Source organism: Fischerella sp. (assembly GCF_013388695.1).
Taxonomy (GTDB): domain Bacteria; phylum Cyanobacteriota; class Cyanobacteriia; order Cyanobacteriales; family Nostocaceae; genus PCC9605.
In genome coordinates, this window is sequence record NZ_JACAEU010000106.1 from 1 (window position 1) to 40,509 (window position 40,509).

Below are 40,509 nucleotides of genomic sequence, written 5' to 3' on the forward strand. Positions count from 1 at the left end.
AGTTAGTGGTTAGTGGTTAGTGGTTAGTGGTTAGTGGTGAGCCAGCGCGCTCCAAAGGGGGTTCCCCCATGAGCGACTGGCGTAGACGCCCATCAGGGCGGCTTCTCGTAGAGTACCCGGAGGGTTAGTGGTTAGTAGTTAGTGGTTGTTAACTATGCCCAATGCCCAATGCCCAATACTCACTCCCTCACTCTCCCCATCTCCCCATCCCTCTTCACTTGTGTCCACAAGACTCGTTAAACTAGCAAATAATAAATCTCGTGATTTCGATAAATCATGACTGTAGTAAGCAACGTTATTCTCAAAGCCGACGACGAACTGCGTTATCCTAGCAGTGGCGAACTCAAAAGTATCAAAGACTTTTTGCAAACTGGCGAACAGCGGGTACGCATTGTCAACACCCTGACTGAAAATGAAAAAAAGATAGTTCAGGAAGCTACCAAACAACTTTGGCAAAAGCGTCCTGATTTTATCTCACCAGGAGGTAATGCTTACGGTGAACGTCAGCGTGCTTTATGTATCCGTGATTTTGGCTGGTACTTGCGCCTAATTACTTATGGCGTACTTGCTGGCGACAAAGAACCAATTGAAAAAATTGGTTTGATTGGCGTCCGAGAAATGTACAATTCCTTGGGCGTTCCCGTTCCTGGAATGGTAGAAGCTATCAACTGTTTGAAAAAAGCCTCCCTCGATCTACTGAATGCGGAAGACGCAGCCGAAGCTGCTCCTTACTTTGACTACATCATTCAAGCGATGTCTTAATGCAAAGTAAGTACGTAATCTCTGCACGAACTTCCGCTTTACTAGGATTGAGTGCAAGATAGCACCTGAAATTGATTGTAATTTCTTAATACCATCATACTCCCTACAGTTAGTAGTGGCTTTGGCAGAATCTTTGTCAAGTTACCAACGGACTGTGGGGAAATTTTATTGGTTAGTGGTTAGTAGTTAGTAGATAGTGGTGGACAACTAACCACTAACCACTAACTACTGACCATTCACAAACAAAAAGCCGACAGCATTCGCAAGAAGTCTGTCGGCAATTAGTGTGTTCCCTATTAATGACTCGGCTAGAGTTCAGTTGTGATTTATTCTCTCGATTTATCGATCGCAGGAATAGGATCTTAATCATGAACATTTGTGATTTTCATCACTGGATTGCCGATCTCGATTTGTGTATAACACAGATTTGTATTTAAATTTTTCTGAATTGATGAACATTTTATGAAATAGTTTTTTCTCAAGAAACAGTGAAAATACGGTAATGTAGCTGACGGCTTTAAGGAATGATTTAACTGTAGAATGAACCACTAAGTCACTAAGACACCAAGAATTGAATTTTTTATGACAAATAGAAAATTAATTGATCTGGTTGTTTGTGCAACGCTATCACTGTTGACCCATAGAAATCCATGATATGCAACGATAGGCTACCTTAGACGTTAATAGCCACAAGGATATTCCTATGACTATTAAACGTCCAGATATGAGAGTAGGTAAGGAGCCAGGCTCATGCTATTACATCCAAAATGAAGCGCTAGTTAGAGGCAAAAATAAACTAGATTTTACTCAAGATCCACCACCAGATTTAGCGATAGAGAAAGATATTACCAACATTTCCCTCAATCAATTGGAAATTTATGCAGATTTGGGCGTTCCCGAAGTCTGGAGATACGATGGTAGCACACTGGGTTTTTACCAACTCCAAGATCAAAAATATCTAGAATGCAAATTCAGCCCCACTTTTCCATTCTTAACTGCTAGCAAAGTAATCGAGTTCCTAGAACAGTGCCAAAAATTGGGTGTAACAACTGGGTTACGTCTTTTACGGGAATGGGTCAGAAATCGGTAAAATATACCTTTGTCCCCTTGGTGCATACTTTCATGACCACCACGTCCGAACCTCCCTTTTCCCCTGAAGAAATTGCATCTGAAGGTCTGAAACTTGAAGAATACCAAGAAATAGTCCGGCGGTTAGGGCGTCATCCTAACAAAGCTGAACTGGGAATGTTTGGGGTAATGTGGTCAGAGCATTGCTGTTACAAAAATTCTCGCCCTTTACTAAAACAATTTCCTACCACAGGCGATCGCATTCTTGTCGGGCCTGGTGAAAATGCTGGTGTTGTAGACTTAGGCGATGGACTGCGACTTGCTTTTAAGATCGAATCTCACAACCACCCCTCCGCAGTCGAACCCTTTCAAGGAGCTGCCACAGGAGTTGGAGGCATTCTTCGGGATATCTTTACAATGGGTGCGCGTCCCATTGCCGTTTTAAATTCCCTCCGCTTCGGTTCTTTAGAAGATGTCAAAACCCAAAGACTTTTTAGCGGTGTTGTTGCAGGAATTGCCCATTATGGTAATTGCGTTGGGGTACCCACCGTTGGTGGTGAAGTCTACTTTGATCCCGCCTACTCTGGCAATCCTTTAGTCAACGTGATGGCACTGGGATTGATGGAAACGCCAGAAATCGTCAAATCTGGGGCATCTGGCATCGGCAATCCAGTGCTGTATGTCGGTTCCACCACTGGACGCGATGGCATGGGAGGTGCAAGTTTCGCGAGTGCGGAACTTAGCGATGAGTCAGTAGATGACCGCCCAGCAGTCCAAGTGGGCGATCCATTTTTAGAAAAATCTTTAATAGAAGCTTGTCTGGAGGCATTTAAAACAGGTGTAGTTGTCGCCGCCCAAGATATGGGTGCTGCGGGGATCACTTGTTCTACCTCAGAAATGGCAGCAAAAGGCGGTGTGGGGATCGAGTTTGATTTAGATAAGATTCCTGTACGAGAAACGGGAATGATTCCTTATGAATATCTGCTTTCCGAATCTCAAGAAAGAATGCTGTTTGTAGCCCAAAAGGGACGCGAACAAGAATTAATCGACATCTTCCATCGTTGGGGACTTCATGCCGTTGTTGCTGGTACGGTTATTGCCGAACCAGTTGTGCGGATTCTGTTTCGGGGTAAAGTTGCAGCAGAAATCCCTGCGACAGCATTGGCAGAAAACACGCCCCTGTATCAGCGGGAATTATTGGCGGAACCACCAGAATATGTGCGTAAAGCTTGGGAATGGACACCGGATTCTCTTCCCCCATGTACAGCTGCCGGCATCGAAATTCAAGGACGCTTGCATACTTGGCAAGATATCCTGTTGACTTTGCTGGATACTCCCACTATCGCTTCTAAACGTTGGGTTTATCGTCAGTACGATCATCAGGTACAGAACAACACGGTGATGTTACCTGGTGGTGGTGATGCTGCTGTTATTCGTTTGCGCCCCCTGGAAGACGCGGAAAAAGAAGACGCGGGGACGCGGGGACACACAGACGCGGGGAATCAAGAGGACAAGGGGACACGGGGACACGGGGACACGGGGAATACAGATGAAATACTCTCCGCGTCTTCTTCCCAACGCGGTGTAGCGGCAACAGTAGATTGCAATCCTCGGTATGTTTATCTTGATCCTTACGAGGGGGCAAAGGCAGTAGTAGCAGAAGCAGCCCGCAATCTCAGCTGTGTGGGTGCAGAACCTTTGGCAGTAACTGATAACCTCAATTTTGGCAGTCCAGAAAAACCCATTGGTTACTGGCAATTAGCAGAAGCTTGTCGCGGTTTGGCGGAAGGTTGTCGAGAAATGGCAACCCCTGTCACTGGTGGTAATGTCTCTCTTTACAACGAAACTCTTGATTCTCAAGGCAATCCCCAACCAATTTATCCTACTCCTGTTGTGGGAATGGTGGGACTGATTGCCGATTTAAGTAAAATATGCGGTCAAGCTTGGCAAGCAGAAGGCGATGTTATTTATTTGTTGGGTGGATCGTCTTCACAGTTAACTTTGGGTGGTTCGGAATACTTAGCTACTATCCACGGCACTGTGGCTGGCAAACCGCCACGGGTGAATTTTGATTTGGAACGACGGGTGCAGAAAGTTTGCTGTGAGGGTATTCGTCAAGGTTGGGTACGTTCAGCCCATGATTGTGCTGAGGGTGGTTTGGTAATTGCTCTGGCTGAGTGTTGCATCGCTGGTAAACTGGGTGCAGAAATTAGCCTAGCATTACCTGCAAATAATCTAGCTGGCGAGATACCTGCACCGCGTTGGGACGAAGTTTTATTTGGTGAAGGTGGTGCGCGAATTATAGTTTCCGTAGTGCCAGAACAACAAGAAAATTGGGAATCCTACCTCCGAGAAAATCTCTCTCAAGAGTGGCAAAAACTTGGCAAGGTTGGGAATGCCGAAACGAGTTTGCGGGTTTTAACCCCTGATAATCAAATTTTAATCAACGCTAGCATTGAAGTGATGAGCGATCGCTATTCAAATGCGATCGAAAGGCGTCTAGCCATTTACACCACTACCTATGAAGGCTAAAGAATCTAAGAATGAATAAAATTTCATACTTTGGATGCTTTACATTTTGCGCTTAATTAGCTTTCGCGAAAATAATAATTACGCTACTGTTTTAATGGATGGTTAACCATCTATTAATATTTTGGCAACCATTCATTTACATATTCCTAATGACTTGACACCCTCATCAGGAGCAAAGCTAGCATGATCCCCACCCATCCCGCCACTGCGGATGACCAGCCTCTACCGACTAATAACTCAATGAATTATCAGGAATCTCGACCAGATAAGCCAGAAGAAGCTTGCGGTGTTTTCGGTATCTATGCACCAGGAGAAGATGTTGCCAAACTCACCTACTTTGGATTATATGCTCTCCAACATCGGGGGCAAGAATCTGCTGGCATTGCCACTTTTGATGGTGAACAAGTACACCTGCACAAAGACATGGGATTGGTATCTCAAGTCTTTAACGAAGCAATATTAAGCAACTTACCCGGTAACATCGGCGTTGGTCATACTCGTTATTCCACCACTGGTTCTAGCCGCAAAGTTAACGCCCAGCCTGCTGTTGTTGATACTCACTTAGGTAAACTAGCATTAGCACATAATGGAAATTTAGTCAATGTCAAACAGTTGCGAGAAGAGTTATTGCAGAAAAACTGCAACTTGGTAACTACGACTGATTCCGAAATGATTGCTTTTGCGATCGCAGAAGAAATTAACGCAGGTAAAAACTGGCTAGAGGGTAGCATTAAAGCTTTTGATCGCCTGGTTGGGGCATTTAGTCTAGTGATTGGTACACCTGCTGGTGTCATGGGTGTTCGCGATCCCAACGGCATTCGCCCCCTAGTCATTGGTACTTTGGAAAGCGATCCGGTGCGTTACGTGCTTGCTTCTGAGACTTGTGGCTTAGACATCATTGGTGCCGAATATCTACGGGATGTGCAACCAGGCGAATTAGTCTGGATTACAGAAAAAGGTTTGGCTTCTTATCAATGGCATCAACCGCAGCAGCGAAAGTTGTGTATCTTTGAAATGATTTACTTCGCCCGTCCCGATAGCGTCATGCATAGTGAAAGTTTGTATAGCTACCGGATGCGATTAGGGCAGCAATTGGCAGCAGAATCTCCTGCTGATGCTGATATTGTGATTGGTGTTCCTGATTCTGGGGTTCCCGCCGCCATCGGCTTTTCTCAAGCCTCCGGTATCTCCTACGCAGAAGGACTGATTAAAAACCGCTACGTTGGGCGTACATTCATTCAGCCTACCCAAACCATGCGAGAATCGGGTATTCGTATGAAGCTCAACCCACTCAAAGATGTATTGTATGGCAAACGAGTGATAATTGTTGACGACTCGATTGTGAGGGGAACTACTAGCCGTAAACTCGTCAAAGCCTTGCGTGAAGCCGGTGCATTAGAAGTGCATATGCGAATTTCCTCGCCGCCAGTGACTCACCCGTGCTTCTATGGCATCGATACCGATAGCCAGGATCAACTAATTGCTGCTACCAGATCAGTAGAAGAAATTACTAAGCAACTGGAAGTAGACAGCCTCGCGTATCTAAGCTGGCAGGGAATGTTAACAGCAACACGAGAAGATTCCCAAAGCTTTTGTTCTGCGTGCTTTACGGGAGATTACCCCATCCCTATACCAGAACCGCTGAAGGGTTCTAAATTGATGTTAGAAAAAATTACGGTGTAGTTAGTTAGGGGTTAGGGAATAAAAATTATGAATTATGAATTATGAATTATGAAATTTTCAGCATTCATCATTCTCACCTAGTTCCCATTCCCTAATCCCTACTTTTATTGACGCCAGCCCAAAAAACGTAACCCAGGCACAATTAGGTAATGACTCACCCCCAACCAGAAACTGATAAAGACGCCGATCGCACTAAAAAAAGCGATCTTCCATAATAAACCTTGCCAACTGTTGGTGAGACTAAAGAAGTTATCAAACACGGTTGATGGTTGCTGTCCGATACTCATCAAAAAGGCAAACGGAAGCGCGGTACCAAAAGCAGCCATGACAGCATAGACTATGTGATGGCTGCGAAGTCCCAACCCAAGGGTAAGTAGGGAAACAGCAGCTAAAATAAATGCTATTAATCCTTCACTGCCTTGTTTTGGCGTCATTAATTGCAAGATGAACCAGCCGAAGCCATAGCCAGCCATCCCCATTAGGGAAGCTACGAGAAACCGCCGTCGTTGACGATAACCTCCTGCCGCTACAAGTCCCCAGGCAGTTCCCCAGCCAGCACCTGCAAATAAAAGCATCTCTGACCCCAAAACAGGTTGAGTGTTGCCCAGCAATACAGCTAGCTGACTAGACAAAAATTTGCCAGTTTCTAAGCCCCAGCTTGTGTGGAATGCTAAAACGTAGCCAATAAATGTACCTATACAAGTACCAATACAGGTTAAAATCATTGTCCAGATTGTATCTAGACATGCTCGTAAAACTTGGGCGATCGCCCTTAATGTTAGAGCAATAATTTTCCTGATAGTTTGAGTAAGGTTAGTAACCGCTTTCTGAATAGTTCTTCCTAGTTCCCAGAAAAATGCCCAGAAAAATGTCACAATCTGGGTTATGCTCCTAATTGGTCTAATCTTGTTGGGTACTGCTTTGTGAATTTGGGCTAAACGTCTTTGAATGATTTTCGCGTTTGCTGGACGCGATCGCGCATCTTCCTGCATCATGTCATCCAGCAAATCAGCAAGCTGCGGGTTAACTTGAACGTGCCTGCGCCAGTTTAATTGTTCCGTCACCGGATCTTCTAAATCTGCTGGATGCTTGCCCGTCAGCAATTCAATCATTGTGCGACCGAGGGCATAAAAATCAGCTGTAGGCCCAATATTCCCACCAATCAATTGTTCTGGTGGACTGTAGCCAGAAGAAAACAATTTTGTAGATCGCGATAAAGACCTAACAACTGCCTTATCAAATTGTTTCGCCCCACCAAAATCAATTAGTACCAGTTGACCCCTCCATTCCTTCCCTTGATAAGGAGAAGACTTAGGTGAGGTACGCAGCATCAAATTAGAAGGTTTGATGTCACGGTGAATAATATGGCGTTGATGCAAATGTTGTAAAATCTCTACAGCTTGGGTTAACCAGTTTAACACCACCTCTTGTGGGCATCCCTGAGGATAGTGCTGATACAGTATATCCTCCAAAGTCAGTCCGTTGATTTTTTCCATTACCAAACAAGGCAAAATTTGCTGCCCTTGGGAATGTGACCAAATGCGTTGAAAATAACCATCTGATTCGACTCTAGGGACACCTGGATGCCGCAAACTGCTTAAAACCACTGCTTCCTGGGCAAACAATTCCTGTGCTTTTGGTGAATCTTCGATCAGCACCTTCAGCACCTTTTCTGTTTGCGTCTTTTGATCCCAAACTGTGTAAATTTGGGCGAAACCTCCCGAACCTAAACGCGCTGTAGGGATATAGCGATCTATCAGCCGTAGCGGCGCACCACAGCAATTGCAGAACTTGTTTCCCCAAGGCTGGGGATAAGGACGCAGACAGTCAGGATTTATGCAGTGAATCTCACTCTGGTTAGACACAACCCCTCAAAGACAAAGGCTGAGTTGATTGTACACAACAGAGGAATAGTTAGTGGTTAGTGGATAGTGGTTAGTGGATAGTGGTTTACAACCAACTACTAACTACTAACCACTAACAATCCTCCTAATAACTAAATCCATCCCAAGCAAGGGGAAAAGTGTGTTCTGAAAAACAAGAAAAGTTATTATCGTTACTGTAGGTCTCTTCATCCAGAACTTTGACGACTTTATTATAAATATCTTCTGCCTGTTGGGGAGAATCGCCAATGCTGGTTAATCCCAACTTGCCAAACTGGGAGAGACAACCCATGAGATGAAATACTGTACCTGTTTCTGTGCCAGTGTCGAAGTGCAGCCTGTGATGGGCAATGATATCCATTAAGTCGTTGGGTAGCAATCCTCGATAGCGGTCTTTTTGGAGGTTATCGGTGGCAATATAGTATTTGGGACGCCCTTGTTGAGAGTAAAACAAGCCTGTAGAAAGCTCATAGCGACCGTTAGTTAATAATTTCAGAGTCATAAAAGGATGGGTAGTCCCGCCTTTACGCAGGTTAATTTCAATTGCTTGCAGATCCCACTGTCCATCCTCTTGAAGAACGGCGATAAAATCGACTCCATATCGCTCTAATGCCCCTTTCTCTGCCAATTTTCTGCCAATTTTTAAGCCTATTTGCTGTATTTGCAGTCGATAGGCTTCATCGGCAGGGAATCGACAACCAAGATAAACTTGTCCGTCCGGGCCGCCAAGAATTTGGTCGTGGGTGGACAGGATTTCCGCTTCGCCTAGGGGTGTGATGCGTCCTTGCACGCTTGGCGATCGCTTGATTTCCCCTTCTACAAATGCCTCCACAATTGCCCCTAATTCAGCTATCCGTCCTGAAAAATTTTCCCAAGTCTCTTGTTTGGCTTGAAAACGCAGCTTAGGGAAGCGATCGCTTATGGCTGCTACCCTTTGGGTGTGAGAACCATGAGGAGGTGCTAAATCCGCGATCGCTCTTAAGTCTAACAGTGCATTCCCTTCTCCGGAAATGCCCTCGTTGAGTTTTACCACCATTCTTTTTAATGTTGGCTGGCGTTCCCACAAATCAGCAGCAACTTCTGCCAAATCAGCAACACTCGTAACTTTGCCGCTGCCGTCTGGATGCGGTACTCCGCTTTCTGCAAAGATTTGGCGGCTGCCACTTTTCGTCCCCCAAATCTGCAACTCTGGGTCAGCAGCGTACAGTGGTACACCTAATTTTAAAGATAATTCTGCTTCTAATGGTGTTGAATTATAGCAGATCATAAATGACTTGTCTAGCCTTAAGGCTTGACGAATGCGATGGAGTAAGCGGGGGCGTTCTAAAATTTTTTGGCTAAGGGGTTTGAGGGAAGAATCATAAGTAGAAAGTAGCAACAAGCGATTGCGAGCATGAGAAAAGGGGATGCCTGGCAACAGTTGTAAATAATAGTCGATGATGCTGGGATGGAGTGGTACAGATGTGACATAAATGAGTCTGTTGCGGGGATTCCACAAGCGAATCAAGGAAAATAACAGTCTTTCTTCATAATGCTCATAGCCTTCAACTTTTTTGAGTTCTCGCTGGTCAATACTAAGGGAGGGAACGACTAAAATATCTACATCGCTGTCTTCAGCAGGGCCTTCAATACTCTGCCAGCGATCGCGCAAACTCGCCTGAAGAAGCTGAAACTCGTCAATTTGCCCTAAATTAGAAATGCTCAGAATTTGCATAAGACTACCCCTGCTTTGCCCCCTAAGCGGGTTTTATTAATCTCAGATATATCCCAAAGAATAATCACTGACCACAATTTGTTAAAGAAAATCAAATTATTCATTGATGAGTTTCTATTAAACCTTCATACTCTTACATCATTTTCTTTGGCGAACAGTTCGGAAAGATTCATGAAAAATAATATCTCAGCAATAGAAAAAGGTGACTGTTAATTTGGATGAGTCCATCATCAATCATCCATTACGCACCTTCAAAACACAAGTGTGGAATTTATTACCAAAGTAATACCTAGAAGAAGTAAATTTTACAGGTTATATTTATTTCTAAGGATTGATAGATTTTAAGTTGCTTTATATCTAGGGAATGATAAATCATAATCACAAAACAGTTAATTTAGATGCAGAAATGAGCAATTATTGATTGCGGTAGAGTCATGTATTGAGGTTCCCTGATTAGATTAATAGTGTGCTTTAGGAGTGAGGATAAATTATTGAATCTGTGTGCTTTTGCTCCAGCGGTAATTAGTACACTAAGCACTCCATTTGTCGGATAAAAAACTCACAGATGAGCGTAAGATTGCAAGCACTAGCAATCAACCTTGGATTGAATTTTCGATCCAAGGTTTAATTTTGAAAATGTTGTTTGTTGGTTGTTGGCTGTTGGTTGTTCCAAACAACAAACAACAACCAACAAACAACCATTACTTTTTTAAAGGAATGATATATGCCAGAAGAACAATCATTACAACCACCACAACAGCAAGCACAACAACCAGGTATTGAGTCAGAAATGACGCCAAAACCGAAAGCAGATGATTCCCAGTATCAGGGAAGTGGCAAGTTAAAAAATAAAATTGCATTGATTACTGGAGGAGATAGCGGTATTGGTCGTGCTGTGGCGATCGCATTTGCAAAAGAGGGTGCAGATGTGGCGATCGTTTATTTAAATGAACACGACGATGCCAAAGAAACCAAACATTTGGTAGAAGCACAAGGGCGGCGTGCAGTCACTATATCTGGTGATATTGGTGATGAAAGCTTTTGTCAGCATACTGTCCAACAAACAGTAGATGAGTTTGGCAAACTCGATATCCTGATCAACAACGCTGCTGAACAGCATCCACAAAAAAGCATTGAAGATATTAATAAAGAACAACTAGAGCGAACTTTCCGCACTAATATTTTCTCAATGTTTTTCTTGACAAAGGCGGCAATGAAACACCTCAAAGAAGGTAGCGCTATCATCAATACTAGTTCAGTCACTGCTTATAAAGGCAGTCCCGAACTACTTGATTATTCTTCTACAAAAGGTGCTATTGTTGCTTTTACTCGTTCTCTATCCCAAAGTTTAGTAGAAAAAGGAATTCGCGTTAATGCTGTAGCCCCCGGGCCAATTTGGACGCCTTTAATACCCGCAACTTTTCCAGAAGAAAAAGTTGCCAGTTTCGGCGAACAAGTACCCATGAAACGGGCAGGACAACCAGAAGAAATTGCACCAAGCTACGTATTTTTAGCATCGGATGATTCTTCTTATATGTCTGGTCAGGTGCTACATCCCAATGGTGGTGTAGTAGTTAACGGCTAAGAAAAAAAGAAAAAGGTAAAAGGATAGATTCTTGCCTTTTACCTCTTACCTTTCATTAGAGAGATGAATATATATTGAATTATTGCTAATATAGCAGGGAAAACTTATAAATTTATATAAATATTAACTACGACCATGCCATCTCAAACACCATTGCAAGGTACGGAATTAGTAGATTGTGCGAGAGCAAATGCCAAGCAGGGCATAGAAACTGCTGCTTACCAATGTGGTTATGGCGATGATTTAAATACATTTGCACGAGAACTACGAAAAGCTTGTGAAGAAATGAATTTGCAAGTTAAAGAACTCAGTGAATTAATTACCGACCAGGAAATGACACTGAATTTGGGTGAAGGCGAAATTGTTGCTCCTGAAAGTGAATCAGAGCTTTAATAATCCTTAGTCTCCAGTCTCTTTGAATTGTCCAGCATCTGAGTAAGAATGTTACGTGTTATGGCTTGAGCATCAGTGTTTAAAACTGAGGGTCGTAATTGCGGTACGTTATAGTCATCTAGCCCCCAACTCCACTGCATAGAACCTGTTGCAAAAACTGTTGCACCGGAATCTGTAGTGTAAAATGTCATATCTGCGTATCGAATATTACGATCGCGACGAAAGGGTGAATGGGCAACGCGAATCGTATTGACTGGGGCGTTGGCAAACATGCGATCGACTTCATAGCTCGCATTCAATGAAACCAGTTGACCGATCTACAATTGGCGGTGGTTGCATCAAGCGTAACTTAGAATTCATATATTTAATATTGTCCGCGCTAGATAGAAGTAAATTAAAACGCCCAGCACATCCACTGCTGTAGTGATAAATGGTGCTGACATCAAAGCTGGATCTAAACGGAGTAAACGGAATAAAAACGGCAGTGCAGAACCAGAGACAGAAGCCAAAACAGAAATAGCTACAAGACTGCAACCAACTGCGATCGCCACCTGTAAATTCTTTTGTAGAAAGAAAGCCCACACAGTAGCGATAATACCCAGCATTAATCCTAATAAAGCACCTGCTAAACCCTCCCTCACAATCACCTGTGCCGGCCCTCCCACAGAGCGAATTTCTTCAGTATTCATCCCGCGAATAACCACTGTGGAGGATTGGGCACCAACATTACCACCAGTACCAGTCAACAGAGGAATAAACGCCGCCAGCACCACCACTTTTGCCAAAATCTCCTCTTGCGACTTAATAATTGTGCCAGTGATGGTATTAGTGATCAGTAAGACAAATAACCACATAACCCGCTTGCGGGCAATTGTAAGTAAATCTGACTGAAAATAGCTGTCGCCACCAGTCTGGACACCACCACCCATAGTGTAAATATCTTCAGTGGTTTCCTCTTGGAGAATATCAATAATATCATCAACAGTGACAATACCCACAAGACGCTGTTCTCGGTCTACCACAGGTACAGCCAAAAAATCGTATCTTTGGATTAATCTGGCAACTTCTTCCTGATCTGTATCCGTGTGGACAAACAACACATCGCGGGTCATAATGTCGCCAATCGTTTGTTCAGGTTGAGATGTCACCAACTCGCGCAGCGATAAAATCCCAGTCAAGCGCCTAGCCGCATCCGTAACGTAAAGATAGTAAATCATCTCACTAGCATTAGCTAAGCGACGAATTCTCTCCAGAGTTTCCGCCACAGTCATATTTTCTTTCAAGGATATTAACTCTGGCGTCATGATCCGCCCAGCAGTACCAGCTTCATAACCCAAAAGTTGGGCAGTAAATGCCCGTTCGGCTGGACTAAGCTGTTCTAACAGACGATTGACAATTTTTGCTGGTAATTCGTCAAATAACTTGGCTCGGTCATCCGGCGACATCTTATCAACGATATCAAGGACTTCCTGACTTCTTAATTCTTCAATCAGCCGTTCTTGGACACTATAATCTAGATATTCATAAACCTCGATCGCCTCATCTTTAGAAAGCAAGCGAAAAGCTATGGCGTGCATTGCTTCTGGCAACCCTTCAATCGCCTCAGCAATATCCACAGGCTGCACGGGCACTAGAATGGCTTTTGCTCCCCGCAAGTCACCCACTTCCAGCAAACTTTGCAGCTGTGCTCGCACTAAATCTCGTAATTCTCTGCGTGACACATCTTGGAGAGCAGAGGTAGTACTGTCTGGAGTTTGCATAACAATAACGAGGATGATGCGGAAGTAGATATTTTACCAAAACCCACAAAGTGGAAGTTAGGTACTCACACCAAGCATATGCGAAGTTTGGGCTATCATCTTAGACTTCGGACAAAATTATGACTATACTCGCCTAGATCGACAATTCAAAGAGTGATGGATTACAAGCAACAGGTAGTAGAACTTTATAATAGTAGAACTCAAAATTGAGCCATCTGGATGGTATCGCCGTCTCAGGGATGACGAATTATCCTGGAAGGGAATTAATTTAAATTTTAAAGGCAATCCACTGTTGTCAAAACTATCCCAGGAACAATTAAAGCAGTTACAAATTGATTACAAAGCAGAAATTGAGAAACTAGCTACAAATAAAGGAGTTTGGGAAGATACTACAACCTTCTTTGTTCGAGCTCGAAAATAAGTTGATGAAATAATTGTGAACAACTCGATGATGTCTTTATTGCCAGAAATGGCGGATGTATGGCAACAAACTCTCAATTGGCAACCAAGTATACAACAGCAAGCACAATTGCAGCGGCTGTATGAATTAATCCTAGAAGGAAACCAAAAGCTAAATTTAACTCGTATTACCGATCCCCAGGAATTTTGGGAAAAACATCTCTGGGATTCTCTGCGAGGAGTTGCACCCCTGTTGAGGGATGGGGTGATGGGGGGATTGGGTGATAGGGAGAATACACAACTATACTCTTCCCAACTCCCCACCTCCCTATCTCCCCACCACGAAGAGTTTTCCCCTACTTTCATTGATATTGGTACAGGTGCGGGTTTTCCCGGCATTCCAGTAGCGATCGCCCTACCTAACTGCACTATTACACTACTGGATTCTACTCGCAAAAAAATAGCTTTTATTGAAAAAATCCTACCTGAGCTGGAACTCACCAATGTCAAATTATTGACTGGTAGAGTTGAAGAAATAGGCCAGCAGCCCCAGCACCGCCAAAACTATGATGTAGTAACAATCCGTGCTGTGTCGACAGCCTCAGTTTGTGCCGAATATGCTCTACCATTACTCAAACAAGATGGCTTAGCCATAATTTACCGGGGTAATTGGACAGGAGATGAAAATAAGGCACTGGAAAATGCTGTGAAGCAGCTAGGTGGCGTAATTGAATCAATCGAAAAATTTGCAACTCCCTTAAGTAATAGCATCCGTCACTGTTTGTATTTACGGAAGGTTGCAGCTACACCAGCTAAATTTCCCCGTGCTGTTGGTATACCTACACAAAAACCACTTTAGGGTTGTCTTTTGTTCTTTGTCATATGTAGAAACAAATCACCAAGGACATAAGTATGACAAGAGGTCAAAAGCTTAGAAAAAATTTTTTGGCCTTTGACTTACCCTACACCGTAGGGCTACGCCCTACGGTGTAGGGTACGCCTATGGCGTACGGAAAGCCGAGGAGGGTTCTATAACTTTTGACTTAACTCGGTAGCGGTACTAAACCTTTTGGGCTATTGCATACCGCCTGTTGATCTCATCCCAGTTAACTACATTCCACCAAGAATTCAAATAATCAGCACGGCGGTTTTGATACTTGAGATAATAGGCATGTTCCCAAACGTCATTGCCCATAATGGGATACTTGCCTTCCATGAGGGGAGTATCTTGGTTTGCTGTACTCATAATCTCAAGCTTGCCATTTGGATTGCGGGCAAGCCAAACCCAACCGCTACCAAAACGCTTACTACCAGCTTCATTGAACTGCTTTTTAAATTCTGCAAAGCTGCCAAAGTTTTGTTTGATTGCGGTTGCGATCGCTCCTGTTGGTGCACCGCCACCCTTGGGTTTCATAATTCTCCAAAACATCGAGTGGTTTACATGACCACCACCATTGTTACGTACTGTTGTGCGAATCTCTTGCGGTACGCTATTGAGGTTACGCAATAAATCTTCAACAGTTCTGCTTTTAAGTTGTGGGTACTTGTCTAATGCTGTATTCAAATTTTTTACATAGGTAGCATGATGTTTGTCATGATGGAACCGCATCGTAGCTGTATCAATATGCGGTTCTAGGGCATTGAAAGCATAAGGCAAAGCTGGTAGTTGGATTGCTCCTCTGCTGCTTGGAGTTGTTGGCTTAGGGGTAGCAGCAGTAATTGTTGAGGAAGGCTGTTCACTATTCTTTGCTGAAGCGCAAGCATCTAACACAAAAGCACCAGCACTCGCTCCCACCAAAAACAAGAAATACCGACGATTCAGAGCCATATTAGTTTTTAAAGCAAATAAATCAGTGAAATTTGTTGGTAGTTTTTATTTTCTTAGATTAAGCACCCGAATCATAACAATTTTGGATATGGAATTTAGTCAATAGTCATTAAGTCATTAGTCATTGGTCATTGGTTGTTTGTTAGTGGTTAGTAGTTAGTGGTTAGTAGTTTACCCACTCCCCATCACCCCATCTCCCACTCCCCCACTCCCCACTCTCCCATCTTTCTCTGCCCTTCTTGCAGGATTTTGTCCTGAATTGAGCAGCTACCGCATGTACTTCTTAAGATAAAGACTCTGCATATGAGATAATTGGGGCGATTTTGAGATTTATTCATACTATTTAAAAAAGTGAAATTAATTATATTTGCCCACCTTATACTCTTACTAAAAGACAGACTTATGAGCTTGAACTTTGTAAAATACTGGGAATTAGGAATTGGCTTTTTGCCACTTTCAGTTACTGGTTTAGTTATTTGGCAATGGCAAACTATATCTCGCATTTTAGACATATTTAATGTCCTGTCAGAAGGGAAAGAATGGTCATCGCGACTAAAAACCCCAGAAGATTTACTTGCATACATAGCTGCTCATTCCAACGATGTTTCGCTAGTTGCCTATGAAGTTGGCAATTATGCAAATGGCATTTTTTTCAACGCTGATAAAAAACGTCCCCTTGCTTCGACCATTAAAATTCTCGTACTAGCAGAATATGCTCGCCAAGTAGAGCAGGGAATACTGTTGGCGGATGAGTTAGTAAATCTGTATGATATTGATATTTATTACCTTCCTGGTACTGATGGCAATGCCCATCCTAATGCTGTTAAGGAATTAAGAACAAAGGGATATATAAATACAGCAAATCAAATTGAATTACGACACATTACCTGGGCAATGATTCGTTACAGTGATAACGCTGCAACTGATTACTTAATCGAGCGATTGCAACGGAAAAATATAGAGAACTTACTAGTGAAATTGTCAATAGAAAATCAAGATGCTCCACTGCCAATCATTGGTCAATTTTTAAGCTGGAGTAACCATAAATTTGCCAATACAGCCAGTGAAAGACTGCAAATTTACCAAGCTATGCAACCCCAAGAATATGCAGATGAAGTTTACCATCTGACCGATATGTGGCGCTGTTACCAAGAGTTTCGTTCCCAAGCAACCAAATACATAAAGTCAAAAAAATGGTTGGGTTTTCCAGAGCAAAAAGCGATGGCTCAAGCCTTGAATTGTAGTGGTACAGCCAGAGAGTATGCCCAAATCATGGAAAAAATATATAGTGGTTTATTAATCTCCCAAGGCGCAGTAAAAATTATGCGCGAATACTTGGAATGGGCAATGGAATTTCCTAGTAACCAACAAGAATTAGATGCTTTTGGTGCGAAAGGAGGAAGTTTAGCAGGGATTGTCACTGAAGCTTGGTATGTCAAACCGAAAAATGCAAAAAATGCTAGAGTATTTGCCTTATTCTTGGAAAATCTGCCCGCTGCTGTTTGGTTGCACATGATGCAAAATTATATTCAACAGGAATTTGGATATCAGCTTTTAGTTGACGAAAAATTTTTTGATTTAGTGCGTCAAAGATTGTCAGTAAAAGGGACTGGGGACTGGTGATTAGGGACTGGGAATTGGGCATTGAGAATTGGGCATTGGGAATTGGGATTTAACGATTATCTTTGCCCTATGCCCCATACCCTGTTTTGTTTAAGTCCCGTTAATTAACTCAGAAGATATACCTGGATCAAAAATTGCGATCGCTATCCCTGTCAAGAGAGAGATGGAGTGACAGGGCTTCAAGAATATAGCTACAGTTTATACCAATTCTCTATTCGGTGTGCCATATAAGTAATTGATTCCCAAAAAGCAGAGGTGAAAAAATGGATACCACCACGACATACAGAAAAATAGTCAAGCAGGTGATTCTCAAATATCCCAAGCTGCGTCGTTAGTATAAAGGCATACGACTTGACACCGTATTTTGGGATTAATCTTCAGCGCTTGCTTGCAATCAGCGATCGCCTCTTTTAGAAGATATCTGAGAAGCCAAAAACGTCATGCTATAGGCGTAGCCTTCGGTACAGGGTACGGAGCGACAGCGTAATGAAGCATCCGATCGTAAACTTTTCAGACATTCTCTTAAGTCTGCCAAGAATATTTATGTTTTCATGAAAAAGCAAAAAAATCAATTTAGCCATCTCACGGCAATAGAAAGAGTTTACCTATCAGTACCTGCACAGTTTTTATTAGATAAGAATTTGCTTAAAGGTAAAGTCTTAGACTTTGGTTGTGGCTTTGGCAATGATGTTAAATTATTGCGACAAAAAGGATTTGATATTACAGGTTACGATCCTTATTATTTCCCGGAATATCCTCATGATAAATTTGACACAATCATTTGCTTTTATGTTTTAAACGTTTTATTCCCTGAAGAACAAGCGAATGTTCTCATGGGAGTATCACACTTATTAAAACCGGGAGGTAAAGCGTATTATGCAGTAAGAAGGGATATAAAAAGAGAAGGATTTAGAGAACATTATATCCACAAAAAACCTACATATCAATGTATTGTCAAACTTCCTTTTCAATCAATTCACTTAGATGAATCTTACGAGATTTACGAGTATAGACATTATAACTTACAGAGGAATTCCTCTCTTCATTGCATATTTTGCAACCCCTATCAAAACCTAACTATACTAACCGAATCAGCAACCGCATATGCTATGTTTGATGGTTATCCTGTAAGTAAAGGTCATGTTTTGGTTGTTCCAAAACGTCATGTTAGTAATTATTTTGAGCTACCGTTTAAAGAGCAATCAGCTTGTTGGCTGATGGTTAACAAAGTGCAAGAAATTCTCAGCCAAGAATTTGAGCCAGACGGTTTTAATGTGGGAATGAACATCAACCGGGAAGCTGGTCAAAATATGATGCACGCCAGTATTCATATTATCCCTCGTTACAAAGGTGATGCTATTGGTGCTAAAGGTGGAATCAGATATGTGATTCCTAAAAGAAAATAGTTTATAGTTTTTTGCTTAGTTTTTTGTGGGTGCGAGTGTGATCGGTTCGATTCGCGTGGTTTGCGCGATCGTTCTGGTGTTGTTTCACTAACTAACGACAGAATCAAAATTTAGTATAAAATAAGACAAGTATTCTGTTTTACAGTTCGCGATCGCTATTTAGAAAAGATACGTACTTTCACTGCCAAACCAAAAAGGAAAACGCTTCGACATGGTTAGACTTGAAGAACTGACAAAAGGCACGCAAGTAAAAGGTATTTTGCCAAATAGTCTCGTCACCATTGTTGATGCACAGTGGCATGGGTCGAATGTTGTGGAATTAACATATAAAGATGCTACTGGTACGCTAGGAAATGAGTTGGTATTTCGAGACAAAGAAACAACTCTAGAAATTGTCGCTGAAGGTGGTCTCTGGAGTTTTACCGCTGATGGTGCGAAGTTTCGTTTGGTATCAGAAGCACACCGCATCCGCCTTGCACATTTATTTGACCCACTGTTAGCGGTTCACACATCCCTAGTTGAACCTTTACCCCACCAAATTACTGCTGTCTACGGAGAAATGTTAACACGTCAACCCCTACGCTTCCTTTTAGCAGATGATCCAGGCGCTGGTAAAACAATTATGGCAGGATTGCTGATGCGGGAATTACTCATTCGTGGGGATTTACATCGTTGTTTAGTAATTTGTCCCGGTAGTTTGGCGGCACAGTGGCAAGATGAATTGTACCAAAAGTTTCATTTGCCTTTTGAAATTCTCACTAATGACCGGATTGAAGCCGCACGGACAGGAAATGCTTTCCTAGAAATGCCACTGTTAATCGTGCGATTGGACAAACTCAGCCGCAGTCAAGATTTACAAGCCAAGTTAGCACAAACAGATTGGGATTTAGTGGTTTGTGATGAAGCACATAAAATGTCAGCTTCGTTTTTTGGTGGTGAAATTAAGGAGACAAAGCGTTATAAACTTGGCAAGTTATTATCAAGTTTGACACGGCATTTTTTATTAATGTCAGCAACACCACATAACGGTAAAGAAGAAGATTTTCAGTTATTTATGGCGTTGTTAGATGGCGATCGCTTTGAGTATTAATCGCAACCGACGCAGCAGGCGAAGGTATTAACTTGCAGCGATCGCACTTAATGGTAAATTATGACCTGCCTTGGAACCCGAATCGTCTGGAACAGCGTTTTGGACGCATTCACCGGATTGGACAGACGGAGGTATGTCACCTGTGGAATTTGGTAGCAAAGGAAACCCGTGAAGGAGATGTGTATCTGGCATTGCTGAAAAAGTTGGAGATAGAACAGCAGGCGCTGGGTGGTAAAGTATTTGACGTGTTGGGGAAAGCGATCGCTGGTACAGAGTTGCGAGAATTACTGATCGAAGCAATTCGCTATGGTGATAAATTCGATCCAGGATGCGCGGACAAATCCAAATGGTTTTCGGCGTGTGGTGTCGCGGCGGATGCAGTATGTAGAGATTAGCCCTCATCCCCCAGCCCCTTCTCCCAAAACGGGAGAAGGGGAGAAAAAACACCCCTCTCCCATCTTGGGAGAGGGGTTGGGGGTGAGGGCTTACGATTTATCGAAGTAAAAGGACGAATTGCAGGTGCAGACACAGTGACGGTGACGAAGAATGAAATTATCACAGCACTGAATAAACCAGAAAATTTCATTTTGGCACTGGTGCAAGTACCTTCCGCAGAGGAAATTGACAACAATTGTTCCATTCGCTACGTGCGGCGTCCCTTTCAGAAAGAGCCAGATTTTGCCGTGACGAGTGTAAATTACAATTTACGAGAATTGTGGCAGCAGGGAACTGTACCGCAATAACTTTAGATTAGAGTTGGAATGTAAACGCTTAAAAAATGGAATAAGCATTTACGGTAGGTGCAAAATGACTAACAAAGAATTGTTAATTCAAGAAATCGAGTCTTTACCGTCAGAGTTGCTAACTGAAGCGCTAGATTTTATTCGTTTTATTCAAATTAGTCATGCAAAAAGGCAGCTAAAAACTGATATAAATTCCAATTCAGATACCGCGCAGCCTACACCTACACGAATAACAAGTTGTCAAGGTACAGATTGGAATGTTTACATTCCTTGTGTACTACTTGCCGCCAATCCCTGAGTATTTCTACTCATTTCTGGCGAACGGTTCGCACCCACTCTAAAAAGTGAGCCAACACAGAAACTGGAATAAACAGTAATAGAACTAAAAAGAGAATGTTTTTACCTGACATTAATCAATGGTTAATAGTTAATGGTTAATAGTTAATGGTCAACGGTCAATAGACAATGGTCAATAGCCTTCTGCTTTTACTGGTGAATATGGACTAAATTAAGCCAAAATCTCACAGAGAAAAGCAATTACTACGTGATTATGCAACCAGACTTCAGAATAATCGTAACCATATGGTTTAACGCTTCCGAGTTTTTACTGTTTCCCTTCAGGCAGCAACATTTGTAAAATAAATTATAGTTTTACGGAGATTTTGCAACTTTTCTTTGCAATTGTTTTTGAAAATTCCGTACATTCTACATCAAAAATCATGTTTAATATATTAAAAGACAATTAAATTTCTTCGCACTGCCAATGAGAAAACCTCTCACAGAGGCTTTTTCAGTGGCTGTTTTATTCCTGAATTCGGGGATAGGGCTGCTTGATAACGCAGATTACCGACAATATTCAGATAGCTATTTTGAATTTGCATCTCTCTCATTACTTTTGTTTACGCTAACATTTGTAGAAATGCCGCTGTAAAGGTTAGACGGATATATTTCTCAGCGCAACTGCAAGTATCTTTGATTTTGGATAACACTACATGACTTCTGCAGCTGAACGGCCAGCCACGTCTGGCTCAAATTTGACATCGTCAGAAAATTCCACAAACACCAAAATGCACGATCCCTTGATCGCGGCAACGGGTGTTTATGTCACGGTACACGGTCATTTTTACCAACCGCCAAGGGAAAATCCATATTTGGATGCGATTGAACGCCAACCGGGCGCAGCACCGTTTCATGATTGGAATGAGCGAATTCACCACGAATGCTATCGCCCAAATGCGTTCGCCAGGGTATTAAATGACCGAGGCGAAGTGGTGGGGATCGTGAATAATTATGAGTATTTGAGCTTTAATATTGGCCCAACGCTGATGTCATGGCTGGAACGCCACGATGTAGAGGTTTATCAACGAATTTTGGAGGCAGATCGTAAATCTTGTCAGCGTTTGCATGGTCACGGCAATGCGATCGCGCAAGTATACAACCATATCATCATGCCTCTTGCCAACGAACGAGATCAATATACGCAGATTCGCTGGGGCAAAGCAGACTTCCGATCCCGCTTTAAACGCGATCCCGAAGGTATGTGGCTGGCAGAAACTGCGGTAGATTACCCAACTCTGGAAGCTTTGGTAAAAGAAGGCATTCGCTTTATTGTTTTGGCACCTTCGCAAGCACAGCGTTGCCGTCTCCTACCTACCAAAGATAATCCCCATCCACAATGGCACGAAGTTGGTGGTAATCAGATCGATCCCACACGTCCCTATCGCTGTTACCTCAAACCAACACTCAGCACTGCTTCTTCTCCTTTAAGTACGGTTTCTTTGTCTCCCAGAGATGGCGATCGGGATACAGAACATACCAATGCCCAATGCCCAATGCCCAATGCCCAATGCCCCTACATTGATATCTTTTTCTACGATGGCCCCATCTCGCGAGACATGGGCTTTAGCGATGTCCTCTACAGTTCTAGCCACTTGGCGGGACGCATCGGTTCGGCAGTGCGTGGGGATCATCGTCCTGCCCAGTTAATTTCTGTGGCGACAGATGGAGAAACCTTTGGACACCACAAGGGCGGAACTGAGAAAACTCTGGCATTTGCCTTTACAAAAGAGTTTGCCCACCGGGGTTGGACAGTCACGAACTTTGCCCATTATCTCAGCATCAATCCTCCCACTTGGGAAGTGGAATTAAAGCCAGTTACTGCGTGGAGTTGTGCCCACGGTGTTGACAGATGGCAAGATGATTGTGGTTGCGGTGGTGGCGGTGAGTGGCATCAACAATGGCGTCGCCCGTTGCGAAATGCCCTGAATTGGTTGCGCGATCGCTTAGTTGAAGTGTACGAAGAACACGGCAGACAGTTTTTCTGCGATCCCTGGCTAGCACGAGATGAGTATATCAAGGTAATTCTGGATCGTTCTCCTGCCAATGTTCACCGCTTCCTCTGTCGTCATCAAACCCACAAACTCACAGATGCAGAACAAGTAGACGCTTTGCGCCTGTTGGAAATGCAACGTCACACTTTGCTGATGTTCACTAGTTGTGGTTGGTTTTTTGAAGAAATATCCCGCCCAGAAGGAACGCAGATTCTGCGCTACGCCGCCCGGGCTTTGGAACTGGCGGGAGATGTGGCAGGCGTGCAGTTAGAAAAAGGCTTCCTGAAACGCCTTGCTATTGCTCCCAGTAATGTTGATATCTTTAAACACGGCGCAGAAGTTTATCGGCAACTGGTGGCGACTTCGCAGATCACTTTTAAGCAAGTTGCTGCACATCACGCGATCGCTTCACTATTTAACAATCACAAAGGCGAAACGCGCAATGGTGGATCTGCCAATAACTGTACTGTCAGACATTCCCATCCCTATCAAAAGCGTGCTTATTGCTACGACGTTCACGAGTTAGATTACCACCTGCAACGTCTGGGATCTTTAACACTGGCAGTGGGACACTTAAAGTTGATCTCAGAAATCACTTGGGAAAGTGAACATTTGGTGTTTGCAGTCCTGCATTTAGGAGGTTGGGATTTCCACTGTTGCATTCAACCTTTCGAGGGAAGGCGCACTTACAGCCAACAGAAAGAAAAACTATTAGCATCACTGCAAACAGCTAGTGCTGCTAACATTATCTTGACGATGATGCAATTATTTGGGGATCAAGCATTTAACTTAGAGAATCTCTTCGCTGAGGAACGTCACCGCTTGATGCGATTGCTAAGTCAAGAAACACTGACACGCTTAGACCAACTATATACCCAGACTTATAGAGATAATTATGGTGTGTTGATGGCATTCCAGCGGGATGGACTAGCAGCACCGCAAGAGTTGCAAGTAGCAGCGGAGATTGCTTTGAGTTATCGGTGTATGACGACATTGCGTGCCTTAGAGCAAGATATCAGCGAACCGCAACTGACTGTAAGTCATATCCTCGAATTAAAGGCGATCGCTAGCGAAGCCAAACACCTGCGCTGTCGGTTAAATATCCCCGAAGGCAAGCAGATGTTAGAACAGTTGATTTTGCGATCGCTTTGGCAATTGTTACACGATGTTAATGGTACATTTGATGCAGAGATGCAACGCTTGGAAAGCTTGATTGATGTCGCATATCAGCTAGATGTTGGCATCACCTTGGATCGCTCCCAGGAACTATACTTTAGTTGTTTATACAATAAGATTTTGCCCCAATGTCAGATGGCGATCGCCAATGGCGAGGATACAACTAGATACCGTCATTTGTTGAAATTAGGACAAAGGTTAGCTGTTGATGTTAGTTATTGGTCGAGTCAAATAGGGTAGGCCTGTTGAGGTGCGAATTAAGATTTTGCTTGGTGTCTTGGTGCCTTTGTGGTTTAAATTTTCACCACTAAGACACAAAGACACAAAGGTAAAAATAACTCGACGTACGGGCAGGTTTTCAAAATCTGCCTGTGTTTCCCTATTTCTTATTTTGGAGAGCGATCGCAATGGTAAGGATAAAGCCACTCACATTTGAAAAGTCCGCGAGTGTGTTTCTCAAAAAAAGGCCCTGCGTGGCGACTTTTGGATATATTGATCCCAGCTTTGGTTTTGATTTCATACAACCACGGAAAAGCTGCTATTAAAACAGCCATAAAAATCAAGCTGCCAAAGATAAGCTTCAGACTAACTTTAGTGAAGTTTAGGGGGTTGCTATTTAACTTGTTCGGCATAAAAGTCAGAAACTAACAATCTATCCTAATCTAAAGTGCAAAATAACGCCTAGAGCGGGGATCGATGTGGTCTATTTTCTTTTGGTTACAAGTCAGACAGAGGGTTTGTAAGTTGCTGATGTCGTTTGTCTCGCCACTTGAAAGTTGATTTGCTGCCTGTACAAGAAGTTTAAGAGAACTATTACGAGTCTGAAAGCTGATAAGCAACTCGAACAGCTTGCTAGAAAAGCAGGTACGGCTTTCTAGAATATACCCAATACTTCTAACCTCGTGCCTATGGCATTTCAAGCTGGAGATACGAAGGTGACATTTACCCACAAGATTTGCCTGCTCTACCTCCTGCCTTTTTTAGTCCCGTCGAACTCACGTTAATAGTCATTTTTTTTAAGTGTATTTAAAAATAAATAATTTTTTAACAAAAAATCAGCAGATAAACTGGTTAACCAGTCTATCTGCTGGTAATAAATAGATTGTCAAATTATTTAAGCTCGTTCAATAATAGGACAAATTGTTTGCTCAGAACTTTCAGGTATTGTTTCCCATCCAGAAAGTAGCCCTTCTAATTCTAATTTCAGGATGAGAAGTTGCTGGATTTGTTCATCGATAATTACTAGCTTATCTTGCAGCTTAGCTTTGACATGTTCGCAGGGTAATTCTCCTTGGTCGTGAACATTCAAAAATTCTTTAATTTCTAATAGAGTTAAACCAAGACTTTGGGCGCGTTTAATAAAGTTCAAGCGAGACAAAGTATCCGAATCAAACAATCTAAATCCACCCTCGGTTCTCCCTGATGCTTTGAGTAGACCGAGTTCTTCATAGTAGCGAATGGTTTTAATTGGTACGCCACTTTCTTTAGCTACTGTACCGATTTGTTTTAGCTGTTCTTGGACTAACATATTTGGTATTTGGTTAGATAACTTTTATTAATTTATTATCAACGACAGAGTGAACTAGAGAATTAAACTGGGTTCGCCTTGGTTGCGATTCCTTTTAATACCAGATCACCCAGTGGCTTTGACTTCTAAGACACCGCGAAACATATTCATCCCACAGGCAAAGGTGTATTGACCAGGTTGTTGAGGTATAAACTCAACTGGGGTAATCTGATTCAGTTGTAATTCTTGGGCAATGTGAAAATCGGGAAACACGACTTGCTCTAAGCAGCCACTGGGGTCACGCCGTAGGAAATTCAACCGGACGGGTTGACCTCCATTAACTACAATACGGCTGGGTTCATAGCCTCCATCTACGGTAATGTTAACCTCTTGAATGCCGTTATGAGCTTCTGCTTTTTGGGACTTCAGCTTACTCAGGAGGAACCACCATAACTCCAGTCCAATTAATGCTAAGCCTCCGGCTGTAATTGCACCTTTTACCCACAGTGGTTGTTCAATACGTCGAAACTGCGTTGTCTGTGAAGTTTCGCTTGTTGGTATTTCATGGGTCATCTGTGCCATTGTTTGACCCTCAGCAATACCAAACACTAATCCTAAACTCGCAATACTACCGATAATTACCTTATTACTCAACATTTGCACCCTCTTTATGCTATCGCTTTGGCTCGAAAGTTACGCAGACGCAGAGCATTTGTGACTACTGAAACTGAGCTAAACGCCATTGCTGCACCAGCAACGATCGGGTTTAGTAACCAACCGAAGATGGGGAAAACAATACCAGCCGCAATGGGAATTCCGGCAACGTTATAGATGAACGCGAAGAATAAGTTCTGACGGATGTTGCGGATTGTGGCGCGGCTAAGTTGGATAGCAATGACAATACCTCGTAAATCGCCAGATATGAGGGTGATGTCGCTAGCAGCGATCGCCACATCTGTACCAGTACCAATTGCAATTCCCACATCTGCTTGCGCTAATGCTGGTGCATCATTAATGCCATCACCGACCATTGCCACAATTTTGGAGTGAGGGAGTGGAGGAATGGAGAAGTGGGAGAGAAAAGAATTCTTCTTTCTCCCCATCTCCGGTTCTCCCCATCTCCCCCTCCTTTCTTCTTGCAGAGACTGAATCACCACCGCCTTTTGATCGGGGCGAACTTCTGCAAGGACGCGCTTGATACCAACTTCGCGGGCGATGGATTCTGCGGTACGACGATTGTCTCCTGTGAGCATCACAACTTCTAAGCCGAGTCTTTGCAAAGCTGTCACTGCTTGGGCAGAAGTAGGTTTGATCGTATCAGAAATACCCATCAATCCTTGGATTTCTCCATCAATCGCAATCCAAACAGCTGTTTTACCTAGATATTCCAAGCGTTCTTTGTCTGGTTGCAAGGCTTGAGTTTTAATGCCCAATTCTTCCATCCAGCGCTGCGTACCAATTTGTACGAGATGGTTGGCAACAATACCCTGTACACCACTACCTGCGATCGCCTCAAAATCTCTCACATCTATTAACTCTATTTCTTGAGATTGGGCGTATCTCACAACCGCTTCTGCAACTGGATGTTCGGAATTGCGTTCTACAGATGCTGCTAGTTGCAGAAGTTTGATTTCGTTAGCATTGGCAGTACCGCTTACTGTCACAAAATCCGTGACTGTTGGTTTGCCTTCAGTAATGGTTCCGGTTTTGTCCAACACAATCGTTTGAATCTTGTGTGCCAGTTCCAGACTTTCAGCACCTTTAATTAAAATGCCGTTTTCGGCTCCTTTACCAGTTCCTACCATGACAGAAGTGGGAGTAGCTAAACCCAATGCACAAGGACAGGCAATAATCAGGACACTAACAGTTGTGATGAGTGCCATGGTCAGATTGCCTGTGAAGTTAAACCAAATTATGAAGGTGAGAACAGCGATCGCAATCACCGCAGGCACAAACCATCCTGTTACTTGGTCTGCTAATCGCTGAATAGGGGCTTTGCTGCCTTGAGCCTGCTGTACTAATTGAACAATCTGCGCCAATACGGTATCTTTTCCAACTCGTGTCGCCTGGAATTTGAAACTCCCAGTTTTATTGATGGTGGCTCCAATTACCTCATCTCCTGGTCGCTTTTTGACGGGCACACTTTCCCCAGTCACCATCGCTTCGTCAATTGCGGATGTTCCCTCTATTACTTCTCCATCTACAGGAATCTTCTCACCAGGACGAACAAGCACGATATCGCCAATCTGTACCTCTTGAATAGGGACATCTACTTCTTGTCCATTGCGAATCAAACGCGCAGTTCTAGCCTGCAAACCCATGAGCTTGCGGATCGCTTCAGAGGTTTGTCCTTTAGCACGATTTTCTAACCACCGTCCCAACAGAATTAAGGTAATAATCACGACGGCTGCTTCGTAATATACATCAGGCATTAATCCCTGAGCCGTAAAGAAACCGGGGAAAACTGTGGCAAAAATGGAGTAGATATAAGCTGCACCCGTACCAAGGGCAACTAAGGTATCCATTGTGGCAGCGTGGCGTTTGCACGCTTTCCAAGCATTTTTGAAGAAGTCTGCACCACACCAAAACAATACAGGCGTTGCCAGCACAAATTGAAGCCAAGAATTATGCAGCCACATAGGAATCAAGGGCAAAGCCAAGCCTGTCATCATGGGCAACGACCCAATCAATAGCACAACGCTAATTACCCCACCCACAACAACTTTTCGCAGTAGGTAGCGGAATTCACGCAAATGAGCAATTTTATCGGTATTATTTTCTCCCGTTACCAAATTCTGTTCTTGGAGTGGGTAGGCGGAATAGCCAGCGGCATCCACCGCATCTTGGATAGCTTGTAAATCGGTTGTTCTGGGGTCATATTCAACCGTTGCCTGTTCTGCTCCAAAATTTACGCTACATTCATTAACACCAGGAACAGAATTAATCGCGTCTTCGATACTCCTGGCACAAGAGGCACAACTCATGCCGCGCAGTTTAAGTGTGGTATTTTCCATCAAGATTTCTCCGGAGGACTACGCTTTCAGCCAAGCAAGGCGGAGAGAATAGGAGGTCAAATCTATAGGGCAGGGTTATTGACTGAATTGCTCCTTTGCATGCACCCAGTTCAATCTCATGCGACTGAATAGCCAGCAGTTGTAATTGCTTCCTGAACTGCTGCTTGGGATGCCTGTGTTTCGATGCTAACTAGCTTTGTTTGCGGATCGGCTTGAACCGTAGCAGTAGGATCAATTGCTTGGATGGCTTTTGCGATCGCTTCTCCACAAGCTGAACAAGCCATGTTCGGAACTTTTAGTTGTAGCGTCATGTTTCAATCCTCCCTCTATGAAGTAATTCCATTCTGGAATCTCCAGTAAACTGGAGAGTCAAGGGGGAGTGAGAAAAAATTTTTGAGAGTATATATTATTGAAGTGAAAACAATGCAATTATAAAAATTTAATTAAAATCTCGTATTGGGATTTAGGAAGTATCAGGCCCTGCATCTACAGTAATTTCTCCATTACCATGAACTGAAGACCCTGGTGTGCTGGGGTCGTGATATTTTTTGGGATTCATTTTTTTCTCCAATTCCAATTACAAACAACAAACAAAAAAAATTTCTACCCACAATATTTTCTGTAGGTTTGTAACAATTTTTGAAATTGAATTGAAGTTCTACATCAACCTTGAGTGATAAACTTAAAGTCTAACAACTAATGCTGTTGCAGTAGAAGTTCCCAAGTTGCGCCACCAACTACACCGTCAGGTTTAATATCGTAGCGGCTTTGTAAGTCTTTCACCGCTGTTTCGGTTTCCTTGCCAAAGTTGCCATCAGCATTAATTCTGAAGTAACCAAGTTTTCGCAGTTTTTGCTGCAATTTCGCAACTTCAGAACCGCGCATTCCTAAACGTAAAATTGGCAATCCTTGCGAAGTGTATTGAACACCGACAGTTTGTTGGGTGCGCGTAGTTTGTTGCGTACGGGTGGTTTGTTCGGTGTGTACAGACGATGAGCGTGTTACAGGCTTTTTTTGAGAATTAGCAGGTGCAGCTTGTCTAGGAGGTTTTGTGGGTGTTGGTTCTGGAGGAGTAGCAATGATTGGGGAGTTTTTCCCTGTCTGAGTGAAAACAGATGTGGAATTATTGCCAATTTGAGTTAAGACTGGTGTAGAGTTATTCCCAGTCTGAGACGGAACAGGAAAGCTACTGGCGGAATTTGTGGCAGAAGGAGTAGGAGATGAAGATGCGATCGCTTCGCCTGGAAAAAGTTTTTGCCAAGTAGTTGCATCAACAATGCCATTTGCACTTAAGCCTGCTGCTTGTTGAAACTGAGAAACAGCTTTGGCTGTTGTTTCATTATATACTCCGTCTACTGTACCCGTATAAAAGCCCAAAAGTTTCAACGCTGCTTGAAGTTCTGATACAGTTTGCCCTTGACTACCTGGTGTAAGAGTGGGACGGTTGATGCTAGCTTGTGCAATTACTTGGGCAATTTGTTGTGAAGGTGCTGCAACTGATACTAAAGCAGAGGAGCAAAGAAGCAGAGGTACAGGGGAAAATAACAGTATTTTCATCGCCAATAATGATTTATACCTCTGTTTCCTTTCCCACATACAGCATATCGATGGGTTTAGTAAACTGGAGTAACCCAAGATACTGGTTTTCATGCTGCTTTTCATTGGAATTTGCCCCTGGTATAGCTGATTATGGTAATACTCTTATGGCAAAATGGTGTAAAAAGCAATCAGTAAGTGGTCTTTTAAAGTTGATATCAGGAAGAAATTGCACTCTTAATCGCTTCCTCTTGACCGACCAGAGATACATAAGGTTCCTGTAAATATCGACAAGCTACTGTCATTGCATCAGCAATACTAATATTCGCAATCAATTCTTGAAATTCTCGATCAAATTCAATTCCTAGCCCTAAAATTTCATACCATCCATATAGCTGAGCCAGTTGACCGTTAGTTTGTTTACCTAAGGCGTACTGTCCTAATATTTTGTTCTTGGCTGCTTGTAGTGCTACTTCTGCAAGTGGGGTGGTAGATAGTAAATCAACTTCTTTTTGCAGTCCAGCAAGGGCTATTTGAGTATTTTCTGGAGCGGTACCCATGTAAACTACAAATGCTGCGGGAAAAAGCCGTGTAGGATAAAACGCGGATACTTCGTAAGCTAAACCCCGCTTTTCACGTAGTTCTACAAATAATCGACTGGAAAGCCCATTTCCCAAGTATGTAGATAGCAATTTCAAGGCTGCGTAGTTAGTAGAGTGCACTGCTACTCCGAGATAACCCAGCATGACGATTGATTGCTGCGTCTGCTGGGGTACGATCGCCACTTGCGGTTGCACGGTGAGATTTGGTAAATTTAGTGTGGGCAGTGGAGTATCAACAGGCGCTTGCCAATCACCAAATACTTTTTCTACCACTGCTACAGCAGCATCTGGTGTAATTCGACCAGCAATACTAATTACTAGATTATCCGGACGGAAATAGGTTTGGTGAAACCGCTCTAAGTCCATACGAGTTATGTGGCTCATGGTTGATTCATCTCCTAACGCTGAGGTTGCATAGGGATGATCTTGATACACGATCTGCCGCAGTTGGTCGAAAGCGATGCTAAATGGATGTTCTTTTTGCGAACGAATATCTTGTAAGGCAATGCGTCGTTCTAGTTCAACTTCGGCTTCTGGAAATGTGGGCGATCGCAAAATCTGCCCTGCCAATGCTAAAATTTCTGCAAAATCTGATGTTACCGTCTTTAAAGACAGCAAAAAATAATCGGTAGCTGTATCTGCACCTAAACTTGCTCCTACAGACTCTATACGTTCAGCTATTTCCAAACTCGAAAGTCCATCACATCCCTTTGTCAGCACAGCAGACAGCAAATGTGCTAATCCAGCTTTATCTCGGCTTTCGTAACAACTACCAGCACGAATAAAAATCCGCGCTGCGATGATATCTGCTGTCGGATTTTCTGACAGGAGTACCACTATGCCATTGTTTAATACAGTGCGATGGATATGGGATTTTTGTAAGGAGGTTGTCATATTGTAGTCAAGGGTCAAGGGTCAAGAGCTAAGAGTCAAGAGTCATTACTTTTGACTCTTGACTTTGGACTCTTGACTAATAGGGTTTAAGTACCGTAACCACGTAATGGTTGGGTGAAAGATGCTCTTTTGCTAATTCTTGCAGTTGTTGGGTATCAAAAGACTTAATTTTTTCTGTATATGTCACTGCTAGTTCTGCTTGAGCAATGGTGTTATAGTATCCGTAAAGTCCAGCAAGCTGATTTGGCGTTTCTGTAGAAAATGCAAAATCATTACATAATAATCGTTGGCAACGAGCTAATTCCTGTTCACTGATGCCATAGGTGAGTAAATCATCCAAGTGGTGGCGGATTAAGGACTCGACGCGTTCAAGATTTTCTGGCTCCAACCAAGCAGTAATTGTAAATAAACTTGAATCTCTTTGTAGGGAAAAATTACTGCATATTCCCTGCACTAGTTGTTGTTCTTCTCGCAAGTCACGTACTAAGCGTGATGTTCGTCCTTCTGCAAGTAATACTGAGAGCAAATCTAAACCATAGGCGTTGCGGAGTTGTTCAACTCCTGGCCCAATCCACGCCATTAATAACCGTGCTTGTTCCAGCCGTGGTAAATCCAATTGTTGACGACGAATTCCTGCTATAATTGGTTCTGCAATTTCTGGAACTTGCGGACAGTCACAGCAGCGATCGCCAAAATTCTGAAATGTACTGCTGACTAACTCTAAAGCAGATTCCTCGCCAATTCCCCCAACAACCACTACCGTCATATTTTCTGGTTGGTAATGATTGCGGTGAAAGCAGCGCATTGCTTCTGGTGACTGCTGCATAAGTTCTCGTTGTGTTCCTAACACAGGACGTCCGTAAGGATGGTGCTGATATATGCTTTGGATGAGTGCTTGAAATCCTATCCAGTCCGGATCGTCTTGTGCTTGGCGGATTTCTTCTATGACTACATCTCGTTCGCACAAGAATTCATCTTCTGGTATAGCCGCATTCTGCAACAGTTCCGCCAGGTAAGGCAGAGTATCTTCTAGGAAAGGAGAAGCTGTAGTGATACAGTAATGGGCGTAGTCATAGCTAGTAGCTGCATTCGTCACCCCACCCCTGTTTTCAATTTTTTGATCGAAGACTCCCGGCGCAAGTTTTGCAGTCCCCTTAAATATCATATGTTCTAAAAAGTGAGCCATGCCGAACCAAGGTTCTGGTTCAACTCTTGCACCAGCACGCACCCAAACATCAGCCACAACTACAGGAGTAGTGGGAATTTCTTGATGAATAAACGTCAAACCATTATCTAATTTAAAGACCGAGGCTGAAAACACGGTATTAATGAATTTTTGTAACAATATTCTTAGAGCTTTAATCACAATTTATCCCAATCTTGCGATCTTAACTCTTGTTTCTCAACAATTTAGAATCAATTGATACAAAAAGGGGTATTAGGGATCGGGGATTTGGTATTGGGAATTGGTTTTCTTACCTATGCCCTATGCCCCAAGTGCCTAGTCCCTAGTCACTTATCCCCTATCACCTATTTATTCATTCTGCCTCTACTTAATAATTAAAGCTCCCAAGCCTTAATTGACTGAGGGAGCTAATAATTTTAATTCACCGCAACGCCGTTTTACCTAAGTTTTTGACCTGGATAAACCAGGTGGGCACCGGTGCTTCTCGTTTAAAGTTTCCGGGTACATGCCCGGTCTACTGCCACGAAAACTGCTTGGTTCCCTTAACTTTCAAGTCATAGATCACAAAACTTGTTGGCAGTCACCAACGTCGCAGTGCAATTAATCTGATTATAGCTTTTAAAATAATTTTGTGGGTATTGAATTTGATTTTTTTTGTGAATTTAATTGGGATACCAAATGTTTTCTATAGTGTGGGCGATCGCCATTGCTTGATCCCTGTTTTGATTACTTAACAATACCGTAACATGTCCCAATTTTCGACCGGGACGCGATTCGGTTTTACCGTACCAATGAATGTGAGCTTGAGGGATTTGTTCCAGTTGTTGGCGTTTAGCAATATAATTGCTTTGGGATTTTTCGTAGCCTAACAAGTTTACCATAATAGCACATGGACAAAGCAAATTTGGGTTTCCCAAAGGTAAGCCACAAACTGCTCTCAAATGCTGCTCAAATTGAGATATTTCGCAAGCATCGAGAGAAAAATGTCCAGAATTGTGAGTCCGGGGTGCAATTTCATTCACCAATACTCGATCATCGGCAGTAATAAATAGTTCAATGCCAAAAATTCCTACAGCTTCTAGGCTATTGAGAAGGGTACGAGCAATCTTCTCAACTTCTGCTGCTACTTGTGGTGAAATATTAGCTGGGGCAATTACCCGTCGACATACTTGTTCTTCTTGTTGAGTTTCTACAATTGGATAAATCACCACTTCCCCACGCACAGAACGCGCTGCAATTACCGCCACCTCCCGTGCAAATGGGATAAATTCTTCTAATAAAAAAGCTGGATGAGATAAGATAGATTTTTTAGCGATCGCAGATTCTAATTTTTGCCGTAGAGTCTCTATATCATTAACAATAAAAGTACCTTGACCATCATAACCATGACGGCGAGCTTTTAAAACAAGAGGAAAATCTAATTCTATAATTTGTGAAAATTTAGAAATATTCTCATTTTCAATTCCTAATTCTTGGCTGTAAACTCCTAGCTCTTGAGTTCCATCTTTGGTATTCTCTTTTAAAACTCCATCAATGTCAAAAAACTCGGGAACAGGTAAGCCTAAATCACGCAAATAACAGCGTTGATGATATTTATCTAAAAGTGGAGCTAATGCTTCTAAACTTGGCCGGAAGCAAACACCTTTTTTTGCCAACAGCGATAAAGCTTCAAGGTTAACAAACTCGTTTTCAAAAGTGATGATATCGCATTTTGTGGCTAATATTTCTGTAGCCGCTGCGTCATCAACTGAGGCGAAAACAGTCTCATGAGCGATCGCAACAGCAGGATCGTTAGCGCTAGGAGTTTGCACTACCAATTCTACTCCTAACTTATTTGCCGCCCCTGCCATCATCCAGGCAAGTTGTCCGCCACCAATTACACCAACACGCTTCATTTGCACCCTAAAAATTCATGAGTTTTTACGCCTGTTTGAGAATTTCCACCAATTGCTTTTGCACTTAGTTGTTTAATTTGCATCACCAGTAAAATTCCTTGCCCTCAACTCTTCTTTGTTACATACTAGCGGATGAGCGCAACTTCAGTAGTGGTGATGTCACCCAAAAAATCAGCTTACCACCACTTTAGTAATAGACTTGTATTTATCTGTGTACTGAGTATTGGTGATGAGAGAGAAATGCTTTTGGTAGAGCGATCGCACCCCATTGCCCCTAACCGCCCCTAGTCGTCCCTCCGCGATCGCCCCTCATAGGTAAGTGAGGGGCTTTGTATCGGATAATCATCTCAACTTACTTATCACCACGACAGATGTGGCAAAGCCTTTTCCTCGGACTTCTCACCTCTCTGCCGCACTTTGGACAAGTACGCTTTGGTGTACGACTACGTGTTGGAGAATTGATAATTAATGGATTTAGAGCTGACAATCCACACCCAATATGAAGTTCGGTAGGACGTATTGTCTTACCACAAATCTTACACTTTTTCATCGCACCCTCTAATTTTAAGTGGTCTGGAAGATACACCCAGATCTTTCTTCTATTTTGATGCTGTTTTCATCTTCTTGGCGGAATGTACTAATAAGAGTTGTTTGAATTTTGCAATATTCTGTGACTTTAATAGTCAACTGAATTAGACTAAAAGTGGGTTAGCAAAGGTGAAGGTTCATAAATTTTTGCGACTGTCAATCTCAGTTTTCACCGTGTTCAATTCAATTTGCTGATAATAATCAATCGCGTTCAACTCTGATGAAGCATAAATGAGATTCAAAGACCCAAACCTTCATTTTGAGAGGATTAGACCGCGTGTGTGGTATATTTGCCAGATGATTTGATTTCCCTGACTTTCTAAATAGTCCGGTAGTGGGAGATGAGTATATTCATATAGAAAATGGCAGGGGAGTATCCGGATTTTAAGCGTTGAAAAAGGCAGGTTTCAAATGGCTACTTACATTCTTTTGAGCAATTTGACTGACGAGGGTGCCAAAACCATTAAAACTCACCCACACCGCATTAAAGAAGTTAACAAGGAATTTGAAGCAATGGGGGTGAAAGTTATATCTCAGTACGCTGTGTTAGGCCCCTACGACTTCGTAAATATTGTGGAAGGGCCAGACAACCAGACAATGGCTCGTGTAGCAGCTGAGTTATCGTCGCGTGGTAGTGTGAAAGTAATGACCATGACAGCCATTCCCATTGATGATTTCATCAGCAGTTTCCAGTGAAAACATAGATCTTTTTCTACTGCAAAACGCGTACATCTCCCACTGCAACTACTTTTTTACCTAATTGTCAAAATCCAATCCTTAATCTTGCGATCGCTAACCCTCCCTCTCTACCCCTGTCAAGGTGTGAGTCTTGAAAATGTATTTTTCTTGGTGTCTTAGTGTCTTGGTGTTTCAATGATTCTTTTTTCACCACCAAGACACTAAGCTTGCCCTCGAGCGCAGCGTAGACGACCGCAAGGGCGGCTTCCCGTAGGGTAGGGACACAAAGAGGAAAATAGTCTTCTCTGGATCTTTTCTATGCCCGATGCCCCTTGCCCGATGCCCATTGCCCCTTGCAGCAATAATGGGATAGTCGGCTGGATAGGGGGGAAAGAGTTGATCTACTTGTTGTGGTGTTAGGATTTTGAGTAAAATGCTGCGCTCAATTTCTGTATCTAGGTTGTCGCCTAGATCGTAGGACATGACTTTGCCCCAAGTGAGTGTATGTACAAGTTGCCAGGGTTCGGGTTTGTAATTGGGGTTAAGTAATTTCAAAACGGCATATTCTAAACTCAAGGCGCTATCTTGATGGTTGGCAAGATAGGCGTTAACCCCGCTAGCATAAGCCTGCAAGATACTTTTGGTTTCTGCCTTTATTGATAGTATTAACTCGCTTATTTGTTGCGAAATATTTATTTACAATTTCCTAAGTTAAGTTTATTTTCATTCGCTGCGAGAATAATCAAAGTCCTGTTAGTCTGATTATTAAAGAAAAAGGTCATTTAAGAGTTATTATGAGGTGTATTTATTCCTTAACAAAGTTTAACATTTATCCAAACCATTAACTTAAAAGATAATTCATAAATCATCGAGATTAACCAACAAAATTATATTCATTAATTTTCTAACTATTATGCTGGATTTCTTGAATCGAATTGGCAGGCCGAATATGAAACATTACTCTGATCAATGGATTGAAGAATGGTGCCAAGACAATGGCTGGACAGACTTATTTATTGAACGCAGTAACAGTTATTGGGCTTTTCCTCCCGGTGCAGTAATGCCTGAACCAATTCCAGCACAAGTTCTCAGACTAATTAAAGCCGAAAAGGGATTAACCTCTGAGGAACGTGTCTGGTCGATAACAGCAGTGATTGCAACTATGATTGCAGCTTTCGTTACCTATTGGCTAAGATGTCCGATTCCATTGGTTGCTGCTTTCGCTTTCAATGCTGTGACAGTGGCTCAACTTGAGGTTGAGGATGCATATTAAAATAGAGGCAAGGATAAAGGGTAAAGGGAAAGGTAAAAGCTTATTCGCTATTCCAAACTATGAAAATCATCCCATGCTCAGAAGAGGTGTTGCGATCGCAACACCTTCTTTTTGTACACGCACCCCAGTTGCTAACGTCAGCGTGTAGGTGGAACAGTAGGTAGATTCGGGTTTTGGAGTGGTAACTGACTTTGAGCGACGTCACGGGCTTTGATCGCTTGTTCGTAATCTGGCTTCAATTTAATGGCTTCATTGTAAGCGGCGATCGCTTCTTGATAACGCAGCAAATTAAATAGGGCATTGCCTTTGGAAAACCAGCTTTCGTAGTGTTGCGGTTTGTAACGTACTGCTCGGTTGTAAGAGGCGATCGCTTCTTCATATTTCTTTAAATTGTATAGGGAATTGCCCCGGTTGTACCATACTAAATAATTACCTCGCTTCAGTTCAATTGCTCGGTCGTAAGCTGTAATCGCTTCTTCATAGCGTTGCATTTGATGTAGCGACCAGCCCTTTCCATACCATGCTTCAAAGTTGTTGGGGCTATATTTGATGACTTGGTTAAACGATTCAACTGCTTCTGGATAGCGTTGCGAATTAATCAGGGTATTGCCTCTTGCCAACCATGCTTGGTAATAACTTTGATTTGATTGTACGGCTTTATCATATGCTGTAAATGCGTCTTGATAACGTCGCAAATTTACTAAAGCATTACCGCGTTGATACCATGCTTCTGCATAGCTGGGTTTAATTTCAACAGCTTGATCGTATGCTGATATTGCCTCTTCGTAACGTTTTAAATTTTGCAGAGCCAAGGCCTTATTATACCAAGCTACATAATCATCTTTTTGCCATTTAATTGCTTGTTCATAAGCTGATATTGCTTCATCGTATCGCTTTAATTTACTTAAAACCTCTCCTTTTGCATTCCAGACTTTAGGAGAGTTATTTTCAAGTTGTAAAACTTTATCAAAAGAGGCAATTGCTTCTTGGTATCGTTGCAAATTTTTTAATACAAAACTCCGACCTACCCAAGCTTCTAAATAATCAGGTTCAATTTGAATTGCTTTATCGTATGCTGACAGTGCTGCTTTGTATTCTTTCAACTCATTCAGCACATTGCCCTGGCCATTCCAAGCATCAGCATAATCTGGTCGAATTTTTACTGCTTTTTCATAGGCAGATAAAGCATCTTGATAACGCTGTAATTCATAAAGCACATTGGCTTGCCTGTATAATTCTGTAGCGTTAACAGAATTGATAGTATGAAAAATGTATATTGACGCTGCTGTACCTAATCCTGCTAAAATCGCTCCGCTCAGCAATTTTATCAATACACTTTTTTTGGGTTTATTGATTTTTATAGAATTCTGATTAGAAAAAGGAATATTTAAAGCGATTGTCTGAGAACTAGGATTATTCAATTCTTTTAACGCCTGCAAAGCTTCGGTTGCCGAAGGGTGGCGTTGGCGAAAGTCATAGCGCACCATTTTGTCTAAAAATTGGGCGAACTCCTGACTTACTTCGGTAGTATGATTTTGCCAAATAATTTCATTACTATCTGCATCTTCTTCAAATTGGTCAGGAGATAAACCAGTCAGTGCTTGAATAGCAATAATACCTACAGCATAAATATCGCTGCTGTATTTTGGATTGCCCTGGGCTTGTTCACTAGGAATATATCCAGGAGTGCCTATCGCAACGGTAAATTTAGTTTTACCGTTAGGGTTAATCACCTGAGTAGTGATTTGTTTAACTGCCCCAAAATCAATTAAAACTAACTTGCCATCTTGCTCGCGTCTAAGTAAGTTATAGAGATTGACATCTCTGTGAATTACGTTTTGTCGATGGACAAAATCTAAGATTCGCAAAATTTCTTCTAAAAGAGAAATTACTTGGTCTTGACTTAGGGGTTTTCCTGATGTAATTTCCTGACTAAGGTCATGACCTTCAATAAATTCTTGTACCAGATAAAATTCTTCACTTTCCTCGAAATATGCCAAAAGCTGAGGAATTTGGTTGTGCGTGCCTAATTTATGGAGAACTTGGGCTTCCGTATCAAATAATCGTCTTGCTGTTTGTAAGCTTACAGGATCTGTTGCTTGGGGTTTAAGTTTCTTGACAACACATTTAGGACTACCAGGTAATTGAGTATCACAAGCGACAAAAGTTTCACCGAATCCCCCTCCTCCCAAATGGCTGATTATTTGGTATCGTCCAACAAGTGTGTTTCCCAGCATTTGGTTCGCCTAGTTGAATGCGCGACAATCTGATTCCAATCTTGCCATATATAGGGGAGATGGGGTGATGGGGAGAATAACCACTAACCACTAACCACTAACAAATGACTAATGACCAATGACCAATGACTATTGACTATTGACTAATTCCAATGATTCCTATTAGCGATAACATTTTTATTGTCACACGTAAAAAGCCGATTATTGTTTACTGGCTGATTGGTATTAACATTGCCTTATTTTTGTGGGAATTGAAGCTAGAGATTGAGGGTATATTAGGCAATTTAGTTTACAATTGGGGGCTGATTCCCGCACAAATGAATGGTGCTATGGGCGATGTACTATCTAGTAATTTAGCTGCTGGGATATTTTTGTTATCGCGTTCTACTTCTCTGCTAACGGCAATGTTTATCCACGGCAGTTTTAGCCAAATATTAGGTAATTTGTTATTTTTGTGGGTTTTTGGTAGAAATTTGGAAAAAATTCTCGGACATGGTCAGTTTATAGGGTTTTACCTCATGTGTGGCATTCTGACAGAGATAATACAAATTCTCGCTGACCCTAGTTTGACAATACCATTGATTGGAGCGAATGGTGCGATCGCATCTATTTTAGGGGCATATGTTTATAAGTTTCCAAAAGTTAAAATTGACACAGTTATGCCTCTGCTGATTGTATTTATACCTGTGCAATTACCAGCGGTTTTCTATACATTTTGGTGGTTGGTACAACAGTTGTTTTATGGCATTGGTAGTTTAAGCATTCCTGGTGGCGTAAACCCACTGACTAGCATTAATTATTGGGCGCAGATAGCAGGATTAATTATCGGTGCAACTGCGATGCGACAACTAAAACCACGATAAATTAGTTAGTGGATAGTGGATAGTAGATAGTAGTGATTAGAAAAACCACTAACCACTGCCCCTGTCAAGGTGTGAGTCTTGGAAATGGATTTTTCTTGGTGTCTTAGTGTCTTGGTGTTTCAATAATTCTTTTTTCACCACAAAGACACTAAGCTTGCCCTCGAGCGCAGCGTAGACGACCGCAAGGGCGGCTTCCCGTAGGGTAGGGACACAAAGAGGAAAATAGTCTTCTCTACTAAGATTTGGGTTCGTTTTTTACCC

At 42.5% G+C, this 40,509-nt stretch carries 36 protein-coding genes, 1 other RNA gene and 1 pseudogene; 19 read left to right on the forward strand and 19 right to left on the reverse strand.

All coding sequences use genetic code 11. The features are described from left to right. Positions 1-276 precede the first annotated feature (276 nt). The 4 genes from HXY43_RS14175 (at position 277) to purF (ending at position 6,045) form a co-directional block, all read left to right on the forward strand. Positions 277-762 (forward strand): allophycocyanin subunit alpha-B, encoded by a 486-nt coding sequence (locus tag HXY43_RS14175; RefSeq protein WP_026733553.1) that lies wholly within the window; start codon positions 277-279, stop codon positions 760-762. Between the two features lie 703 nt (positions 763-1,465). After that, positions 1,466-1,852, forward strand: coding sequence for a Uma2 family endonuclease (locus tag HXY43_RS14180; protein ID WP_290883863.1), 387 nt, complete (start codon positions 1,466-1,468; stop codon positions 1,850-1,852). 32 nt (positions 1,853-1,884) lie between these two features. Next, positions 1,885-4,362: a phosphoribosylformylglycinamidine synthase subunit PurL gene (gene purL, locus HXY43_RS14185; RefSeq protein ID WP_290883865.1), complete on the forward strand. Its 2,478-nt coding sequence runs from the start codon at positions 1,885-1,887 to the stop codon at positions 4,360-4,362. Between the two features lie 183 nt (positions 4,363-4,545). Further along, positions 4,546-6,045, forward strand: a complete 1,500-nt coding sequence (gene purF / locus HXY43_RS14190) for an amidophosphoribosyltransferase (protein WP_290883867.1) — start codon at positions 4,546-4,548, stop codon at positions 6,043-6,045. A gap of 104 nt (positions 6,046-6,149) precedes the next feature. Here the strand turns inward: purF and HXY43_RS14195 are convergent, their stop codons facing one another. Beyond that, positions 6,150-7,910, reverse strand: a complete 1,761-nt coding sequence (locus HXY43_RS14195; protein WP_290883869.1) for a serine/threonine-protein kinase — start codon at positions 7,908-7,910, stop codon at positions 6,150-6,152. A 124-nt stretch (positions 7,911-8,034) separates the two neighbouring features. Next, positions 8,035-9,642, reverse strand: a complete 1,608-nt coding sequence (locus tag HXY43_RS14200) for a peptide ligase PGM1-related protein (RefSeq protein ID WP_290883871.1) — start codon at positions 9,640-9,642, stop codon at positions 8,035-8,037. A 724-nt stretch (positions 9,643-10,366) separates the two neighbouring features. Here HXY43_RS14200 and HXY43_RS14205 point away from each other — a divergent pair. Together HXY43_RS14205 and HXY43_RS14210 are read left to right on the forward strand one after the other, a co-directional pair. Beyond that, a complete protein-coding gene (locus tag HXY43_RS14205; protein WP_290883874.1) occupies positions 10,367-11,227 on the forward strand; it encodes an SDR family oxidoreductase in 861 nt (286 codons plus the stop codon). Between the two features lie 135 nt (positions 11,228-11,362). Continuing rightward, entirely contained in the window at positions 11,363-11,620 is a 258-nt protein-coding gene (locus HXY43_RS14210) for a hypothetical protein (protein WP_026733560.1), read from the forward strand. Here HXY43_RS14210 and HXY43_RS14215 read toward each other — a convergent pair. Next, a complete protein-coding gene (locus HXY43_RS14215; protein ID WP_290883876.1) occupies positions 11,617-11,919 on the reverse strand; it encodes a N,N-dimethylformamidase beta subunit family domain-containing protein in 303 nt (100 codons plus the stop codon). The genes HXY43_RS14210 and HXY43_RS14215 overlap by 4 nt on opposite strands. A gap of 57 nt (positions 11,920-11,976) precedes the next feature. Further along, positions 11,977-13,380 (reverse strand): magnesium transporter, encoded by a 1,404-nt coding sequence (mgtE, locus tag HXY43_RS14220; protein WP_290883878.1) that lies wholly within the window; start codon positions 13,378-13,380, stop codon positions 11,977-11,979. Positions 13,381-13,828: 448 nt separating this feature from the next. Here mgtE and rsmG point away from each other — a divergent pair, with 448 nt between their 5' ends. Then, positions 13,829-14,638, forward strand: a complete 810-nt coding sequence (gene rsmG / locus HXY43_RS14225) for a 16S rRNA (guanine(527)-N(7))-methyltransferase RsmG (protein WP_290883926.1) — start codon at positions 13,829-13,831, stop codon at positions 14,636-14,638. 201 nt (positions 14,639-14,839) lie between these two features. Here the strand turns inward: rsmG and HXY43_RS14230 are convergent, their stop codons facing one another. Then, positions 14,840-15,607 carry a superoxide dismutase gene (locus HXY43_RS14230; protein WP_290883880.1) on the reverse strand — a complete coding sequence of 256 codons (768 nt, stop codon included), beginning with the start codon at positions 15,605-15,607 and terminating at the stop codon, positions 14,840-14,842. A 402-nt stretch (positions 15,608-16,009) separates the two neighbouring features. Here HXY43_RS14230 and HXY43_RS14235 point away from each other — a divergent pair, with 402 nt between their 5' ends. Next, positions 16,010-17,230, forward strand: a complete 1,221-nt coding sequence (locus HXY43_RS14235) for a serine hydrolase (RefSeq protein ID WP_290883882.1) — start codon at positions 16,010-16,012, stop codon at positions 17,228-17,230. A 394-nt stretch (positions 17,231-17,624) separates the two neighbouring features. Here the strand turns inward: HXY43_RS14235 and HXY43_RS14240 are convergent, their stop codons facing one another. Beyond that, positions 17,625-17,765 carry a hypothetical protein gene (locus HXY43_RS14240; protein WP_290883884.1) on the reverse strand — a complete coding sequence of 47 codons (141 nt, stop codon included), beginning with the start codon at positions 17,763-17,765 and terminating at the stop codon, positions 17,625-17,627. Positions 17,766-17,781: 16 nt separating this feature from the next. Between HXY43_RS14240 and HXY43_RS14245 the strand changes: the two genes are divergently transcribed. The 6 genes from HXY43_RS14245 to HXY43_RS14270 all read left to right on the forward strand — a co-directional run bounded on the left by HXY43_RS14245 (position 17,782) and on the right by HXY43_RS14270 (position 24,215). Then, a complete protein-coding gene (locus tag HXY43_RS14245) occupies positions 17,782-18,636 on the forward strand; it encodes an HIT family protein (protein ID WP_026733566.1) in 855 nt (284 codons plus the stop codon). A gap of 211 nt (positions 18,637-18,847) precedes the next feature. Beyond that, the gene (locus HXY43_RS14250) at positions 18,848-19,726 is read left to right on the forward strand and encodes a DEAD/DEAH box helicase (protein WP_290883887.1); all 879 of its coding nucleotides are present in this window, start codon (positions 18,848-18,850) and stop codon (positions 19,724-19,726) included. Positions 19,727-19,776: 50 nt separating this feature from the next. Next, the gene (locus tag HXY43_RS14255) at positions 19,777-20,121 is read left to right on the forward strand and encodes a helicase-related protein (RefSeq protein ID WP_290883889.1); all 345 of its coding nucleotides are present in this window, start codon (positions 19,777-19,779) and stop codon (positions 20,119-20,121) included. A gap of 141 nt (positions 20,122-20,262) precedes the next feature. After that, a complete protein-coding gene (locus HXY43_RS14260; protein WP_290883891.1) occupies positions 20,263-20,469 on the forward strand; it encodes a hypothetical protein in 207 nt (68 codons plus the stop codon). 64 nt (positions 20,470-20,533) lie between these two features. Beyond that, complete coding sequence (locus HXY43_RS14265; protein ID WP_290883893.1) at positions 20,534-20,767, forward strand: hypothetical protein; 234 nt, start codon at positions 20,534-20,536, stop codon at positions 20,765-20,767. Between the two features lie 694 nt (positions 20,768-21,461). Next, a complete protein-coding gene (locus HXY43_RS14270) occupies positions 21,462-24,215 on the forward strand; it encodes a DUF3536 domain-containing protein (RefSeq protein WP_290883895.1) in 2,754 nt (917 codons plus the stop codon). 146 nt (positions 24,216-24,361) lie between these two features. Here HXY43_RS14270 and HXY43_RS14275 read toward each other — a convergent pair whose 3' ends face one another. The 11 genes and pseudogenes from HXY43_RS14275 to HXY43_RS14325 all read right to left on the reverse strand — a co-directional run bounded on the left by HXY43_RS14275 (position 24,362) and on the right by HXY43_RS14325 (position 34,609). Further along, complete coding sequence (locus HXY43_RS14275) at positions 24,362-24,607, reverse strand: hypothetical protein (protein WP_026732055.1); 246 nt, start codon at positions 24,605-24,607, stop codon at positions 24,362-24,364. Between the two features lie 30 nt (positions 24,608-24,637). Continuing rightward, a pseudogene (locus HXY43_RS14280) lies at positions 24,638-24,751 on the reverse strand (HNH endonuclease); the annotation flags it as partial. Between the two features lie 338 nt (positions 24,752-25,089). Next, positions 25,090-25,503 carry a heavy metal-responsive transcriptional regulator gene (locus HXY43_RS14285; RefSeq protein ID WP_290883897.1) on the reverse strand — a complete coding sequence of 138 codons (414 nt, stop codon included), beginning with the start codon at positions 25,501-25,503 and terminating at the stop codon, positions 25,090-25,092. 105 nt (positions 25,504-25,608) lie between these two features. Continuing rightward, complete coding sequence (locus tag HXY43_RS14290) at positions 25,609-26,139, reverse strand: cupredoxin domain-containing protein (protein ID WP_290883898.1); 531 nt, start codon at positions 26,137-26,139, stop codon at positions 25,609-25,611. An 11-nt stretch (positions 26,140-26,150) separates the two neighbouring features. Then, on the reverse strand, positions 26,151-28,496 hold the full coding sequence (locus HXY43_RS14295; RefSeq protein WP_290883900.1) for a heavy metal translocating P-type ATPase: 2,346 nt from the start codon (positions 28,494-28,496) through the stop codon (positions 26,151-26,153). Positions 28,497-28,612: 116 nt separating this feature from the next. Continuing rightward, entirely contained in the window at positions 28,613-28,807 is a 195-nt protein-coding gene (locus HXY43_RS14300; protein ID WP_290883902.1) for a heavy-metal-associated domain-containing protein, read from the reverse strand. Between the two features lie 385 nt (positions 28,808-29,192). Further along, positions 29,193-30,053 carry a peptidoglycan-binding domain-containing protein gene (locus HXY43_RS14305; RefSeq protein ID WP_290883904.1) on the reverse strand — a complete coding sequence of 287 codons (861 nt, stop codon included), beginning with the start codon at positions 30,051-30,053 and terminating at the stop codon, positions 29,193-29,195. Between the two features lie 197 nt (positions 30,054-30,250). Then, positions 30,251-31,528, reverse strand: coding sequence for a pitrilysin family protein (locus HXY43_RS14310; RefSeq protein ID WP_290883906.1), 1,278 nt, complete (start codon positions 31,526-31,528; stop codon positions 30,251-30,253). A 76-nt stretch (positions 31,529-31,604) separates the two neighbouring features. After that, positions 31,605-32,849: a pitrilysin family protein gene (locus HXY43_RS14315; protein ID WP_290883908.1), complete on the reverse strand. Its 1,245-nt coding sequence runs from the start codon at positions 32,847-32,849 to the stop codon at positions 31,605-31,607. A 282-nt stretch (positions 32,850-33,131) separates the two neighbouring features. After that, a non-coding RNA gene (gene ssrS / locus HXY43_RS14320) (6S RNA) lies at positions 33,132-33,315 on the reverse strand. 61 nt (positions 33,316-33,376) lie between these two features. Continuing rightward, positions 33,377-34,609, reverse strand: a complete 1,233-nt coding sequence (locus HXY43_RS14325) for a 5-(carboxyamino)imidazole ribonucleotide synthase (RefSeq protein WP_290883910.1) — start codon at positions 34,607-34,609, stop codon at positions 33,377-33,379. 132 nt (positions 34,610-34,741) lie between these two features. Here HXY43_RS14325 and HXY43_RS14330 point away from each other — a divergent pair, with 132 nt between their 5' ends. Together HXY43_RS14330 and HXY43_RS14335 are read left to right on the forward strand one after the other, a co-directional pair. After that, positions 34,742-34,897 carry a hypothetical protein gene (locus tag HXY43_RS14330; RefSeq protein WP_290883912.1) on the forward strand — a complete coding sequence of 52 codons (156 nt, stop codon included), beginning with the start codon at positions 34,742-34,744 and terminating at the stop codon, positions 34,895-34,897. Between the two features lie 711 nt (positions 34,898-35,608). Further along, positions 35,609-35,893: a GYD domain-containing protein gene (locus HXY43_RS14335; protein ID WP_290883914.1), complete on the forward strand. Its 285-nt coding sequence runs from the start codon at positions 35,609-35,611 to the stop codon at positions 35,891-35,893. 189 nt (positions 35,894-36,082) lie between these two features. Here the strand turns inward: HXY43_RS14335 and HXY43_RS14340 are convergent, their stop codons facing one another. Beyond that, complete coding sequence (locus HXY43_RS14340) at positions 36,083-36,508, reverse strand: penicillin acylase family protein (protein WP_290883916.1); 426 nt, start codon at positions 36,506-36,508, stop codon at positions 36,083-36,085. Positions 36,509-36,824: 316 nt separating this feature from the next. On the opposite strand from HXY43_RS14340, the gene HXY43_RS14345 reads away from it, so the two are divergent. After that, a complete protein-coding gene (locus tag HXY43_RS14345) occupies positions 36,825-37,148 on the forward strand; it encodes a hypothetical protein (protein ID WP_290883918.1) in 324 nt (107 codons plus the stop codon). Further along, positions 37,138-37,296 (forward strand): hypothetical protein, encoded by a 159-nt coding sequence (locus HXY43_RS14350; protein ID WP_290883920.1) that lies wholly within the window; start codon positions 37,138-37,140, stop codon positions 37,294-37,296. The genes HXY43_RS14345 and HXY43_RS14350 overlap by 11 nt, the downstream gene beginning before the upstream one ends. On the opposite strand, the gene HXY43_RS14355 is transcribed toward HXY43_RS14350, so the two are convergent. Next, positions 37,286-39,385: a serine/threonine-protein kinase gene (locus HXY43_RS14355; RefSeq protein WP_290883922.1), complete on the reverse strand. Its 2,100-nt coding sequence runs from the start codon at positions 39,383-39,385 to the stop codon at positions 37,286-37,288. The two genes, HXY43_RS14350 and HXY43_RS14355, sit on opposite strands and share 11 nt — an antisense overlap. Positions 39,386-39,537: 152 nt before the next feature. Here HXY43_RS14355 and HXY43_RS14360 point away from each other — a divergent pair, with 152 nt between their 5' ends. Then, a complete protein-coding gene (locus tag HXY43_RS14360) occupies positions 39,538-40,248 on the forward strand; it encodes a rhomboid family intramembrane serine protease (RefSeq protein ID WP_290883924.1) in 711 nt (236 codons plus the stop codon). Positions 40,249-40,509 lie beyond the last annotated feature (261 nt).

What these genes read in the sequence shown, in the direction of transcription:
- HXY43_RS14175 (WP_026733553.1), top strand. Translation starts at nt 277, where the DNA reads ATGACTGTAGTAAGCAACGTTATTCTCAAAGCCGACGACGAACTGCGT.
- HXY43_RS14180 (WP_290883863.1), top strand. Translation starts at nt 1,466, where the DNA reads ATGACTATTAAACGTCCAGATATGAGAGTAGGTAAGGAGCCAGGCTCA.
- purL (WP_290883865.1), top strand. Translation starts at nt 1,885, where the DNA reads ATGACCACCACGTCCGAACCTCCCTTTTCCCCTGAAGAAATTGCATCT.
- purF (WP_290883867.1), top strand. Translation starts at nt 4,546, where the DNA reads ATGATCCCCACCCATCCCGCCACTGCGGATGACCAGCCTCTACCGACT.
- HXY43_RS14200 (WP_290883871.1), bottom strand. Translation starts at nt 9,642, where the DNA reads ATGCAAATTCTGAGCATTTCTAATTTAGGGCAAATTGACGAGTTTCAG.
- HXY43_RS14205 (WP_290883874.1), top strand. Translation starts at nt 10,367, where the DNA reads ATGCCAGAAGAACAATCATTACAACCACCACAACAGCAAGCACAACAA.
- HXY43_RS14210 (WP_026733560.1), top strand. Translation starts at nt 11,363, where the DNA reads ATGCCATCTCAAACACCATTGCAAGGTACGGAATTAGTAGATTGTGCG.
- mgtE (WP_290883878.1), bottom strand. Translation starts at nt 13,380, where the DNA reads ATGCAAACTCCAGACAGTACTACCTCTGCTCTCCAAGATGTGTCACGC.
- rsmG (WP_290883926.1), top strand. Translation starts at nt 13,829, where the DNA reads ATGATGTCTTTATTGCCAGAAATGGCGGATGTATGGCAACAAACTCTC.
- HXY43_RS14230 (WP_290883880.1), bottom strand. Translation starts at nt 15,607, where the DNA reads ATGGCTCTGAATCGTCGGTATTTCTTGTTTTTGGTGGGAGCGAGTGCT.
- HXY43_RS14235 (WP_290883882.1), top strand. Translation starts at nt 16,010, where the DNA reads ATGAGCTTGAACTTTGTAAAATACTGGGAATTAGGAATTGGCTTTTTG.
- HXY43_RS14245 (WP_026733566.1), top strand. Translation starts at nt 17,782, where the DNA reads ATGAAAAAGCAAAAAAATCAATTTAGCCATCTCACGGCAATAGAAAGA.
- HXY43_RS14250 (WP_290883887.1), top strand. Translation starts at nt 18,848, where the DNA reads ATGGTTAGACTTGAAGAACTGACAAAAGGCACGCAAGTAAAAGGTATT.
- HXY43_RS14255 (WP_290883889.1), top strand. Translation starts at nt 19,777, where the DNA reads ATGGTAAATTATGACCTGCCTTGGAACCCGAATCGTCTGGAACAGCGT.
- HXY43_RS14265 (WP_290883893.1), top strand. Translation starts at nt 20,534, where the DNA reads ATGACTAACAAAGAATTGTTAATTCAAGAAATCGAGTCTTTACCGTCA.
- HXY43_RS14270 (WP_290883895.1), top strand. Translation starts at nt 21,462, where the DNA reads ATGACTTCTGCAGCTGAACGGCCAGCCACGTCTGGCTCAAATTTGACA.
- HXY43_RS14275 (WP_026732055.1), bottom strand. Translation starts at nt 24,607, where the DNA reads ATGCCGAACAAGTTAAATAGCAACCCCCTAAACTTCACTAAAGTTAGT.
- HXY43_RS14285 (WP_290883897.1), bottom strand. Translation starts at nt 25,503, where the DNA reads ATGTTAGTCCAAGAACAGCTAAAACAAATCGGTACAGTAGCTAAAGAA.
- HXY43_RS14290 (WP_290883898.1), bottom strand. Translation starts at nt 26,139, where the DNA reads ATGTTGAGTAATAAGGTAATTATCGGTAGTATTGCGAGTTTAGGATTA.
- HXY43_RS14295 (WP_290883900.1), bottom strand. Translation starts at nt 28,496, where the DNA reads ATGGAAAATACCACACTTAAACTGCGCGGCATGAGTTGTGCCTCTTGT.
- HXY43_RS14300 (WP_290883902.1), bottom strand. Translation starts at nt 28,807, where the DNA reads ATGACGCTACAACTAAAAGTTCCGAACATGGCTTGTTCAGCTTGTGGA.
- HXY43_RS14305 (WP_290883904.1), bottom strand. Translation starts at nt 30,053, where the DNA reads ATGAAAATACTGTTATTTTCCCCTGTACCTCTGCTTCTTTGCTCCTCT.
- HXY43_RS14310 (WP_290883906.1), bottom strand. Translation starts at nt 31,528, where the DNA reads ATGACAACCTCCTTACAAAAATCCCATATCCATCGCACTGTATTAAAC.
- HXY43_RS14325 (WP_290883910.1), bottom strand. Translation starts at nt 34,609, where the DNA reads ATGAAGCGTGTTGGTGTAATTGGTGGCGGACAACTTGCCTGGATGATG.
- HXY43_RS14330 (WP_290883912.1), top strand. Translation starts at nt 34,742, where the DNA reads ATGAGCGCAACTTCAGTAGTGGTGATGTCACCCAAAAAATCAGCTTAC.
- HXY43_RS14335 (WP_290883914.1), top strand. Translation starts at nt 35,609, where the DNA reads ATGGCTACTTACATTCTTTTGAGCAATTTGACTGACGAGGGTGCCAAA.
- HXY43_RS14345 (WP_290883918.1), top strand. Translation starts at nt 36,825, where the DNA reads ATGAAACATTACTCTGATCAATGGATTGAAGAATGGTGCCAAGACAAT.
- HXY43_RS14350 (WP_290883920.1), top strand. Translation starts at nt 37,138, where the DNA reads ATGCATATTAAAATAGAGGCAAGGATAAAGGGTAAAGGGAAAGGTAAA.
- HXY43_RS14355 (WP_290883922.1), bottom strand. Translation starts at nt 39,385, where the DNA reads ATGCTGGGAAACACACTTGTTGGACGATACCAAATAATCAGCCATTTG.
- HXY43_RS14360 (WP_290883924.1), top strand. Translation starts at nt 39,538, where the DNA reads ATGATTCCTATTAGCGATAACATTTTTATTGTCACACGTAAAAAGCCG.